The 57,671-nt window shown below is 68.3% G+C and carries 52 protein-coding genes and 2 tRNA genes (1 of these 54 cut by a window edge); 14 read left to right on the top strand and 40 right to left on the bottom strand.

Annotation, left to right across the window (positions count from 1 at the left end; translation table 11 throughout):
• The 16 genes from O3I_RS06340 to argS all read right to left on the bottom strand — a co-directional run.
• Nucleotides 1-215 carry the 5' portion of a F0F1 ATP synthase subunit delta gene (locus O3I_RS06340; protein ID WP_014982069.1) on the bottom strand. The gene continues 598 nt to the left of window position 1, outside the view, so 215 of the gene's 813 nt are visible here — the first part of the coding sequence; its start codon is at nt 213-215; its stop codon lies beyond the left edge, outside the window.
• Nucleotides 216-234: 19 nt separating this feature from the next.
• Nucleotides 235-798, bottom strand: a complete 564-nt coding sequence (locus O3I_RS06335) for a F0F1 ATP synthase subunit B (protein ID WP_029903023.1) — start codon at nt 796-798, stop codon at nt 235-237.
• Nucleotides 799-803: 5 nt separating this feature from the next.
• Nucleotides 804-1,052, bottom strand: coding sequence for an ATP synthase F0 subunit C (locus O3I_RS06330; protein WP_014982067.1), 249 nt, complete (start codon nt 1,050-1,052; stop codon nt 804-806).
• Nucleotides 1,053-1,127: 75 nt separating this feature from the next.
• Nucleotides 1,128-1,976: a F0F1 ATP synthase subunit A gene (atpB, locus tag O3I_RS06325; protein ID WP_171904504.1), complete on the bottom strand. Its 849-nt coding sequence runs from the start codon at nt 1,974-1,976 to the stop codon at nt 1,128-1,130.
• Between the two features lie 253 nt (nt 1,977-2,229).
• A complete protein-coding gene (locus O3I_RS06320; RefSeq protein WP_014982065.1) occupies nt 2,230-2,685 on the bottom strand; it encodes a hypothetical protein in 456 nt (151 codons plus the stop codon).
• A gap of 11 nt (nt 2,686-2,696) precedes the next feature.
• Nucleotides 2,697-3,854, bottom strand: coding sequence for a glycosyltransferase family 4 protein (locus tag O3I_RS06315; protein WP_014982064.1), 1,158 nt, complete (start codon nt 3,852-3,854; stop codon nt 2,697-2,699).
• A 52-nt stretch (nt 3,855-3,906) separates the two neighbouring features.
• Nucleotides 3,907-4,572: an L-threonylcarbamoyladenylate synthase gene (locus tag O3I_RS06310; RefSeq protein ID WP_014982063.1), complete on the bottom strand. Its 666-nt coding sequence runs from the start codon at nt 4,570-4,572 to the stop codon at nt 3,907-3,909.
• Between the two features lie 38 nt (nt 4,573-4,610).
• Nucleotides 4,611-5,486, bottom strand: a complete 876-nt coding sequence (prmC, locus tag O3I_RS06305) for a peptide chain release factor N(5)-glutamine methyltransferase (protein WP_041562444.1) — start codon at nt 5,484-5,486, stop codon at nt 4,611-4,613.
• 25 nt (nt 5,487-5,511) lie between these two features.
• Nucleotides 5,512-6,582: a peptide chain release factor 1 gene (prfA, locus tag O3I_RS06300; protein WP_014982061.1), complete on the bottom strand. Its 1,071-nt coding sequence runs from the start codon at nt 6,580-6,582 to the stop codon at nt 5,512-5,514.
• Nucleotides 6,583-6,669: 87 nt separating this feature from the next.
• The gene (gene rpmE / locus O3I_RS06295) at nt 6,670-6,906 is read right to left on the bottom strand and encodes a 50S ribosomal protein L31 (RefSeq protein WP_014982060.1); all 237 of its coding nucleotides are present in this window, start codon (nt 6,904-6,906) and stop codon (nt 6,670-6,672) included.
• 679 nt (nt 6,907-7,585) lie between these two features.
• Nucleotides 7,586-9,586, bottom strand: a complete 2,001-nt coding sequence (rho, locus tag O3I_RS06290) for a transcription termination factor Rho (protein ID WP_014982059.1) — start codon at nt 9,584-9,586, stop codon at nt 7,586-7,588.
• A 377-nt stretch (nt 9,587-9,963) separates the two neighbouring features.
• Nucleotides 9,964-10,929, bottom strand: a complete 966-nt coding sequence (gene thrB / locus O3I_RS06285; RefSeq protein WP_014982058.1) for a homoserine kinase — start codon at nt 10,927-10,929, stop codon at nt 9,964-9,966.
• A gap of 49 nt (nt 10,930-10,978) precedes the next feature.
• Nucleotides 10,979-12,040 carry a threonine synthase gene (thrC, locus tag O3I_RS06280; RefSeq protein WP_014982057.1) on the bottom strand — a complete coding sequence of 354 codons (1,062 nt, stop codon included), beginning with the start codon at nt 12,038-12,040 and terminating at the stop codon, nt 10,979-10,981.
• Between the two features lie 62 nt (nt 12,041-12,102).
• Nucleotides 12,103-13,455 (bottom strand): homoserine dehydrogenase, encoded by a 1,353-nt coding sequence (locus tag O3I_RS06275; protein WP_041562442.1) that lies wholly within the window; start codon nt 13,453-13,455, stop codon nt 12,103-12,105.
• Nucleotides 13,452-14,876, bottom strand: a complete 1,425-nt coding sequence (lysA, locus tag O3I_RS06270) for a diaminopimelate decarboxylase (protein WP_014982055.1) — start codon at nt 14,874-14,876, stop codon at nt 13,452-13,454. The genes O3I_RS06275 and lysA overlap by 4 nt, the downstream gene beginning before the upstream one ends.
• A 187-nt stretch (nt 14,877-15,063) precedes the next feature.
• Nucleotides 15,064-16,722: an arginine--tRNA ligase gene (gene argS, locus O3I_RS06265; protein ID WP_014982054.1), complete on the bottom strand. Its 1,659-nt coding sequence runs from the start codon at nt 16,720-16,722 to the stop codon at nt 15,064-15,066.
• A 114-nt stretch (nt 16,723-16,836) separates the two neighbouring features.
• Here argS and O3I_RS06260 point away from each other — a divergent pair, with 114 nt between their 5' ends.
• The 3 genes from O3I_RS06260 to O3I_RS06250 all read left to right on the top strand — a co-directional run bounded on the left by O3I_RS06260 (nt 16,837) and on the right by O3I_RS06250 (nt 18,650).
• Entirely contained in the window at nt 16,837-17,757 is a 921-nt protein-coding gene (locus O3I_RS06260) for a DUF3105 domain-containing protein (RefSeq protein WP_014982053.1), read from the top strand.
• Nucleotides 17,754-18,473, top strand: coding sequence for a DUF305 domain-containing protein (locus O3I_RS06255; protein ID WP_014982052.1), 720 nt, complete (start codon nt 17,754-17,756; stop codon nt 18,471-18,473). The genes O3I_RS06260 and O3I_RS06255 overlap by 4 nt, the downstream gene beginning before the upstream one ends.
• Before the next feature lie 101 nt (nt 18,474-18,574).
• Nucleotides 18,575-18,650: transfer RNA gene (locus O3I_RS06250), tRNA-Arg, on the top strand.
• 53 nt (nt 18,651-18,703) lie between these two features.
• Here the strand turns inward: O3I_RS06250 and O3I_RS06245 are convergent.
• Nucleotides 18,704-19,879, bottom strand: a complete 1,176-nt coding sequence (locus tag O3I_RS06245) for a beta-ketoacyl synthase N-terminal-like domain-containing protein (protein WP_167829105.1) — start codon at nt 19,877-19,879, stop codon at nt 18,704-18,706.
• Between the two features lie 312 nt (nt 19,880-20,191).
• Here O3I_RS06245 and O3I_RS06235 point away from each other — a divergent pair, with 312 nt between their 5' ends.
• Entirely contained in the window at nt 20,192-20,875 is a 684-nt protein-coding gene (locus tag O3I_RS06235) for a hypothetical protein (protein ID WP_014982050.1), read from the top strand.
• 10 nt (nt 20,876-20,885) lie between these two features.
• On the opposite strand, the gene O3I_RS06230 is transcribed toward O3I_RS06235, so the two are convergent.
• The 4 genes from O3I_RS06230 to O3I_RS06215 form a co-directional block, all read right to left on the bottom strand.
• Nucleotides 20,886-21,896 carry a hypothetical protein gene (locus O3I_RS06230; protein WP_141692210.1) on the bottom strand — a complete coding sequence of 337 codons (1,011 nt, stop codon included), beginning with the start codon at nt 21,894-21,896 and terminating at the stop codon, nt 20,886-20,888.
• 79 nt (nt 21,897-21,975) lie between these two features.
• The gene (locus tag O3I_RS06225; protein WP_237748259.1) at nt 21,976-23,475 is read right to left on the bottom strand and encodes a flavin-containing monooxygenase; all 1,500 of its coding nucleotides are present in this window, start codon (nt 23,473-23,475) and stop codon (nt 21,976-21,978) included.
• A gap of 92 nt (nt 23,476-23,567) precedes the next feature.
• Nucleotides 23,568-24,242, bottom strand: coding sequence for a CPBP family intramembrane glutamic endopeptidase (locus tag O3I_RS06220; protein ID WP_237748349.1), 675 nt, complete (start codon nt 24,240-24,242; stop codon nt 23,568-23,570).
• Between the two features lie 229 nt (nt 24,243-24,471).
• A complete protein-coding gene (locus tag O3I_RS06215; protein WP_014982046.1) occupies nt 24,472-24,828 on the bottom strand; it encodes a hypothetical protein in 357 nt (118 codons plus the stop codon).
• Between the two features lie 281 nt (nt 24,829-25,109).
• On the opposite strand from O3I_RS06215, the gene O3I_RS06210 reads away from it, so the two are divergent.
• Together O3I_RS06210 and O3I_RS06205 are read left to right on the top strand one after the other, a co-directional pair.
• Nucleotides 25,110-25,679 carry a hypothetical protein gene (locus tag O3I_RS06210; RefSeq protein ID WP_014982045.1) on the top strand — a complete coding sequence of 190 codons (570 nt, stop codon included), beginning with the start codon at nt 25,110-25,112 and terminating at the stop codon, nt 25,677-25,679.
• Nucleotides 25,680-25,695: 16 nt separating this feature from the next.
• Nucleotides 25,696-27,105 (top strand): metallophosphoesterase, encoded by a 1,410-nt coding sequence (locus tag O3I_RS06205; protein WP_014982044.1) that lies wholly within the window; start codon nt 25,696-25,698, stop codon nt 27,103-27,105.
• 137 nt (nt 27,106-27,242) lie between these two features.
• On the opposite strand, the gene O3I_RS06200 is transcribed toward O3I_RS06205, so the two are convergent.
• Nucleotides 27,243-27,317: transfer RNA gene (locus O3I_RS06200), tRNA-Cys, on the bottom strand.
• A gap of 84 nt (nt 27,318-27,401) precedes the next feature.
• On the opposite strand from O3I_RS06200, the gene O3I_RS06195 reads away from it, so the two are divergent.
• Nucleotides 27,402-27,953, top strand: a complete 552-nt coding sequence (locus O3I_RS06195) for a MarR family winged helix-turn-helix transcriptional regulator (protein WP_014982043.1) — start codon at nt 27,402-27,404, stop codon at nt 27,951-27,953.
• Nucleotides 27,954-28,079: 126 nt separating this feature from the next.
• Nucleotides 28,080-29,138 (top strand): Hsp70 family protein, encoded by a 1,059-nt coding sequence (locus O3I_RS06190; protein WP_014982042.1) that lies wholly within the window; start codon nt 28,080-28,082, stop codon nt 29,136-29,138.
• Nucleotides 29,139-29,239: 101 nt separating this feature from the next.
• On the opposite strand, the gene O3I_RS06185 is transcribed toward O3I_RS06190, so the two are convergent.
• From O3I_RS06185 to O3I_RS06140, 10 genes are all read right to left on the bottom strand, one after another.
• On the bottom strand, nt 29,240-30,016 hold the full coding sequence (locus O3I_RS06185) for an enoyl-CoA hydratase (RefSeq protein WP_014982041.1): 777 nt from the start codon (nt 30,014-30,016) through the stop codon (nt 29,240-29,242).
• A complete protein-coding gene (gene mmsB, locus O3I_RS06180) occupies nt 30,016-30,909 on the bottom strand; it encodes a 3-hydroxyisobutyrate dehydrogenase (RefSeq protein WP_014982040.1) in 894 nt (297 codons plus the stop codon). Before mmsB ends, O3I_RS06185 begins: the two co-directional genes overlap by 1 nt.
• Nucleotides 30,902-31,969, bottom strand: a complete 1,068-nt coding sequence (locus O3I_RS06175) for an enoyl-CoA hydratase/isomerase family protein (protein WP_014982039.1) — start codon at nt 31,967-31,969, stop codon at nt 30,902-30,904. The genes mmsB and O3I_RS06175 overlap by 8 nt, the downstream gene beginning before the upstream one ends.
• Nucleotides 31,966-33,105 carry an acyl-CoA dehydrogenase family protein gene (locus O3I_RS06170; RefSeq protein ID WP_014982038.1) on the bottom strand — a complete coding sequence of 380 codons (1,140 nt, stop codon included), beginning with the start codon at nt 33,103-33,105 and terminating at the stop codon, nt 31,966-31,968. The genes O3I_RS06175 and O3I_RS06170 overlap by 4 nt, the downstream gene beginning before the upstream one ends.
• Before the next feature lies 1 nt (nt 33,106).
• Complete coding sequence (locus O3I_RS06165; protein ID WP_014982037.1) at nt 33,107-34,606, bottom strand: CoA-acylating methylmalonate-semialdehyde dehydrogenase; 1,500 nt, start codon at nt 34,604-34,606, stop codon at nt 33,107-33,109.
• A gap of 117 nt (nt 34,607-34,723) precedes the next feature.
• Nucleotides 34,724-35,677, bottom strand: coding sequence for a DUF2157 domain-containing protein (locus tag O3I_RS06160; RefSeq protein WP_014982036.1), 954 nt, complete (start codon nt 35,675-35,677; stop codon nt 34,724-34,726).
• 62 nt (nt 35,678-35,739) lie between these two features.
• A complete protein-coding gene (locus O3I_RS45365) occupies nt 35,740-36,690 on the bottom strand; it encodes a hypothetical protein (protein WP_014982035.1) in 951 nt (316 codons plus the stop codon).
• A gap of 21 nt (nt 36,691-36,711) precedes the next feature.
• On the bottom strand, nt 36,712-37,530 hold the full coding sequence (locus O3I_RS06150) for a hypothetical protein (protein WP_014982034.1): 819 nt from the start codon (nt 37,528-37,530) through the stop codon (nt 36,712-36,714).
• Nucleotides 37,531-37,588: 58 nt separating this feature from the next.
• Nucleotides 37,589-38,542 carry a hypothetical protein gene (locus O3I_RS06145; RefSeq protein ID WP_141692208.1) on the bottom strand — a complete coding sequence of 318 codons (954 nt, stop codon included), beginning with the start codon at nt 38,540-38,542 and terminating at the stop codon, nt 37,589-37,591.
• Between the two features lie 86 nt (nt 38,543-38,628).
• Nucleotides 38,629-39,618, bottom strand: a complete 990-nt coding sequence (locus O3I_RS06140; protein ID WP_014982032.1) for a hypothetical protein — start codon at nt 39,616-39,618, stop codon at nt 38,629-38,631.
• A gap of 232 nt (nt 39,619-39,850) precedes the next feature.
• Here O3I_RS06140 and icmF point away from each other — a divergent pair, with 232 nt between their 5' ends.
• Complete coding sequence (gene icmF, locus O3I_RS06135) at nt 39,851-43,069, top strand: fused isobutyryl-CoA mutase/GTPase IcmF (RefSeq protein WP_014982031.1); 3,219 nt, start codon at nt 39,851-39,853, stop codon at nt 43,067-43,069.
• A gap of 37 nt (nt 43,070-43,106) precedes the next feature.
• Here the strand turns inward: icmF and O3I_RS06130 are convergent, their stop codons facing one another.
• Nucleotides 43,107-43,763 carry a TetR/AcrR family transcriptional regulator gene (locus O3I_RS06130; RefSeq protein ID WP_014982030.1) on the bottom strand — a complete coding sequence of 219 codons (657 nt, stop codon included), beginning with the start codon at nt 43,761-43,763 and terminating at the stop codon, nt 43,107-43,109.
• 130 nt (nt 43,764-43,893) lie between these two features.
• On the opposite strand from O3I_RS06130, the gene O3I_RS06125 reads away from it, so the two are divergent.
• Nucleotides 43,894-45,387: a flavin-containing monooxygenase gene (locus tag O3I_RS06125; RefSeq protein ID WP_014982029.1), complete on the top strand. Its 1,494-nt coding sequence runs from the start codon at nt 43,894-43,896 to the stop codon at nt 45,385-45,387.
• 15 nt (nt 45,388-45,402) lie between these two features.
• On the opposite strand, the gene O3I_RS06120 is transcribed toward O3I_RS06125, so the two are convergent.
• Complete coding sequence (locus O3I_RS06120) at nt 45,403-46,170, bottom strand: helical backbone metal receptor (protein ID WP_014982028.1); 768 nt, start codon at nt 46,168-46,170, stop codon at nt 45,403-45,405.
• Nucleotides 46,167-46,694 (bottom strand): TetR/AcrR family transcriptional regulator, encoded by a 528-nt coding sequence (locus O3I_RS06115; RefSeq protein WP_041562438.1) that lies wholly within the window; start codon nt 46,692-46,694, stop codon nt 46,167-46,169. The genes O3I_RS06120 and O3I_RS06115 overlap by 4 nt, the downstream gene beginning before the upstream one ends.
• 72 nt (nt 46,695-46,766) lie before the next feature.
• On the opposite strand from O3I_RS06115, the gene O3I_RS06110 reads away from it, so the two are divergent.
• Complete coding sequence (locus O3I_RS06110; protein ID WP_014982026.1) at nt 46,767-47,237, top strand: LIC_13387 family protein; 471 nt, start codon at nt 46,767-46,769, stop codon at nt 47,235-47,237.
• A 218-nt stretch (nt 47,238-47,455) separates the two neighbouring features.
• Here O3I_RS06110 and O3I_RS06105 read toward each other — a convergent pair whose 3' ends face one another.
• On the bottom strand, nt 47,456-48,244 hold the full coding sequence (locus tag O3I_RS06105; RefSeq protein ID WP_014982025.1) for an SWIM zinc finger family protein: 789 nt from the start codon (nt 48,242-48,244) through the stop codon (nt 47,456-47,458).
• Complete coding sequence (locus O3I_RS42420; protein WP_014982024.1) at nt 48,241-51,483, bottom strand: DEAD/DEAH box helicase; 3,243 nt, start codon at nt 51,481-51,483, stop codon at nt 48,241-48,243. Before O3I_RS42420 ends, O3I_RS06105 begins: the two co-directional genes overlap by 4 nt.
• Nucleotides 51,484-51,631: 148 nt before the next feature.
• Here O3I_RS42420 and O3I_RS06090 point away from each other — a divergent pair, with 148 nt between their 5' ends.
• Together O3I_RS06090 and O3I_RS06085 are read left to right on the top strand one after the other, a co-directional pair.
• Nucleotides 51,632-51,994: a hypothetical protein gene (locus O3I_RS06090; protein WP_014982023.1), complete on the top strand. Its 363-nt coding sequence runs from the start codon at nt 51,632-51,634 to the stop codon at nt 51,992-51,994.
• Between the two features lie 79 nt (nt 51,995-52,073).
• On the top strand, nt 52,074-52,778 hold the full coding sequence (locus O3I_RS06085) for an HNH endonuclease family protein (protein WP_014982022.1): 705 nt from the start codon (nt 52,074-52,076) through the stop codon (nt 52,776-52,778).
• Nucleotides 52,779-52,787: 9 nt separating this feature from the next.
• Here the strand turns inward: O3I_RS06085 and O3I_RS06080 are convergent, their stop codons facing one another.
• Nucleotides 52,788-53,606 carry a sulfurtransferase gene (locus O3I_RS06080; RefSeq protein ID WP_081593904.1) on the bottom strand — a complete coding sequence of 273 codons (819 nt, stop codon included), beginning with the start codon at nt 53,604-53,606 and terminating at the stop codon, nt 52,788-52,790.
• Between the two features lie 201 nt (nt 53,607-53,807).
• Between O3I_RS06080 and O3I_RS06075 the strand changes: the two genes are divergently transcribed.
• Nucleotides 53,808-55,037 carry a benzoate/H(+) symporter BenE family transporter gene (locus O3I_RS06075; RefSeq protein WP_014982020.1) on the top strand — a complete coding sequence of 410 codons (1,230 nt, stop codon included), beginning with the start codon at nt 53,808-53,810 and terminating at the stop codon, nt 55,035-55,037.
• 46 nt (nt 55,038-55,083) lie between these two features.
• Here O3I_RS06075 and O3I_RS06070 read toward each other — a convergent pair whose 3' ends face one another.
• Nucleotides 55,084-56,478: a uracil-xanthine permease family protein gene (locus O3I_RS06070; RefSeq protein ID WP_014982019.1), complete on the bottom strand. Its 1,395-nt coding sequence runs from the start codon at nt 56,476-56,478 to the stop codon at nt 55,084-55,086.
• Between the two features lie 154 nt (nt 56,479-56,632).
• Nucleotides 56,633-57,625, bottom strand: coding sequence for a hypothetical protein (locus O3I_RS06065; protein WP_141692206.1), 993 nt, complete (start codon nt 57,623-57,625; stop codon nt 56,633-56,635).
• Between the last annotated feature and the right edge of the window lie 46 nt (nt 57,626-57,671).

The raw sequence follows: 57,671 nt of genomic DNA, 5'->3' as shown, positions 1-57,671 counted from the left end.
TTTCCGCCGAAGACCCGTTCGCTGAGCTCGGCCCGCGCCGAACCCGGCACCGACACGTCCGCGAGCGCAACACGCAGCGAACGCTGGTCGTCCAGCACGGCGACAACGGCGAACAATTCGGAACCCGTTGTGGCCGCGACACTGTCGCTTCCGGTCAGAGCGGCCCTGAGCGCCTCCCGAGACCGGGCGCAGGCCTCGCGGCTCGCTGCGTACATGCTTCTCACTTTCGTGTCGCTACCTTCCGACCCCGATGCCGGCCTTCGACTCGTCATCGAGTTCGGTCAGGAACCGCTCGATGGACGCAGCCTGCTTGGCTTCGTCCGAAACCGACTGTCCGATAATCTTTTCGGCCAAATCTACGGCGGTCTGGCCGAGTTCGGTGCGCAGTTCGGTCAGGATGTGCTGGCGCTGCGCCTCCAGCTGGTGCTGACCAGCGGCGACGATGCGGTCGCTTTCGGCCTGGGCCTCCGCGCGCATCTGCGCGAGGATCTGCTGGCCCTGGGTGCGCGCTTCCTCACGGATGCGTGCCGCCTCCAGCCGGGCGTCGGCCAGCTGCTGCTGGTACTGCTGCAGCGTGAGCTGGGCCTCTTCCTGCGCGACCTCGGCGCGCTTGATGCCGCCCTCGATCTTGTCGGCGCGCTCGTCGAGCACCTTCATCAGACGTGGGATCACGTACTTGTAGAAGAGCACCGCGATGATCGCGACGCAGACCACGGACCAGACGATGTCGTACGTCTCGGGGAGAAGAGGATTCACATCCTCTCCGCTTCCCGCTGCGAGAACAGAGAACTCGTTCATCGGAATCAGAAGATGAAGCCGGCGACGAGGCCGATCAGGGCAAGCGCCTCAGTGAACGCGATGCCGAGGAACATGTTGGTCCGGATGGTGCCCTGCAGCTCCGGCTGACGGGCGATACCTTCGATGGCCTTACCGACGACGATGCCGACGCCGATGCCCGGGCCGATTGCCGCCAGACCGTAGCCGATGGCGCCGTAGCCCTTGATCTTCTCAGAGGTGGTTGCGGCTTCCTGGGCCAGGTACGCGAGGCTCATGAGTCTTCCATTCCCTTTCTGTTGCACACCCGCCGGTCGACGAGGTGTAGCAGGTTTAACGTTCGGTCAGGCAGGTCAGTGTGAATCTGCGTGTTGTGCGAGTCCGATGTAAACGGCGGTCAGCAGCGCAAACACATAGGCCTGCAGGAAGATGACCAACAGCTCGAAGAGAGTGAACGCGAATCCCGCGAGGAGCGAGAAGGGCGAGAACACTTTCATCCACGCGACGGCGTCGAACAAGAAGAACCAGGTAGCACTGAAGAACAGCACCAACATGATATGTCCGGCCAGCATGTTCGCCATGAGTCGGACGGTCAGCGTGAACGGACGCAAGATGAAGGTCGAGACGAACTCGATCGGAATCAGCAGTACGTGGAGCGCAGGGGGCACATTCGGTACCACGATGCTGCTGCGCAGGTACGTAAAGAATCCGTACTTTTTGATGCCGACGTAGTTGAAGGCGACGTACGCGATGACGGCCAGGACCAGCGGCATGCCGATTCGCGCGTTCGACGAGATGTTCAATCCGGGAATGACACCGGAGAAGTTCAGGAACAGGACCGCGAAGAAGATGGTCGCGATGAGCGGGAAGAACTTACGTCCGGATTCCTTGCCCAAAACTTCGTCGCAAATCTGTTCCTTGACGAAGACCAGACCGGTTTCCGCGACGTTCTGCAGCCCGCGCGGGATGAGGCGCGGATTGCGAAAAGCGAGCATCATCACGACAATCAGGACACCGGTCATCAGAAGCCGGATCGCCATCAAACGATCGAGTTCGAACGGCGTACCCTCGAACAGCAGCGCTGGAGGGAAGAAGTCGGTTAGCGATGGCGCGTGGAACTCGCCCGCCAAAGTGGTGACGCTCAGCGTTCTCTCCCGTGTTCGGGCCGTGGGTTCGGTTGATCCCGCGGTTCGATCGGACATTGACGATCAATTTGGGTCGACTCAGGTCGGCTCGAAATTCGTCAGCAGCTGTGCGGCGGGTTGGGATTCCACCTGGCGTCTGTACGTGTGTCGGCGACATCGTCGACATGCAGAACCGGAACCCCTCGGAGCCCGGCACGGCAGTAAGCATAGCGTCACTCGGGGCGGTCGGGGTGACCACCCTTCGCTTGGCAGCTTGCTTACCAACACTTTACCAAGTTATCTACGACAGCGTGTAGGGGGGTGGCGGTTATTACTCGCCGGTAGCTGTGTCGCTCGGCACATCGGGCACCGTCACATACGGAACCTTCTGCCGCAGAACGCCGTACGTCTCCGCGCCGAGCACGATTACCAGCGCTCCGACGACGGTCAGGAACAGTGCGATCCGGTCATAAAAGGCGAATTGATTCAAGATCGCTATAACGATCAGGGCAACCAGCATTTTGCCGACCCAACTGGCCAGCATCACCATGCCCGCGGTGGTCGGCGGCAATTTCGCGCCGAACAACACCACGGCGGCCGTGGTCAGGATGAAGCCCCCGCCGATGGCCGCGCCGAGCAGCGCACCCCACAGGCCGGGCACGCCCGCGACCGCCGTGGCGATCGCGACGGCGAGCACGACCAGCACACCCAGCCCGATCAAGCCGTAGCGCAGCGCCGCCTTCAGCGGGGCGTCCGGACCGGGAACAGGGGTAGGAACAAAGCTCACGACTCCGCACCTTACCCGGAGGGCGGATGGTGCTCGGCTTCCTCCCCGCGCCGCAGGCCGGGGATCGCGGTCACCACGAGGGCGAAGACCAGCCCGCCCGCCATCAGCAGGATGACCAGGCGCCGGTCCATCAGCGCGGTGCCGACGGCGCCGAACGCGAGGATGCCGACCCACAAATAGATGAGCAACACCACCCGCCGGTGCGAATGCCCGATCTGCAGCAGCCGGTGATGCAGGTGCATCTTGTCCGGAGTGGAGAAACTCACACCCGCGCGCACCCGGCGCACGATGGCCAGCACCAGATCCAGCACCGGAATGAACATCACCGCGCCGACCAGCAGCAGCGGCGACAGCAGGCCGACGATGTCGCGCGGGCCGAAGCCCTGCAGCGGGATGCGCCCGGACGCGCTGGTCGAGACCGCGGCCAGCACCAGCCCGATCAACATCGAGCCCGAGTCGCCCATGAAGATCCGGGCGGGCTGGAAATTGTGCGGCAGGAAGCCCAGGCAGGCGCCCGCCAGCGCGGCGGCCAGCAGGGCGGGCGGGTAGGTGTCCACCGAACCGCCCTGCTCGTTCATCAGGCCGAGCGAGAACACGAACACCGCGATCGCGGCGATCAGGCCGAGCCCGGCCGCCAGTCCGTCCAGGCCGTCGACGAAGTTCATCGCGTTCACCAGGGTGACGGTCACCGCGACGGTGACCAGGCCGCCCTGCAGCGCGTCCAGGAACACCGTGGTGTTGTTGAACGGGTTGTAGATGCTGTACCAGCTCAGCCCCATCACGGCCATCACACCGGCGGCGGTCACCTGCCCGGCGAACTTGGTGAGCGCGTCCAGGCCCCAGCGGTCGTCGACGATGCCGACCGCGACGATGATCGTCGCGGCCACCAGCACCGCCGCCGGAATGTTCGGGCTGTAGTCGAAACCCCTTCGCAGCGCGGGCAATTGATGCGCGAACAGCATCGCGCCGACCACCCCGACGTAGATGCCGACGCCACCCATCCGCGGGATCGGTTTGACGTGCACGTCGCGTTCCCGCGGCACTGCCACGGCACCGAAACCGATGGCGAGCGTGCGGATTCCGCCGGTGGCGAGGAAGGTGATCACCGCGGAGATGAGCAGGACGAGCAGCAGCTCCCGCAGGGGGACCACCGCACCGGAACCGGTCATCCGCGGCACCGCCCGAGCATCGGGTCACCCATTCGCGCCGGCGCCTGATCGATCATCGGATGGAGGCGCTGGACAGCGCCTCCGGCGACATGCCGAGGACGTCGGCGATATCGCCGATCGATACGGCACCCTCGCGCAGCACGCGCGGTTGATCGGCGGTCAGGTCGACGATGGTGGAGGCGACGGCGTGCGCGGCGGGCCCACCGTCGAGGTAGGTGCCGACGAGATCGCCGAGTTGCTCGCGGGCCTCCGCGGCGGTCTTGGCGGGCGGCTGCCCGGACACATTGGCGCTGGAGACGGCGAGCGGGCCGACCTCACGCAGCAGGTCGAGGGCGACCGGGTGCAGCGGCATCCGCAGCATCACCGTGCCGCGGGTATCACCGAGATCCCAGGCAAGGGAAGGCGCTTGCTGCACAACGAGACTCAGGCCGCCGGGCCAGAACGCCCGGATCAGCTCCCGCGCCTGCGGGCGCACCGAGAAGACCAGGCCGTCGATGGTGTGCCAGGAACCGACCAGGACCGGCACCGGCATGTCTCTGCGGCGGCGCTTGGCCGCGAGCAGCGAACTCACCGCGGTGGCGTCGAAGGCGTCCGCGGCCAGACCGTAGAGCGTGTCGGTCGGCAGCACGACCAGCCGGCCGGATTTCAGCGCGCTGGTGGCTGCGGTCAGTCCGGCGGCGCGCAGGTCGGGATCCGCGCAGTCGTAGACGGTACTCACCGGACCATCCTGTCACGCGGGCTCGCCCCGACCACCTTTCAGGGGCGATTTGCGACGACGAAGCGTGGTTTGCCCGCTAAGTCCGGATGCTCGACGATGTCGGCGAAATCCGCGGCGGCGAGCAGCGCGGCCAGGTCGGAACCGTTCGCATCGTCGTGTTCGATAGCTGTGCTGCCGCCTGGGCGCAGCAGGCGGGCAATGGTGGGCAGCATGCCGCGGATGACGTCCAGGCCGTCCGGGCCGCCGAACAGGGCCAGGTGCGGGTCGTGGTCGGCCACTTCCGGATCGAGCTGCGCGCCCTCGGGGATGTAGGGCGGGTTGGACACCACGACGTCGACGCGGCCGTCCAGCTCGCGCAGCAGGGCCGGGTCCGTGACGTCGGCGGCGTGCACGACGATCGGGGTGTCCCCGCCGGCACCGCGCTGCTCGGCGTTGCGCCGGACCCACCGCAGCGCCGCCGGATCGAGTTCGACGGCATGGACCACGGCATCGGGCCGGGCATGCGCGATGGCCAACGCGAGCGCACCGGAACCGGTGCACAGATCGACGACGATCGGCGCGTGGTCGTGCGGCAGCGCCGCCAATTGCGCCAGCGCCCAAGCGAACAGCAACTCGGTCTCGGGCCGCGGCACGAAGACACCGGGCCCCACCGCCAGGTCGATATCGCCCATCGCCGCGGTTCCGGTCAAGTGTTGCAACGGAATTCGCTCCGCGCGGCGCGCGACCAGCGCGCGGTACTCGGCCAGCTCCCCCGGCGTGATGAGCGGCGTCATCAGCAATCGGCTGCGCTGCACGCCGAGCACATGCGCGGCAAGGTGTTCCGCGTCGGCTTGCGGACTGTGCACCCCCGCCGCCCGCAACGCCGTGACGGCATCGTTGATGGCGGGGCGCAACGCCACTCTGGTCGTGGACATCTCGCAGACTCTGCCCGAAAGCTCGTTACTCCGCGGCCATTCGGGCCTCGCGGTCCGCCTTGCCCAGCGCGTCCAGCAGCGCGTCCAGGTCGCCGTCCAGCACCGAGTCCAGGTTGTGCGCCTTGAAGCCGATGCGATGGTCGGTGATCCGGTTCTCCGGGAAGTTGTAGGTGCGGATGCGCTCGGAACGGTCGACCGTGCGGATCTGACTGGCCCGGCCCGCCGCCGCCTCCTGATCGGCCTGCTCCTCGGCGAGCGCCTGCAACCGGGCGGCCAGCACCTGCATGGCGCGGGCCTTGTTCTGCAGCTGCGACCGCTCGTTCTGGCAGGTCACCACGATGCCGGTGGGCAGGTGGGTGAGCCGGACCGCGGAGTCGGTGGTGTTGACGCCCTGGCCACCCTTGCCGGAAGACCGGTAGACATCGACGCGCAGGTCGCTCTCGTCGATCTGCACCTCCTCCACCTCGTCGGGCTCGGGGTAGATGAGCACGCCCGCGGCGGAGGTGTGGATCCGGCCCTGCGACTCGGTCACCGGCACCCGCTGCACGCGATGCACGCCGCCTTCGAACTTGAACCGGGACCACACGCCGTCGCGCGCGGCATCGCGGCTCTTGATCGAGAGCGTCGCGTCCTTGTAGCCGCCGAGATCGGACACGGTGACGTCGAGGATCTCGACCTTCCAGCCGTGCCGCTCCGCGTAGCGCACGTACATGCGCGCCAGATCCGAGGCGAACAGCGCCGATTCCTCGCCGCCCTCACCGGATTTCACCTCGAGCACCACGTCGTCGCCGTCGTGCGGGTCACGCGGCGCGAGCAGATCGGCCAGGGCCTGCTCCAGCTCGCCGACCTGGCGTTCCAGATCCGGGACCTCGGCGGCGAACGCCGCGTCGTCGGCGGCGAGTTCCTGCGCGGCGGCCAGATCCTCGCGCGCGGACTTCAGCTTGGTATAGGTCGCCATGATCGGCGCGAGCTCGGCGAACCGCTTGCCGACCCGGCGCGCGGCGCCCGGATCGTTGTGCAGCGCCGGATCGGACAGCTGCGTTTCCAAGCCGGCGTGCTCGGCCAGAATGTCGTCGATCGCGGACGGTTGCGTCACAGCTTCGCTTCCTTCTCTAGTTTCCCTGTCCCCTGACAAAGCACCGACGCCCGGCCTGCAGCGCAGGACCGGGCGTCGGCGAGGAAGCTATTTGGCGTCGGAGTCGGCCTTCTTGCCGGCCCGCTTGCCGTAGCGCGCCTCGAAGCGGGCCACGCGGCCACCGGTGTCGAGGATCTTCTGCTTGCCGGTGTAGAACGGATGGCACTGCGAGCAGACCTCGACGGTGATGTGTCCCGACTCCTTGGTGCTGCGAGTCTGGAAGGTGTTGCCGCAACCACAGACGACCGTGGTGTCGACATACGTCGGGTGGATTCCTGCCTTCATGGGTGTCCTCTCGATATTGGCCGCCGGGTCGCTCGCGCGTGGAATCGCGGGAACGTGAACCGGAGCCGACTTAGGCGGGAGGTCTGCTCGAGTGAGCAGACGCAACGACCGTTCAGTATGCCAGAACTGTCGCTACGCTCCCAAAACACCCCGGGCGGGTGGTTTGTTCCCGCCCTAGGTAGACCCCCTGCCGCTGTCGCCCCAGGAAGTTCGGGCACGCGGATCGTCCCTGTCTCAGGAACCCTGAAGTCGGGTAGTCCGCTACTCACGAACACGAACAGCGACGTTCATAGAGTTGAGACCTCGGGCCGGTTCGCGGCGTGAGCACAGCCCTCGAAAGCGTGAAAGCCATCTCGAGTGTCGAGCGCACATCGGCGTGCCGTGACAGAAGGGAGAACTTGTGAACATCCGAGTCGCGTCCGCGATCTTCGGTCTGCTGCTTCTCGCTGTCGCGGTCGGCTGGTGTGCGTTGCCGGACATTCCGACCACGACTCCGGAAGCCGCCGTCCATGTCGAGACCACGAACACCGCTCCGGAGGGGAGCGCGGTGCCTGGCTCGGCGATCATTCTGGGTTTCATGATCAGCGGCGCGGCCATGATCGGGCTGATGTTCTTCAGCCCGCAGACGCCGAAAGGGCCCCGCGGTGGCGAGGCCCTTTCGGCAGTACAACTCAGGAACTCATTCGTCGAGTGCGCCCGGCGCGGTCTTGCTGACCTGCATCAGGAACTCGAGGTTGTTCTTGGACTTCTTCAGACGGTCGATCAGCAGATCGATCGCCTGGTGCGAGTCCAGGCCGGACAGTACGCGGCGCAGCTTGTGCAGCACCGCCGCCTCGTCGGGGCTGAGCAGTAGCTCGTCCTTACGAGTGCCGGACGGGTTGACGTCCACCGCGGGGAACACGCGCCGTTCCGCGATCTTGCGGTCCAGCTTGAGCTCCGCGTTACCGGTGCCCTTGAACTCCTCGAAGATGACCGTGTCACCGGTGGATCCGGTCTCCACCATCGCGGTCGCGATGATGGTGAGCGAGCCGCCGTTCTCGATGTTGCGCGCCGCGCCGAGGAACCGCTTGGGCGGGTACAGCGCGGTGGAATCGACACCACCGGAAAGGATCCGGCCGGACGCGGGCGAGGAGTTGTTGTACGCGCGGCCGAGTCGAGTGATCGAGTCGAGCAGCACCACAACGTCTTTGCCCATTTCCACCAGTCGCTTGGCGCGCTCGATGGCGAGCTCGGCGACCGAGGTGTGGTCTGACGGCGGCCGGTCGAAGGTCGAGGCGATGACCTCGCCCTTCACCGAACGCTGCATGTCGGTGACCTCTTCGGGACGCTCGTCGACCAGCACCACCATGAGGTAGACCTCGGGGTTGTTGATCGCGATGGCGTTCGCGATGTCCTGCATGATCGTCGTCTTACCGGCCTTCGGCGGCGAGACGATCAGGGCGCGCTGGCCCTTACCGATCGGCATGATCAGGTCGATGACGCGGGTGGTCAGCTTGTTCGGCTGGGTCTCCAGGCGCAGGCGCTGGTTCGGGTACAGCGGGGTGAGCTTGCTGAATTCGGGGCGCCGCTTGGCCGCCTCGACCTCACCACCGTTGACCGTGTCCAGGCGCACCAGCGGATCGAACTTCTGCCGCTGGTTGCTCTGCTCGCCGTCGCGCGGTGCGCGCACCGCACCGGTGATCGCGTCACCGCGGCGCAGGCCGTTCTTGCGGACCAGGTTCATCGAGACGTAGACGTCGTTCGGCCCGGCCAGGTAGCCCGAGGTCCGGACGAAGGCGTAGTTGTCCAGCACGTCGAGGATGCCCGCGACCGGCTGCAACACGTCGTCTTCGCGGATCTCCAGCTCGCGCGCCTCGCCGCCACCGCCACCGGTTTCGCGATCGCGCCCACGGCGACGCTCACGGAACCGCCGGCCCCGCCGGCCGCGTCCGCCCTCTTCGTCGTCGTCGTTGCGCGCGTTGTTGCGGTCGTTGTTCCGGCCGCCGTTCGCGTTGCCGCCGTTGCCGTTCTGGTTGTTGCGGTCACCGGACTGGTTGCGGTCACCGGACTGGTTGCGCTCACCGGACTGGTTGCGCTCACCCGACTGGTTGCGCTCACCCGACTGGCTGCGCTCACCGGACTGGTTGCGCTCGCGGCGCCGCTCGCCCTGCTCGGAGTCCTGCTTCGGCTCGTCACCACGCGCATCGGCCGCGGCCTCGCCGCCGCCGGATCGCGCCTGGTCACGGCCGCGCCGCTGCCGACCACGACCACGCTGACCACCCTCGCGACCCGAGTCGTCGGACTCGTTCGAGGCTGGCTGCGCGTTCTCGGCCGGGGCCTGGTTCGCGGGAGCTTCCTTTTCCTTCGCCGGTGCGGCGGCCTCGGCAGCGGGCGCCTCTTTTTTCACCGGGGTGGTGCCGACATCGAGGGTGCCCTGTTCGGCCCGGGCGGGCGCGGCGGCGGGAGCTTCGGTATTACCGGACGTTTCGGCCTTGGCGGAAACCGCGGACTTGGCCTGTCCCCCTTCGGGCTTTTCACCCTTCGCCGGTTTTCCGGCCTGATTTTCCTTGATGGCGGCGATCAAATCACCTTTGCGCATTCCGGAGGTGCCTCGGATACCGAGCTCCCCCGCGAGCGCGCGCAACTGCGGCAACAACATTCCAGTCAGCCCCGATCGTGCGACGTCGGTTTGTTCGCTCATCTTCGAAATCTGTCCGGAGTCACTTTCGCGGTCGCCCGAGGCTGGGTTGGATTCCACCCCTGGTGTCGCGAGCAGGTCCGTATCTGTCACGGAAATCCTTTCCTTCCCTCGATTGCCGTGTGCTGTTTCGAGGGTTCGTCCCGCAGTCCGGGCATTCTGCCGGACTCGGATGCGTCCGTCCGCTTCGCCACCGGTGGTGAGAGGTGGGAGAGATCATTCCAGTTGCGCAGCTACGCAGCACCCCCATGGCCTGGAGGCTCGAGCCTGGAGCCTGCTGGAGCGATTGCCCTGATGAAGCACCGGCGTCTGATGCGCACGATGTACGGACTCGCTCAGGATAGCTGCACACTGCGAATATCGGCAAGGCAGACGCGCCGTCAGTCGATCCGGACTCCGTCGGCCAGTCCCGGCTCGACCACCCGCAGGCCGTCCAGGGCCGCGAGTTCACGGAGTTCGGCAGGGAATTCACTGGTCCCGAGGGCCAGGACGGTCGGTCCGGCGCCGGAGACGGTGGCCGCGATACCGGCCGCTCGCAGCCGGGAAATCCAGGTGGTGGTCAGCGGTAATGCCGGTGCACGCTGGGCCTGGTGCAGCCGGTCGGCCGTGGCAGGCATCAGCAGGTCGGGGCGCTGGGTGAGCGCCACCACGGCCAGAGCGGCCCGGCTGACGTTGAACGCGGCATCGCCGTGCGGCACCACCTCGGGCAACAAGCCCCGGGTGTGCGCGGTCGCCGAACGTTCCTCGGGGATGAGCACGACCGGACGCAGCGTGGGGTGCGCGTCCAGCCGGACGGCCCGGTAGACCCGGCCGTGATGTTCGGCCACCGGCACGCCGTCCCGGCCGATATCGGCCGCCCGGTCGGTCTCGGTCCAGGACACCACGATGCCGCCGAGCACGCTGGCCGCCGCGTTGTCCGGATGACCCTCGAATTCCGATGCGAGCTGCACCAATTGGTCGTCCGAGGTGGTCAGGGCCGAATCGAATTCCGCCGCGATGGCACACCCCGCGGCCAGTCCGCCGACCACCGCGGAGGCGGACGAGCCGAGGCCACGCGAGTGCGGAATCACGTTGCGGCACACCACATCGAGGCCGTCGGCCCAGACGCCTGCGGCCTCCAGTCCGCGCTCGATCGCCCGCACCACGAGATGCGAAGGGCCCCATGGCACATCGTCGGCACCCTCGCCCTCGACCCGGATGCTGAGCCCCGAATCGGTAGTGCGCACGTCGATCTCGTCGAACATGCCGAGCGCCATGCCGAGCGAGTCGAATCCGGGACCGAGGTTCGCGGTGGACGCGGGCACCCGCGCGGTCACCGAAATACCCGCCGGCAGCGTCCGGCTCATCGCCGAACCGCGTCGCCGTTCGGCCAGCTGACCATCCTTCGAACTCAACTCAGGCCAGCTCTAGCTCGGCGGCGACCGCGACCGGGTCCACCGGAATCGCCTGCACCTGCGGCATTCCCAGCAGGGCGGTGTCGGGATCCTTGAGTCCGTTACCGGTCACGGTGCACACGACGGTGAGGCCGGAATCCAGCCAACCCTCGGTGCGCGCGGCGAGCAGACCCGCGACGCTCGCGGCCGACGCGGGTTCGACGAACACGCCCTCGGTCGCCGCGACCAGCCGGTACGCCGCGAGGATCTCCTCGTCGGTGGCGGCGCGGAAGGCCCCACCGGACTCCTCCTTGGCCGCGACCGCGGCGTTCCACGACGCCGGCGCACCGATCCGGATGGCCGTCGCGATGGTCTCCGGGTCGCTCACCGGGGCGCCGTGCACCAGCGGTGCGGCGCCCGCGGCCTGCACGCCGAGCATGCGCGGCAGCTGCGTGGTGATGCCGTCGGCGTAGTACTCGCGATAGCCCCGCCAGTAGGCCGTGATATTGCCCGCATTTCCGACCGGCAGCGCGTGTACGTCGGGCGCGCGGCCCAGCACGTCGCAGATCTCGAACGAGGCGGTCTTCTGCCCCTCGATGCGGGCCGGGTTCACCGAGTTCACCAGGCCGATGCTCGGGAAATCGGAGGTCACCTTGCGCGCGAGTTCGAGGCAGTCGTCGAAGTTGCCGTCCACCTGGATGATCTTCGCGCCCAGCATGACCGCCTGGGCCAGCTTGCCCATCGCGATCTTGCCCTGCGGGATGAGCACCGCACAGGTCATGTCCGCGCGGGTGGCGTAGGCCGCGGCGGATGCCGAGGTATTGCCGGTGGAGGCGCAGAGCACCGCCTTCTGGCCCTGGTACTTCGCGTCGGTGATGGCCACGGTCATACCGCGGTCCTTGAACGAGCCGGTCGGATTCAGGCCCTCGACCTTGAGATATACCTCACACCCGGTCAGCTCGGACAGATGCGGTGCGGGCACCAGCGGCGTACCGCCCTCGAGCAGGGTGACCGGCTCCCAGTCCCGCGCACCGGCGATCCGGTCGCGATAGGCCGCGATCAACCCCGGCCAACGAGAATGCACTCCGGCCTGCGGTGCCACACCGGCATTCGCCCACCCAGCCGGTTGCCCGCTCCTGGAGGTATTCATTCTTCGGTGCCTTCCAATCTGAGAACGCTGGTGATGGATGTGACGGATTCCATCTCCGCCAGGGCGGCGACGGTGTCCGCGAGCGCCGATTCCAACGCGTGGTGGGTGACCACGACCAGGCGGGCTCCCGTGCCGTGCCCCTCTTGGCGGACGGTCGAGATGCTCACCCCGTGCTTGGCGAATTCGCCCGCCACCGCGGCCAGGACCCCGGGACGGTCTTCCACCTGCAGGTTCACGTGGTAGCGGGTGGGTGTATCGCCGATCGGTGCGATCGGTAGCTCAGCATAAACCGATTCGCCCGGCGCACGGCCACCGTAGAACTTGTTGCGCGCGGCCATCACCAGATCTCCCAGCACGGCGGAGGCCGTCGGTGCGCCGCCCGCGCCCTGGCCGTAGAACATCAACCTGCCCGCGTTCTCCGCCTCGACGACCACCGCATTGAAGGCCCCGCTCACGGCTGCTAACGGATGCTTGCGCGGCACCAGCGCCGGGTAGACGCGCACCGAGACCCGCTCCTTGCCGCCCTCCTCGGGGCTCGGCTCGCCCGGACCGGCGGCGACCCGCTCGCAGATGGCGAGCAGCTTCACCGTGCAGTTCAGCGCGGACGCGGTCTCCAGATCCTCGGAACTGATCTTGGAGATGCCCTCGCGGTACACGTCGGCGGCGGTGACCCGGGTGTGGAAGGCGAGCGAGGCGAGGATCGCGGCCTTGGCCGCGGCGTCGAAACCCTCCACGTCGGCGGTCGGGTCCGCCTCCGCGTAACCGAGGCGGGTGGCCTCGGCCAGGGTGTCGGCGTAATCCGCGCCGGTCTCGTCCATCGCGGAGAGGATGAAGTTGGTGGTGCCGTTGACGATGCCGACGACCCGGTTCACCCGGTCACCGGCCAGCGACTGGATGAGCGGGCGGACCACCGGGATGGCCCCGGCGACCGCGGCCTCGAAATACAGGTCGGCGCGGTTGCGTTCGGCGGCGGCGGCGAGTTCGCCGGTGTAGTCGGCCAGCAGCGCCTTGTTCGCGGTCACCACGGATTTACCCGCGTTCAAGGCCGCCAGGATCAGCCGGCGCGGCGGGTCGATACCGCCGATGACCTCGACCACCAGGTCGACGTCGTCGCGCGCGACGAGCGCGTCGGCGTCGGTGGTCAGCAGCGCGGCCGGGATGCCGCGATCGGTCGCCAGATCACGGACGGCGACGCCGCGCAGCACGACGGGCGCGCCGACGCGGGAACGCAGATCCTCGGAATGCTCCCGCAGAATCCGCACCACCTCGGTGCCGACATTGCCCATGCCCAGCACCGCGACACCGATGGGCTGGTCTCTCCCCCATACCAATTGAGCCGAATTCGTCATGATGATTCAACCTCCAAGCTGAGCAAGTCCGCCACCGTTTCCCGGCGCAGAATGAGTCGCGGCTGTCCGTCACGCACCGCGACCACGGCGGGCCGGGTCAGCTGGTTGTATCGGCTGGACATCGAATAGCAGTACGCACCGGTCGCGGCGACGGCGACCAGATCGCCGGGGCCGACGTCCTCCGGCATCCAGGTATCGCGGATGACGATATCGCCACTCTCACAATGCTTTCCGACCACACGCGCGACCACCGCCGCGGCATCGGAGGTGCGCGAGACCAGGCGGCAATCGTAGTCCGCCTGGTACAGCGCGGGGCGGATGTTGTCGCTCATGCCGCCGTCGACGCTGATGTAGCGCCGGCGCAGGCCACCGTCGAGCGACACGTCCTTGGTGGTGCCGACCTCGTACAGCGTGACAGTGCCCGGTCCGGCGATGGCCCGGCCCGGTTCGACCGCGATCTTCGGCTCCGGCAGCCCGATGCTCGCGGCCTCGGCCGCGACCAGGTCGCGCACCTTCGCGGCGAAATCGTCCAGCGGCGGCGGGTCGTCGTTCGGCAGGTACGAAATGCCAAGGCCGCCACCGAGATCCAGCGTAGAGATCTGCGCGGTCCGTTCGACGCCGAACTTCTCGATGGCGTCGTGCAGCAGGCGCAGCATGCGGCGCGCGGCGATCTCGAAACCGTCGATCTCGAAGATCTGCGATCCGATATGGCTGTGCAGGCCGACCAGGCGCAGGTTGTCCGCCTCGAAGACGCGCGCCAGCGCCTCCATCGCGTCGCCCCCGGCGATCGAGAAGCCGAACTTCTGATCCTCGTGCGCGGTCGAAATGTATTCGTGGGTATGGGCTTCCACGCCGACGGTGACCCGGACGAGCACGTCCTGCACCACCCCGGCACGGCCCGCGATCGCCTCGAGGCGTTCGATCTCGATGAGCGAGTCCACCACCACGTGGCCGACCCCGGCGGTCACCGCGGCCTCGAGCTCGGTGGCCGATTTGTTGTTGCCGTGCAAGGCGATTCGCTCGGCCGGGAACCCCGCGTGCAGGGCGATCGCGAGTTCGCCGCCGGAACACACGTCCAGCGAGAGGCCCTCGTCCCGGATCCAGCGCGCGATCTCGCCGCACAGGAAAGCCTTGGACGCGTAATGCACCCGGGCATTCGGACCGAAGGCGCGCACCATATCGCGGCAGCGCGAACGGAAATCGTCCTCGTCGACCACGAACAGCGGCGTGCCGAATTCGGCGGCCAATTCGTGCACGGGCACCCCCGCGAGCCGCACCACGCCGTCGGAATCACGGCTCGCGTTGCGCGGCCACACATTCGCGGGCAGATCGATCATCTGCTGCGGATCCCGCGGCCGCTCCGGCAAGCTCGGTGCGTGCGGTATTTCAGCGTGTCGGGGTCCGGCCGGATGCGCGCTCACAATTCCACCTCGCTGGCGCTCGGCTCCATTGTGACCGCGCAAGCGGCTGTAATTTTGGTTCGCTCGCTGCGCTCCCTCACGGGCTCTAATCCCTTCTTCATATCTATACGAAAGGCCATCTGCCCGTGTACAACTCTGCCCGCCGCCGCAAATGGTTTTGCGGAGGTGGAATATTCGCGGAACTCGTTCACATCCGCTCCGGTGCGCTCACGCCTAGCAGCGCCAAGCCGTTCGCCAGCACCTGGCGGGTCGCATTGACCAGCACCAGGCGGGCGGCGTTGGTCGGGCTCACCGGCTCGTCGCCGAGCGGGAGCACGCGCAGGTTCTTGTTGGTCTGGAAGCGGTGGTAGGTGCCGGCCAGCTCCTCCAGGTAGCGGGCGACCCGGTGCGGTTCCCGCAGGCTCGCCGCGCTGCTCACCACGCGCGGGTATTCGCCGAGGGTGCGAATGAGTTCGCCTTCTTCGTCCGCGGTCAGCAACGCGAGATCCGCGGTGACCTGGTCGTAGTCGAATTCGGCGGCATTGCGCGCGATCGACGCGGTCCGCGCGTGCGCGTATTGCACGTAGTAGACCGGGTTTTCGCTGCTCTGGCTGGTCCAGAGGGTCAGATCGATATCGATGCTGGAATTCACCGAGGAACGCACCAGCGAATACCGCGCAGCGTCGACGCCGATCGCCTCGACCAGATCTTCCAGCGTGACCACGGTGCCCGCGCGCTTGCTCATCTTCACCGCGACACCGTCTTTGAGCAGATTCACCATCTGCCCGATCAGCACCTCGACGGTCGCCGGATCGTCACCGAAGGCGGCCGCGGCCGCCTTCAACCGTCCGATATACCCGTGATGGTCGGCGCCGAGCATATAAATGCACAGATCGAATCCACGCGACCGCTTGTTCTGGAAGTACGCGATATCGCCCGCGATATAGGCCGGATTACCGTCGCTCTTGATGACGACACGATCCTGATCGTCGCCGTATTCCGTACTCGCGATCCACCAGGCGCCGTCCTTCTCGTACAGGTCGCCGGAATTCTTCAGCGTCGCGACGGCCTGCTCGACCGCGCCGGACGCGAACAGCGAACTCTCGTTGAAGTACACGTCGAAGTCGGTGCCGAACTCGTGCAGCGACTGCCTGATCTGCGCGAACATCAGCTCGACGCCTTCGGCGCGGAACAGTTCGAGTCGTTCGGCCTCGGGCAGCGCGACGGCGTCCGGGTGGGCGGCGACGATCGTGCCCGCGATCTCGCCGATGTAGACGCCCGCGTAACCGTCCGCCGGGGTGGGCTCGCCGGTGGCCGCCGCGACCAGCGACCGGGCGAACCGGTCGATCTGTGCGCCGTGATCGTTGAAGTAGTACTCGCGTACCACCTCCGCGCCCTGCGCCGCCAAGATCCGGCCGAGCGCGTCGCCGACCGACGCCCACCGGGTACCACCGAGGTGCACGGGCCCGGTCGGGTTGGCCGAGACGAACTCCAGGTTGATCCGGGTGCCCTGCAAGGTCTCGGCGGTGCCGTACGCCGCGCCCGCGGCCAGCACCTGCTCGACGATCGCGCCCTGCGCCGACGCGGCCAGCCGGATATTGAGGAAGCCGGGCCCGGCGACCTCGGCCACCTCGACACCGTCCGCGGCGGTCAACGCCTCGGCCAGCCAGGTCGCCAGATCGCGCGGATTCGTACCTGCCTTCTTTGCCACCTTCATCGCCACATTCGTGGCATAGTCACCGTGTTCCGGGTTGCGGGGACGCTCGACAGTGACCTCGTCGGGCAGGACCGCGGGATCGAGCCCACGTTCGACGAGCACCTTCGCCGCGGTGGTGCGAAGGAGATCTGCAAGGTCAGCTGGAGTCACGAGTCTCTATCCTATGGTCTTGGCGGGTGTGCACCTCGAGTGGGCATTGCGCCGGAACCGTCCGCAACCTGTAGCAGCACGCGGATCCGTCACGTCGAGAGAGCACAACGAGCGATGCCGAGCAGTCCCAGCGCCAAATCGGCCAAGGCCACCAAAGCCGGCGCGAAGTTGTCGGCCTCCCGTAAAGGGGGCGGCCGGGGTCAACTTCCCGAGAACAATCGTCAGATTCCCTGGTTGGCCATCGGCGCGGCCGTAGTCATCATCGCATTGATCGGTGCCCTCGCCTACAGCCTGGTACCGAAGTACCAGGAGAAGGCCGCGCTGGACAAGTACACGCCCAGCGCCGACCGGAAGGACCCGTCCGAGTCGATCTCCGGTGTGGTCAAGAAGGAGTATCCGGCCGGTCTGCACATCGGCCCGACCCAGCGGGTCGCCTACGACCAGAGCCCCGCGTTCGGCGGACCGCACGACGCGTCCTGGGCGACCTGCACCGGCATCGTGTACGACAAGCCGATCCGGATGGAGAACGCGGTGCACTCGCTCGAGCACGGCGCGGTCTGGATCACCTACAACCCGGACAAGGTGGACGCCGCGGGCCGCGACCTGCTGGCGAGCAAGGTGCAGGGCAAGCCGTACTCGCTCATGTCGCCGTATCCCGGTCTGGACACCCCGATCTCGTTGCAGTCCTGGGGCCATCAGCTGAAGCTGGACAAGGCCGACGATCAGCGCGTCGGCCAGTTCATCACCGCCCTGCGGCTCAACGCCTACACCTACCCCGAGGTCGGCGCGGACTGCTCGACCATCGCCTTCGACACCGACAACCCGCCGCCGTTCGACCCGACCCCGCCCGGACCGGACGCGGTGCCGATGGACGGCAAGGGACTGCAGCCGGATCCGTCCGAGATGCCCGGCGGCATCCCCGGCGTGCCGGGTCTGCCGGGCGTGCCCGGGCTGCCCGGTGCGCCGCTGCCCGGCCAGCCCGGCCGGCCGCAGCCCGCGCCGGTCCCCGGCCAGCAGGCGCCGGTGCAGCAGTGACGCCGACCGAGCTGGAACGCGACACCGAACCTGCCGCGCCCGGCCTCGGCGGCCAGTTCCAGCGGCAGCGGACCGCGCTGCTCGTGCTCGGCGTCATCGGCGCGATCGTGCTCGGCGTCGCCATCGGCGCCCTCGTCCGGCTGCCGTTCACCGGCTCGTCCGAGCCGGATCCGAGTGCTGTCGACGTCGGTTTCAGCCAGGACATGTCGGCTCATCACGCGCAGGCCGTCGAGATGGCCGGCGTCGTGCTGGTCAAATCGACCGACACCGATGTACGCCGCCTCGCCTACGACATCATGACCACCCAGCAGAGCCAGGTCGGCCGGATGCAGGGCTGGCTGCAGCTGTGGGGCAAGCCCGCGCAGAGCGTCGACGGCTACATGGGCTGGATGAGTGGGCAACCCGGCGGCCACGGCCACTCCGGCGGCACCACGGCCATGTCCGGTCCGATGGCGGCCATGCCCGGCATGGCCACGCCCGCGGACCTCGCGGCCTTGCGCCAGGCCACCGGCGCCGAACTCGACACCCTGTTCCTGCAACTCATGCTGCGCCATCACCAGGGTGGCCTGTCGATGATCCAGTACGCCGCCGAGCACGCCGACACCACCGCGGTGCACACCCTCGCCGACACCATGGACAAAACCCAGCGCGGCGAAGCCCAGCTCATCACCACCATGCTGACGGCCCGCGGCGCCCAACCCCTACCGCTGAACTGACCCCAACCGCCGCCTCCGCCACGCTTTTTGGCGCACGGCCCCCGATGCGATACGCTTTCCCCGCCCGAACGGCGGCCCCAAGCCCCGCTCGGCCCTATCCCGCCCTCGTAGCTCAGGGGATAGAGCGTCTGCCTCCGGAGCAGAAGGCCGCAGGTTCGAATCCTGCCGAGGGCACCACGAGAGAGGCCCCCGATCCTTACGGTCGGGGGCCTTTCTCGTGTACGCGAAGGTCAGTCGACCGGGCCCAGCACCAGGGCGGAGTTGTTGCCGCCCATGCCGAGGGCGATCTTCATGGTGAGGCCGTTGCCGGTGTGGTCGATGACGCCGTCGACTAATCGGGGGTGGGCGGCGGCCACGACCGGGGCCGACACCATGAGGCCCTGTTCGTAGCCCATGATGGTGGCTGCCACCTCTACTCCGCCGGAGGCCGCTTGGCAGTGGCCGGTCAGCGGCTTGGTGGCCAGCACCTGCGGGCGGTCGTCGAAAATGGTTGCCAGTAAAGCGGTTTCGGCCACATCGCACTGCTGCGTGCCGGAACCGTGGCTGTTGAGGTAGGCCACCTGCGCCGGGTCCACCCGTGCGGCCGTCAGTGCCTGCCGCACGCACGCGAAGATCTGCTCATGCGAGGGCTCCACGGAGATCACGTGGTAGCCGTCGTTGGTCATGGCGCCACCCAGCACCGCCGCGTACGGCCGGTCGGCCGCTTCGGTCACCACGAACGCCGTAGCGGCCTCGCCGAAGCCGAAGCCGCGACTGCCCTCCTGGAACGGGCGGCAGGCCAGCAGCGGATCCTCGTCGGTGACCGCCGCGCCCAAGGTCACGAAGGGCTGGACGATGTCCGGGATCGCGCTCAGGTCGCTCGCGACCACCACCACGTCGTCGACGAAGCCCTGCGCCAACCACATCTGGGCGGTCATGAGCGCGGCGTTCGCCGAGGAGCAGGCGGCCGTGACGTTCATCGCCGGACCGTGAAAACCGTGCTCGCTCATCAGGTTGGAGTTCGGTGTGGAAGGCAACAACCGTAAGAAGTCCCGCGAGCGGCGCTTGCCGTGGTCGTGGACGTAGAAATCGTGCCACTCGTCGGTGTCGCCGAGCACGATCGCGTGCAACAGCCCCACCGTGGGGCCCGGTTGCCAGCCCCGTGCGCGGGCGTCGGCCACCGCCTCGCGGACCGACTCCTGCACCGACCGCAGGTACACCGAACCCAATTCCGGATCGCCGCCGTCCGGTATCCGGGCCACCCAGCCGTCGGTGTCCCGATCCGGACCGAACCCCGGCTGGGGCCGGGCCGCATGTTTACCGCTCAGCAGTCCCTGCCACAGCGCCTCACGCCCCCAGCCATATCCGGTGACTGTGCCCAGCCCCGCAATGACCACACGATCTCGAGCAGAGTTCTTGCCTGGCATTTCACATCGTTCCTTCGCGAGCCGGTATTCGTCATGATCACCGCACCGAGGCCGCCGATGGGTGGAACTATGATCTATTCAACACGGCCCGGCAGGCATGGTAGCCAAGCGCCTGATTCTGTTTGCTCGATGGCGCACATTCGCAGGTCGGCCACCGTACACCGCAACTTTCCGCACCCCTGGCCCAGACAGACGCACTTGCTATGATCGAGTCAGCGTCGGCCGGAGAGCGATTCCCGAGCCCGGAAGCAGATCCCCCGTTGGAACGGGGCCGCGCTCCCGGCTGCCCCGGTGTCTTCTGGAGTCCACTTGATGGATCAGGTCAGCCGCATCGGCCGAGCAGAACTCGACGGCACCACCCCGGCTACGCCCGCGCTCCTGCATTTCTTCGATCACATCGTGCTCGGGATCAACGCCGAGGCCGTATGGCGTTGTGAGACAACGCATCTCTTGAATCAGCACGGGCAGCCCTCGTTCGCGGCGCGGCTCGATATCGACCCGCACGCCGGGAACGTCCTGGGCCGCGTGCCGGGCGGTGGCGCCCGGACTCACCTGGTCGAACTCCACGACCGGTCCGTGCCCGCGCTGGAAGCAGCCGCCAGGCGGCTCCTGAAAGGCGGCACCGAAAGCCGCGCACATTACGGGACGGTGCTGCGCGAGTTGCCGCTGAGCCACCGCGCGAATTCGATCGGGGCGAGCTTGCTGACCAATTGCCTGCCGGTCACCTGGGCGGAAAAGGCATGTGCGTTCCAACGGGTCGCCGACAACACCGGTGCGAACGGAATTTTCTTCGGCGCGCTCACCCTTACGGCCCCCTCGACAATCCTCGATCTGACCCTCGCCGCGTATTTCCCGGCGCTTCCGCTGTTCGACGAAGCGCGCGGCACGGAGGACGGGCTGCGTTATGCCCTGGGCCGCGCGTGGTCGGCGGTGTCGATCACCCGGGTCGGGCAGACCGTGTTCTGGGCCGCGCGGCGTCCACGCCGTCTCGGGTGAGCGGGCACGCTCAGCTCACGGCGCCTTCCTCGACCGGCCGGAGCACGATCGCGGCGGGTTGCACGGGCTTGGACTGCACGCTCGGCAGTGGCCAGGCGGTGGCCTCGTATCGGCGGCCGTTGATCGTCACGGTGGCCTCGACGCTGGTCTGCGACCCCGAAACGATCCGGGCGATCTGCAGGTCTTCCAACAATTCGACGATATTGCTGTCGCGCAGTTCCTCGCGCAGCACCCCTTCGGTGTGCAGCGTGATCCGGCGTTCGGCGTCGACCAGGATCAGCGTGTGCCGCGTGAACTGGACGATGTGCCGCAACGTCGCGACGACGGGCTCGGGGCGACGGACCAGTTGCAAGCTCATGCCGTAGACGGATCGTTCGGTAGGTCCGATACCAGGATGCGCGGCACTCCAGAAATGCACCCAGCCAGGGGCGCCGGGCGGGTGAATCGACCAGATCGCTTCGGCGGCAAGCCCTTTGGTGCCGGTCGCCGCGTCCCAGTACAGCGCCAGGAAACGCGGTACGTCGTCGGCGTTGGCGAACCGGAGCAGATCGCGGATGGGGCGCGGTTCGCCGGCCTGCCGATCGGTGCCGAGCATCGCCAGATCGTCGCCTGCGCTGCTGGTGGTGACGGCGTCCAGATCCAGGATCCAGCTGTTGTAGACCGGGCGGGGCAGGACCGGCCCCGGCGCGAGCCACAGCACCAAGCCGAGCGGCATGCCGTCGGGCGCCTTCACCCAGTGCGCGCGCAAAGCCATCCCGGCTTCGTCGGCCGTGCGGTCGTCGTACGGTCCATCGAAAAGGTCGGCGACCATATCGGCCCACAACCGCTCGCCCTCGACGTCGAACCCGAGCGTGCTCGCACAGCGCGTCAGCACCCGTGCCACGCGCTCGCCTGCGGCCGAGTGCACCATGATGTCGCTGCGGCTCAGTCGCGAACCCGCCCCGTCGCGCGCGACCCGCGCTTCCCGCCGCAGTCGAGTCGTGAGCACATCGACCCCCACCCACGCCCCTGGTACCCGCATGCCCAGAGCCTAGCGAGATCGACAACCGCGATGCCGCGCGCGCACCCGACCGCGCGCGATTCCCGACAGCGGCGACGGGTCAGGAAACCTTGCGCAGGTGGAAATCGCGCTCGTCGGGGGTGGCGAGCAACGCTTCCATGGTGGCGCGGTCGAAGGGCAGCAGGTCGATGTGGCCGCCTTCGGTGAAGTACCACGAATTGCACCCGGTGTTCCAGACCGTGGGCTCCAACGCCTTGCCGACCTCGGCTTCGAATCGGGCGGTGGCGGCTTCGGTCACCTCGACGGTGTCGAATTCGCCTGTCCGCCAACGGTTGATCCACGCGACGATATAGCGGGCGGTGACCTCGGCGGCGTGATGCAGGGGAATGGAGCCGGTCGGTGAGTTCGGTCCGAGCACGGTGAACAGGTTGGGGAAGCCCGGGACGGCGGTCATCCGGTAGGCCCGCGGGCCTTTCACCCACGCGTCGTCGATCGCGATCCCGTCGCGGCCGGCCAGGTTCATCGGCCGCATGTAGTTGTGCGCCTGGAAGCCGGTGGCCAGCACGATCATGTCGAACTCGTGCTCGGTGCCGTCGGCGGTGCGGATGCCGGTGGGGGTCACGGCCGCGATCGCGTCGGTGACCAGTTCGGCGTTGCGGGCGTGCAGCGCGCGATAGTAGCTGCCGGACAACACTTGTCGCTTGCACAGCGGCTGATAGTCCGGGGTGAGCTGCGCGCGCAGTCGTGGGTCGCGCACCTGGACGCGCAGGCTCAACCGCGCGTACTCCTGCACCGCACGGCGCCGCCAGCTCGGCCGCGTGACGACGTCGGTGAACAGCTTCGCGCCGGTCATGCCCGCGCGGTACAGCGCGCGATTGACCTGCGGGAGCCGGTCCAGCACCGCGCCGACGACGGCGGGTTGCGGCAGCCGCATCGGCGCCCAGATCACCCACTGCGGACTACGGACGAAGTGGACGAGTCGGCGCGCCTTCGGCTGCAACGCCGAAACCACCTGCACCCCGGTCGATCCGGTGCCGATGACGGCGATGCGCTTGCCGTCGGTGGGCACCGAGTCGTCCCAGCGCGCCGTGTGCAGCACGTCCCCGGTGAACTCGGCCAGGCCGGGCAGTTCGGGGGTGGCCGGATGGTGCAGCACGCCGGTCGCGGCGATCACGAAGTCGGCCTCGTAGCTGTTCCCGTCGCCGGTCTCGACCCGCCACCCCGATCCGGTGAAGGTCGCCGCCGTGACCTCGGCATTCGTGCGCACGTGCGGTCGAAGGCCGAACCGGTCGACGACGTCGGCGAGGTAGCGCTGGATTTCCGGGCCGGGCGCGAAGACCTGCGACCAGTCCGGTTTCGGGGCGAAGCCGAACTGATACAGCTGCGACGGGACGTCGCAGGTCAGCCCGGGGTAGCGGTTCCAATGCCACACCCCGCCGACGTCGGCCCCCTTCTCCAGGATGACGAAGTCGTCGATCCCGTTGCGCTGCAAAGTGATCGCGCTGGCAATGCCGGAGACGCCGGCACCGATGATCACGACCCGCGGCTCGCGCGGCGCGGCCACCGCTGCCCCACTCTCCCCTGCCGAACGCTCACGCACTTGCCCAACTCCTTTGTCGGATACCCTCGGTATTCGAATACTGACGGTATTGCGAACCCGGCAGCATGTCAATGGAGTGGTGAACGGCTGGTCTAGCTCGGGGCCGGGACCGGGCGGCGACTCCTGCGGTACCACCACAGGACGAGGGGGGTGGTTAGGAAGGGAAGGATGACGAAAGCCAGACCTTGCACAGCTTGCTCGGGGTCGTGCAGGTCGATGTAGTTCCACCTGCTGGCGAGGAACTGGGTGGTCACCTGAAAAGCCGCATGGAAGCCCATGCAGGCCAGAATGTTTCCGGTCACCGACCGCAGCACGCCGAGCACCAGGGAAAAGGTGAAGAAAAGGACGGCTCGCCCCACCGAGCCCGCCGCGCCGATGAGCACACCCCACGCCGTGAACAGCATCGCCTGCCCGGCGACGGCGATCGCGGTCGACCAACGCTCGTTCAGATCGGCGAAGAAGTATCCGCGAAAGATGAGTTCTTCCGGAACGGCTTCATACAGGAGCACCAGCACGAGCAGGCCCAGCAGAGCCAGCACGATGCGCGGAAAAGACTCCCGCACAGTGATATCCGCCCAGCCGAGCCACAACATCACAGCCATCGCCGACCAGGCCGGAATTCCCCAGCACGCGACACCGACCAGAAACGCGCGACAACCGCGGCCGACCGACGAAAATCCCAACTCCGCAAAGGGCCTGCGGTCGAGGACTTTTCGGGCGACCAGAATCAGCGGCACGGTGAACGCCGTCGCACCCACCGCGCGCATGATGTGCGCCGAACGGGTGTACTCCCCGGCGGGAGCCAGCACGTGGTACAGCACCAACCACCACACCGTCACCGCGACGAAAACAATCCCCACTCTGGCGGCCAAAGCGGGACGCGCACGCAATTCTTCACCGGAAGTGCCCACTCCGCGACCGTATCCCGCGTTACGAGCACAGCGCGTCCTACGAAAGTGGGAGTCGACGCGAACCTGATCGCGCGGAACGAATTTCTCAGGCGCAGCTGAATTGGAACGGCGCGGTCTGGGTGACGCCCGGTAAGACGATCATCTGGACGTACTCCACGCCGCGGACCGAACAGCCGGACGGCGGCGCGGTGACTCGCACCTGATAGCAACCGGGCGTCAAGTCGGCACGCACGGTCCCGTCGGGCCCGGTGGTCAGCGCGGTGGGGGCGGGCGCGGCACCGCAGGGCGCGATGCCGACCTCGGCCCCCGCGACGGCGAGCTGATCGGCCCCGTTCGTCGCCCGGACCTGCACCGCACCCTGCCCTGGATCGGCGCCCGCGAGGCCGGCCACGGCCAGCAGGCCGAACCCGGTTCCTGCACCGATGAAGAGCACCCTGCGCATCCGAATCTCCCTCTGCACGAACGAAGATGAGCGTCGATCCCCCCGCAGTCAATATAGGCGGGGCGCCGGCGGACCGGCACCGTACTCCCCCGATGATTAACCCCGCGCGGGCTGCTCTAATCGGAACCGCGCGCCCTCGTGATCGATGACACATCAGTGACCCGGTCGGCGACATGCCCGGGCCCGCGCTCGATACACCGGCCGGCGTCTCTTTTCACGCGCCCGAACCTCCGGTTGCCGTAACCTTCCAGGAACCAGGGGGGCCGACGGAGGACGAGACGATGACTTATCCGAATCCGCACCAGCCCGACCAGCCCACCGACTACCCGCCGCCGCACTATCCGCAGGCCGCGACGCCTCCACCGGGGCCACCCGGCGCGCGGCAGCCCTCCCGGAAAAGCAAGGTCGGCCTCGTCATCGGATTGATCGCGGTGGTGTTGCTGGCCCTCGGCGGCGTGGTGGTGATCGGCGCGGTGCTGACGGCGCAGGGCAAGGGGCCGTTCGCCTCCGACGCGCAGCGGATCGAGTCGGCCATCCACGACTTCTACGACACGCTGGAGAAGAAGGGCTTCCCGGCGGCCGCGGCCAAAGCGTGTGCGGCCGATCGCGCCGAGTTCGACGCGCTGCCCGCCGAACAGAAACAGGAATTCGACACCGCCGCGATATCGGTCAGCATCGATAAGATCGATGACATCAAGATCGATGGCGAGCTGGCGACCGCACGGATCACCGGCAAGCTCACCCTGGAGTTGCCCGGCGAGGAGCCGGACACCGATACCAGCACCACCGAGCACCTGAAGAAGGAAGACGGCAAGTGGAAGGTCTGCTCCGCGGGTTCCGGCCGGAACTGACGAGCCGCGGCCCCGCATGACGTGTTGCGGGCCGTCCCGGCGCACCCTGCTCGGCGCGCTGGGCTTGGCCGCACTGCTGCCGGTGGTCGGCGCCGCGCGGCCGGGTTCGGCTCGGGCACAATCGAATCCGATTCTCGCCACCGATCTGGAAGTGGTCACGATCACCGATCAGACGGTGATCCTGACCTGGACGACGCTGACACCGGACGCCGCGGGACGGCTCGTCCCGGTCGCCGCGGACGCGGAAGTTCGTCTCGCACCGGCGGATTCGACCCGCGCACCGGTTCCGGTGTGGTCCGACCCGGAGCCGACGCCGTTCCACTACGCCGAAGTGGACGGTCTGGAGCCCGGCCGCGCGTACCGATTCGAGGCGTGGTCCAACGGTGTTCGCGCGATCCCGGCACTCTCGTTGACCACCCTGAGTCCCGGCGCCCCGGAGATCACCGGCGAATTCACCACGTTGACCCCGCCGCCCGGACGTCCGCTGCGAACCATCGCTCTGGCCAACGACATCCATTACGGTGAGGAGGTCAGCGGCCTGCTCGTCGCGAATCTGCCGCCCGGCTTCCGTCAGGACGTGCCGCCATACCCCGAGGCGATGCTGGCCGCGCTGCTCGACGACCTGCGCAGGCCCGACCGGGACGCCGCCCACCTGCTGATCGCCGGCGATCTCACCGACGAAGCGTCCCTTGCGGATTCACGCGCGGTCCGCGCGCAGCTCGACGCCTGGGGCGCGCTGGGCACCGACTACCTGGTGGTCCGCGGAAACCACGATCGGCCGCACACGGGGCCGGACTATGCGAGCTGCGCCCCGGCGCCGGCCGCGCACCACGACTGCTGGGCCGAGGCGTTCACACCGCGGCAGCAACTCGTAGAGCACGAGATCGGCGGACTGCGGGTGCTCGGCCTGGACACCAGCGAGCTCGACGGCTCCGGTGGCACCATCGACCGACCGCAGTTCGACCTGTTCACCGAACGACTCCGGGCCGACCCGGACCGGCCGACGCTGGTGTTCAGCCACCATCCGGTCACCAGGGAGTCCGGCTACACCAATCTCGCGGGGCCGGGGTTCGTCCTGAACGGCCGGGACAGCGCCGAACTCCAAGCGAGCTACGAGCGCACTCCGGGCGTCTTCCTGCACCACAGCGGCCACACCCACCGCAATCGCCGGACCCGCCCGGATACCGGGTGTGCCGTCGAATTCCTGGAAGTGGCTGCGGTCAAGGAATATCCGGGCGGCTACAGCCTGCTGCGCCTGTACGAGGGCGGCTACCTGGTGAACTTCTACAAGACGCGGACCGAGGCCGCGCGCCGCTGGAGCGCGACCACCCGGGGCGAATACTTCGGCCTGCTCCCGGATTACACCCTCGGCACCACCACCGATCGCAATCACGTTGTGCTGCGCGATTTCTCGGGCCTCGGCTGAATCGCGGGGAATGGCCCGACCGAGACCGCGCCGACCGGGCGCTGAGCAATGCGCGCCGAGCACGGCCCGAGCTGCTCGGCGCGGCGGTGGCGTACACCGCGCCGAGCGCCGCTCGATCGACGACCTCGAGCCCTGCTTGGAGCGAGCGGCGGGAATTGAACCCGCGTAAACGGCTTTGCAGACCGTTGCCTCAACCACTCAGCCACGCCCGCCTCGTGATCGATAGTGCCGGGCGCGGGTCTCCGGCCACACCCTTGCGCTCAGTCTGATTCGAAGAGCCATGGAATGATCAGGGCATGTCCCGGCCACGTCCCCTGCCGCTCGACCCGATCGAGGAGGCCCATCGCCAATGGGTCGACCACGGCTGGGGGGATGTCGCCGACGGTATGGCCGCGGTGACGTCGCTGGTTCGAGCCCAGCAAATCGTCATGGCCCGGGTGGACGAGGCGCTGAAACCAACCGGTTTGACCTTCTCCCGGTACGAATTGCTCATGCTGCTGAGCTTCAGCAAGACCGGTGCGCTGCCGATGGCGAAGGCCAGCGCACGGCTGCAGGTGCACCCCACCAGCGTCACCAACACCGTCGATCGCCTGGAGGCCGCGCAGTTGGTCGAGCGGGTGCCGCACCCCACCGACCGGCGCGCCACGCTCATCGAGATCACCTCCGCCGGAAGGGAATTGGTCGCGCAGGCGACCGAGCAACTGAACACGAGAGTCTTCGCGCTGCCCGGCTTGGCACCCGACCGGCTACACACCCTGCTGCAACTGCTCGCGGAATTCCGACACGCCGCGGGTGACTTCGACACCGGCGCGGCCCAGGCGCACTGGTCTGCGACTGGACCGGAATAACCGGGCAGAACTGGACGGTCCAGTACACCCCGCGATTGGCGGTGCAGTAACGGTCCGGCAGCCAACTAGCGAATTTCTCGCCCTGTCGCCTTGGCAGCGGCGCGGAAAAGGTCCACCATGTAAATCATGGTGCTGGTCTTGGGGGTATCGGCGGGCGCTGGTGGCGCGCGCGCGATGCTGACGCATTCCGATCAGCCACACCTACCGCCCATCGATCGTTGCCAGGTGCTGCGCCGCCCGGGCGGCGGCATCGACGAGCCCGTGCTCGAGGCCATCCGGCAGATGCGTGGCGCCGCCGACCGGCGCGACGAGTTGGTCACCGGCACGGCGGTGACCTGCCGCTGCACCATGCACTCCGAGGCCATCCGGGCCAGCGCGGGCCGCAGCGGGCTCACCATCGTCGACGAACCGCTGGCCCAGCTGCGCTATCTCCGGTTCACCGGGCAACTGCCGGACAGCGGCTCGGTACTGCTCTACGACCTCGGCAGTTCCGGGCTCACCATCACCCACGCCGATTGCCGCACCGACACCATCCTGGCGGGCAAGCGCAGCACCGTGCTCGGTGGTGACGGCTACGACGCGCTGCTGCGCTGGCAACTCGCCCGCGGCGGCGTGCTCACCGACAAGCTCACCAGCCGCAGACATCGGGAGGCGCTGAGCAGCGAACGGGTGGTCACCGCGATCGACCCGATCTCCGGCGGCCGTGAGGTGGTGACCCGCAGCGACCTGGCGGAGCTGTGCGCGGCGAGCATCCACCACTCGGCGTCGTTCGTGCGCCAGCTGATCGAGGAGAGCGGGGTCCAGCCCGAGGCGCTGGTGCTGCTCGGCGGCTGCACCCGCAACCCGAACATCCGCGACGAGCTGGCCGAGCTGATCGACCTGCCGATCATCTACGACCCCGAACCGGATTACGTCTCGGCCCGCGGCGCGGTGCTGCTGGCGGCCGAACGCCACGGGGGCGAGGTGCGGATGGCGCGGGCGCGCGCGGGCGCGGCCCTGTCCGCTTCGCTGGTGCACGGCCCGGTCGACCGCCGCAAGCTCATCGCCGCCGTCGCGGTCACCGCGGCGCTCGGCGCGACCATCGCGGGAATCCTTGCGATGGACAAGAGTTCGACCGAACCGGGCGACGGCACCACCCCGACCCCCGCGGAGATCATCGGACCGTCGCCGGCCAACTTCGGCTGACCGGAACCCGAGAGCAAGGCCGTCCGGAACCCGCTAAGTGGACAGGCATTCTGTCCCGACCGCGGTCCGCCCACCCGGATCGCGGGCGGGCGGACGACCGATCAGCGGTTGGTGAACTTCGCGGGGCGCTTCTCGACGAAGGCGGTCATGCCTTCCTTCTGATCCTCGATGGCGAACAGCGAATGGAAGACGCGGCGCTCGAAGCGCAGGCCTTCCGCGAGGGTGGTTTCGAAGGAGCGGTTGACCGCCTCCTTCGCAATCATGGTGACCGGCAACGACATCGAAGCGATCGTCTCGGCGACCTCGAGCGCGGTGTCCAGCAGATCGGCGGCCGGCACGATGCGCGACACCAGGCCGGCGCGCTCGGCCTCCTCGGCGTCCATATTCCGCCCGGTGAGCACCAGATCCATCGCCTTGGCCTTGCCGACCGCGCGGGTCAGCCGCTGCGAGCCGCCGATACCGGGGATGACACCGAGCTTGATCTCCGGCTGCCCGAATTTGGCGGTATCGGCCGCGATCAGGATGTCGCAGATCATCGCCAGCTCACAGCCGCCGCCCAGCGCGTAACCGGCGACCGCGGCGATGGTCGGCTTACGGAACTCCGCGAGCCGGTCCCAGCGGGCGAAGTAGTCGTTGAGGAACATGTCCATGTACGACTTGGGCTGCATCTCCTTGATGTCGGCGCCCGCCGCGAAGGCACGCTCCGATCCGGTGATGACGACGGCCCCGATCCGCTCGTCGCGCTCGAGTTCGTCCAGCGCGGCGATCACATCGTCGAGGACTTGCGCGTTCAACGCATTGAGCGCCTTCGGCCGGTTCAACGTGATCCAGCCGACCCGCCCCTTGCGCTCCAGCAGAATCGTCTCGAAATCGCTCACTAGGCACCTTCTCGCTCAGAACGGCTACGAATATCGGTGACGATAGCGGAGAAGTCCAGGTCGCCCGACGACTGGTTGAACCGGTCGTAGATCTCGGCGGCGAGCAGGCCGAGCCGGCCCTCGATGCCGTTCTCGCGCAGCGCGTTCGCGGCGAGGCCGAGGTCCTTGTTCATCAGCGCGGTGGCGAAACCGGGTCGGTAGTCGTTGTTGGCCGGGCTGGTCGGCACCGGGCCGGGGACCGGGCAGTAGGAGGTCAGGGCCCAGCTCTGGCCGGAGGCGGTGGAGACGACGTCGAAGAAGGACTGGTGGGTCAGGCCCAGTTGCTCACCGAGCACCAGGGCCTCGGACAGGCCGATCATCGAGATGCCGAGCAGCATGTTGTTGCAGATCTTCGCGGCCTGCCCGACCCCGGAGCCGCCGCAGTGCACGACCTTGCCGCCCATCACCTCGAGCACCGGCAGCGCGGTGGCGAAATCGTCCGCCGCGCCGCCGACCATGAAGGTGAGGGTGCCCGCGGCCGCACCGGCGACGCCGCCGGAGACCGGGGCGTCCAGCGCCCGGTGCCCCGCGCCGATGGCGAGGACGGCCGCGGATTTCGCGTCGGCCACGTCGATCGTCGAGCAGTCGATGAACAGGGTGCCCGGCTTCGCGGCGGGCAGGATCTCCGCGTACACGTCGAGCACCAGCCGCCCGTTCGGCAGCATGGTGATCACCACACCCGCCTCCGCCGCCTCCGCGGCGGTGGCGACGACGGTCGCGCCGTCCTTCGCGGCCTGCTCCTGCGCGGCGGGCACCGGGTCGTAGGCCAGTACCTCGTAGCCGGCTTGCACCAGGTTCGCCGCCATCGGCGCACCCATGTGGCCGAGCCCGAGGAATCCGATCTTTTCAGTCATTGCTCACCAAACCCAGTTCCTGATCGCCCAATTCGGCGAAGTATGCGTCGACCTGCGCGGCGCTGACGTCGGCGAGGGTCGCCGGCGACCACTGCGGGGCACGGTCCTTGTCGATCACTTGCGCGCGGATGCCCTCCACCAGGTCGTGCGAGGCCAGGGCCGCGATGGAGACCCGATACTCCTCGTTCAGCACCACCTCCAGGCTCGGCGCGGCACCCGCCGACCGCAACGACCGTAACGCGACCTTCAGCGCGACAGGCGATTTCGTGAGAATGTCGGCCGCTGCCTTACCCGCTTCCGGCGCCTCGTGCGCCTGTAGCCGCGCGACGATCTCCTCGACGGTATCCGCGCCGTAGCAGGCGTCGATCCACCCGCGCTGTGCGAGCAGGCCGGATTCCGGTGCGCCCGTGGCGAATTTGGCGATCGCGACCTCGACCGCCTCGGTGCGCAACGTCTCCAGCAGTGCGGGCAGGTGTTCGGTGGTGACGAAGTAGTCGGCGAAGCCCGCCGCGATCGCGTCGCCCGCGTCCATCCGCGCGGTGGTCAGCGCGACGTGCGTGCCGATCTCGCCGGGGCTGCGCGCGAGCAGGTAGGTGCCGCCGACATCGGGCACGAAACCGATGCCCACCTCGGGCATGCCGATCTTGGACCGCTCGGTGACGATGCGGTGGCTGCCGTGGCCGGACAGCCCGACCCCGCCGCCCATCACGATGCCGTCCATCACCACCACGTAGGGCTTCGGGTACCGGCCGATCAGCGCGTTGAGCAGGTATTCGTCCCGCCAGAAACGCCCGGTCGGCGAATCGGCGCCGACCGCACCACCGGTGGCGTCGGTGTGGATCGCGACGATATCGCCGCCCGCGCACAGACCGCGCTCCCCCGCCCCGGTGAGCACGACGGTCCGGACGGCGTCGTCGTCCGCCCAGGCGCGCAACGCCTCGGTGATCGCCAGTGTCATCGAATGATTCAGCGCGTTGATGGCTTTGGGCCGGTTCAGGGTGATCAGTCCCAGGCCGTCCTGCTGCTCGATGCGGACCTCGGGCTCAGCCGCGTCGGTCATGCCGCTCCTTCCACCGCACGGGCGACGACCACCCGCATGATCTCGTTGGTGCCTTCCAGGATCTGGTGTACCCGCAGATCCCGGACGATCTTCTCCACACCGTATTCGGCCAGGTAGCCGTAGCCGCCGTGCAGTTGCAGCGCCTTGTTGGCCACCTCGAAACCGGTGTCGGTGGCGAACCGCTTCGCCATGGCGCACAGCTCGACCTTGTCCGGCGCGTCCGCGTCGAGCGCGGCCGCCGCCCGCCACAGCAGGGTGCGGGCCGCCTCCAATTCGGTACGCATGTCGGCGAGTTGGAACCGCAGCGCGTCGTTCTTCAACAGCGGCTTGCCGAACGCGTGCCGCTCGGCCAGGTACGGCACGGTCTTGTCCAGTGCCGCTTGGGCGCCGCCGACCGAGCAAGCCGCGATGTTCAACCGCCCGCCGTTGAGGCCGTTCATGGCGATCCGGAAGCCGTCGCCCTCGGCGCCGAGCAGGTTCGCCGCGGGCACCCTGGCATCCTCGAAGATCACCTGACGGGTGGGCTGAGCGTTCCAGCCCATCTTCTTCTCGTTGGCGCCGAAGGAGAGTCCGGGCGTATCGGCGGGCACGATGAACGCCGAGATACCGCGAGCCCCGTCGGCGCCGGTCCGCGCCATCACCACGTAGACGTCCGTGGCGCCCGCGCCGGAGATGAATTGCTTTGCGCCGTTGAAGATGTAGTCGTCACCGTCGCGAACGGCCTTGGTGCTCAAGGCCGCCGCGTCCGAGCCGACGCCCGGTTCGGTCAGCGCGTAGCTGGCCAGCAATTCCATCGACGTCAACCGCGGCAGCCACCGATCACGCTGTGCGGCATCGCCGTAGCGATCGATCATCCAGGTCGCCATGTTGTGGATGGAGATATAGGCGGCGATGGCCGGGCACCCCGTCGCGAGCTGCTCGAAGATCCGTACGGCATCGAGCCTGCGCAGGCCCGAACCGCCGACGTCCTCCTGCACGTAGATACCGCCCAGGCCGAGCGGGCCCGCCTTGCGCAGCACGTCGATCGGAAAGTGCTTCTGCTCATCCCAATCCAGCGCGTTCGGCGCGAGGAACTCGTCGGCGAAGCCGCGCGCGGTGTCGCGGATCGCCTTCTCGTCGTCGTCCAGGATGAACATGTCAGTCCATCGTGGGGATCACGAAGGCGTTGCTCTCCTTCAAACCCGAAGGCCAGCGCTGCGTGACGGTCTTGGTCTTGGTGTAGAAGCGGATCGAGTCCGGGCCGTGCTGGTTCAGATCGCCGAATCCGGACCGCTTCCAACCGCCGAAGGTGTAGTACGCGATCGGCACCGGGATCGGCACGTTGATGCCGACCATGCCGACCTGCACGCGGGCGGCGAAATCGCGGGCGGTATCGCCGTCGCGGGTGAAAATCGCGACTCCGTTGCCGTATTCGTGCTCGTTGGCCAGCCGCAGGCCCTCTTCGTAGTCCTTGGCCCGCACCACGCTCAGCACCGGACCGAAGATCTCTTCTTTGTAGATCCGCATCTCCGGGGTCACGTTGTCGAACAGCGTGGCGCCGACGAAGTAACCGTCCTCGGCGCCCGGCACGGTCACGCCGCGCCCGTCGACCACCAGCTCGGCCCCCTCATCGATGCCGATCTGGACGTAGTTGTTCACCCGGTCCACGCCGTCCTTGCCGACCAGCGGGCCGTAGTCGGCGCCCGGATCGTCGGAACGCCCGATGTTGAGCTTGTGCACCCGCTCGGTCAGCTTGGCGAGCAAGCGATCCGCGGTCTCCTGCCCGACCGGCACCGCGACCGAGATGGCCATGCAGCGCTCGCCCGCGGAACCGTAACCGGCACCGATCAATTGGTCCGCGACATCGTCGAGGTCGGCGTCCGGCATGACGATCGCGTGGTTCTTCGCGCCGCCGAAACACTGGGCGCGCTTGCCGTTCGCGGTCGCGGTCTCGTAGATGTACTGGGCGATGGGCGTGGAGCCGACGAAGCCGACGGCCTTGATCCGCGGATCGTGCAGCAGCGCGTCGACCGCCTCCTTGTCGCCGTTGACGACGTTGAACACACCCGCGGGCAGCCCCGCCTCGAGGAACAGCTCGGCCAGCCGCAGCGGCACCGAGGGGTCGCGCTCGGAGGGCTTGAGCACGAACGCATTGCCGGTGGCCAGCGCCGGGCCCGCCTTCCACAGCGGGATCATCGCCGGGAAGTTGAACGGGGTGATGCCCGCGACGACGCCGAGCGGCTGGCGCATCGAGTAGACGTCGATGCCGGTGCCCGCGCTCTCGGTGTACTCGCCCTTGAGCAGGTGCGGGATGCCGGTCGCGAACTCGATGACCTCGAGACCGCGCTGGATGTCGCCCTTCGCGTCGGCGATGGTCTTGCCGTGCTCGGAGGAGAGCAGCGCGGCCAGGTTGTCCATGTCGTCCTGCACCAGGGTCAGGAACTTCATCAGCACCCTGGCCCGCTTCTGCGGATTGAACGCGGCCCACACCCGTTGCGCCGCTTCGGCGTTCGCGACGACCGCGGCGACCTCGTCCTTGCTCGCCAGCGGCACCCTGGCCTGCACCTGGCCGAGGTTCGGATCGTAGACATCGCCGAACTTGCCGGAGGTGCCCGCTACGTGTTGCCCGCCGATGAAGTGAGTGAGTTCGCGAACCATGCCAGTCCTGTCCTGGTAGCCGACCATGACACCGCGCGTGCGGTATGCGGTCATCCTATAGTTGGACGTCCATGCTTTTTCGGAGTGTGACGAATCCCACCCTCGCTGAGCGATCGGTCAGGGCGCGGGCGGCTCGGAGTTCGGGCCGCGGGTGAGCAGGAACGCGCCGCCACCGAGGACCAGGGCGCCGATCGCCAGCACGATCACCGCGACGGCCAGCGGGTTGTCGGTCAGTTCGGTGACCGCCTGACCCGCCGCGAGCGCGACCGCGAGCGCGCCGCCGACCACGAGCACCGTCGAGCGCCGCCGCGCGAACAGTCCGAAACAGACGCCGGCCACCAGCCCACTCAGCAGGAACGCCCACGGCCTGCCGTCCGCCTCGACGACCAACGCACCGACCAACGCGATCGCCACCGCGATCGCGTAGCCGAGCCAGGTTTCGACGAAGACGTCGAACCCGGTGAGCGCGAACCAGATTCCCGCCACGACGAGCAGGCCGAACCCGACCCAGATATCGGTGGCGCCCGCCAGATCACCGAGCAGGCCGGGCACCACCGCGGCACTGCACACCCCGCAGGCGAGCATGCCCAGCACCGCCGGGACGGCGATATAGCCGAGCACCGCGATCACCAGACCGGCGAGCGCGGCCCAAGCTCCGGCGTCGGTCGAGCTGCGATCCAAGGCGGTCCCGACCATCCCGGCCACCGACCCGGCGGCGAGCGCGAGCAAGGCCGACGCGAGTCGCACCCGCGAGCCGGCTTCGGCCCGGCCGAACATCCGCGCGGGACCGCCGACCACGGCCACGGCGCCGAGCACCAGTCCGAGCGATACCGCGAAGAGCACCGCGACCTGCCCGGCCCGCGCGAGATCGTCCCAGGACGACCCGATCACCAACGCGATCCCACCGAACACCAGCCCGGCGCCGATATACGCGGCGATCTCGGCCGCCACCTTGCCCGGCGGCCGCTGTTCCCGCGCCGCCAGCGCGTCCACGACCGCGGCGTGCTGGGCTTCGGTCAGCACGCCGTCTGTGACCAGCCTTCGCAAGGCCGCCTGCCGGGCTTTCGCCATCCGCACATTATGTCCGGATTCCGCGGGGCCGAGGCCGGATCACGGCATAGCGCGGTGGTGCCTCAGGATTCGGGACCGAGTTCCACGACGGTGCCGGGATGCGCCAGCGACGCGACGGTGATCCGGCCGCCCTTGGCCTGGTCGATGATCTGGCCCTGCCACGCGACGAAGCAGGAGGCGATCTCGCTGTTGTAGACCCGGCTGAGAATCGGGGTCAGCACCTTGGCCAGCTCGCCCTCCGCGGCGATCAGCTGGCCGCGATACGGTCCGTAATAGGGCAGGATCGCTTGCAGGACAACGGCTTCTACGCCTTGCACCTGAGTGATGATCGGGTCGATCACCGGTTGGTACTGCGCGATCACCGGCGCGATCTCGGCCAGCACCGGACCGGCCAGCTGCAGGATGGGTTGATAGACCGAGCCGAGCGCGAACGCCTCCGAGGAGAACGGACCGGCCAGCGGCGCGAGCCCGATCAGCGAGGCGAGTCCGCCCTGCTGTTTCGGGGCGGGCCAGCCGAGCGGGCACGGCGGCTGGGTCGAGACCGGCGCGGACGCGAACGGATCGGCGGCACCGAGCGGCACCGAGCTGTTCGGAGCGTTGCCGGTACCGAGGGGCACCGAACTGTTCGGGGCATTGCCCGTCCCGAGGGGCACCGAACTGTTCGGGGCCACACCGACATTGGGGGCTCCGGCACCCGGGTTGATCGTGACCGCGGCAGGCCCACCACCCGAACCCAGCGGGACCGCGGCAGCGGGTGCCGCCGCGGGCGGTGCCACCGGACCCGGAGCTGCCGGTGCCGGAGCTGCCGCCGCTGGTGCCGGTGCCGGTGTGACCGGTGCGGCATGCCGAGCGGCCGCGGCCGCCTGCTCCTGGGTGACCACCACCGTGGTGACGTCGTCGTCGGTGCGAACGGTCAACGCGGTGACCGCGACGGCGCTGCCGATCACGGTCAGCGCGGCCACCGCGCGGATGGCCACGGTGAGCGCGGGCCGGGTCGTCGTGCGAGAACTCATCGGGCGGAACTCCTTCGATGTCTATTTGGCCGAGGGCGTCGGCGAGGTCGGCGCGGCGGCGTCGGGTTCGAACACGCCCTCCAGATGCCAGACGCCGGTGAAGCCGTTGAACGGCCCGCCGACGATCAAGCTGGTCCATTGCAGGGTGAACTCACGAGACTTGCGGTCATAGCTGCCGGTCGCCGACGGCCCTTGCGCAGCATCGGATTTCGGCTTGTCGAACCATTGCTTGGCGACCCAGTCCCACACCTTCTGCACCTGCTCGGCGCCGGCGACCTGGGCGTCCTGTTTCTCCGGTGGCTTCGGCGCGCCCTGGTTGAACTCCTGGTCGTTCCACGAGGCCGCCCAGGACGACAGGTCGGCGGTCAGGGTGCCGCCGTCGGCGGTCACCGTCGGCGGCGGCACCCGGCGCTGGGTCTGCGGGTCCACCGGGTTGGTCGAGATGCCGAACTCGACCGCGAAGAACTTGGTCGGCTTGGTGATCGAGGCCGACAGTGAATTCCCCTGCGCGAAACCAGGGTTCGGCTCACTCTGATATCCGCCGATGCGCAGGCCCCCGGCCGTGCCGGGTTCGAGCAGCGTGGTCGAACCGCCCTGGGCCGGTGAATCACCGTTCGGCATATAGGGGCCCTTCTCCGGCGTACCGCCCGGCTGGACCATCCGGAACCAGGTGCCCGCCACCTCGTCGCCCGACACCGAACCCGGTGTGAAACGCAACAAGCCGACCAACTGCTCGGGCCCGCTCGGCGCGGGGTCGTCGTCGCCACCACCGGAACAGCCCGGTACCACCAGCACCAGCGCGGCAAAAGCGGCCAGCGCGAACGTCTTTCGTAGGCTCATACCGGCTTGCCTCCTGAGCTCTCGACCACGGTGGGCCGACCGACTGTGTGACGAGTACTCATTTCGCCTGGCCGCCAGTCGCCTTCGACGACTTGGGTCCTGTCTCGCCGTGCCGTCCGCGCGGCAGCCGCACACCCGCGCCCGCCAGCGCGAGCGCGAGCGCCCCGGGTACGAGATAGAAATAGCCGAGACCGCGGAACGCGCCGAAACCCAGCGGGCGCGTCGATTCGTTCAGCGCGACAACGGCGTCGAAGTTGCGGACGTTGTCGTTCATCGCCCCGATCAGGGCCGCGAAGCGCGAGGTCATCGGCTGCCACCGGGCCTCCAGCGTGGTGATGCCGGTGAGATCCGCGTCGGGGTGTGCGTTGCGGACCGCGCCGGTGTATCGGCTGTTCAGCTCGCCGTCCGCGGCCACCAGCGTGACGAAGTAGCCCTGTAGCTGCCGAACCTCGTCATGGGTGAGGATCGGGCGCAGATCATCGATCAGGGGCTGTCCCGCCGGAGCGGCCGGGAACAACCCGCCGAACGCCGATACCGCGATCAGTCCGAGCGCCGCGAATCCCGCGAGCGAACGCCAGACGAGCGCTCTCTCCCCTTCCTTCGCCCGCCGATAGCCGAACACGCCTGCCGCGACGAGCACCGCGCCCGGCAACGCCAGCAACCAGGGCAGCGTGCCGAAAGGTACTACCGAGGAGAGCTTTTCGTAGTTCTGCCGGTTGTCGTCGATCGCGCCGATCATCCCGGACATGTGCGCGCGAATCTCCGGATAGTCCCGGACGAACTGCTCGACCCGGTCGTAGGTACCCGGCTGCTGCCCACGCTGCTGCAAGGTCACGACGTTCGCGCGCGCGTCCGCCAGCACCTGCAGATCGTGCTGGTAGCCGTCGAGGCTCGAACGGGTCATATAGGGCTCGAACGCGTCGATCATGGCCTCGCCCTTGACCGCCCGCGGAAACATGCCGGTGACGATCGGGGCCAGCACCAGCACCGCGCCGAGGACCGCGAGACCCACGAACGGCCATCGCTTCCGGGGTCGCGGGGGTGCGGGTTCCGTATTCGAGACGAACTCGGAATAGGCGGGCAGCCCCGACACGGCGGTCACTGTCGTTGCCGACGGACGATCCGGTCCGCGTTGGTGAACACCGCGGTCGCCACGATCGCGGCGACGAACAGCGTCGGCACCACCCACGCCGGGGTGTCCCGCTCGCGCGGTACCGCGACCGTCTTGCTCGCCAGCACCGGGTCGGTGCGCGCGGCCTGGGTGTCACTGTGCACCACCGGAACGGCGTCGGTGGGCGGCGCGGGGGCTTCGGCGGCGGGCGGCGCGGCCGGTGCGGGCGCCGCCGGAGCTGCCGCCGCCGGCGGAACCGCCGGCGCCAATGGCGCGGCGGCGGGCGCGGCCTGCGGCACACTGCCGCCGCGATATTGACCGGCCAGGTGCCACAGCCCGGTGAAGTTGTTGAACGGGCCGCCGACGATCTGGCTGGTCCACTCGAGCACGAAGTTGCCCGAGCCGTCGATAGTGCCGTGCACCGGGCTGGTCTTGCCGGGCAGTCCACCGCCCGGTTTCGGCGAGCCCTGGTTGAACACCTGGTTGTTCCAGGTGACCCCGAGGCTGCTCAGATCGCCGGAGAGCTGACCACCGTCGGCGAACAGCTGCGGGGTGCCCGTGCCGCCGCCGGTTTGCGGGTCGGTGGGGTTGGTCGCGGTGGCGAAATCTACGCCGTAGAAGCGGACCGGCGTGGTGACCCGGCCTGACTGCGCGTTACCCGCCCCGTCGAACGCGGCGGCGGGTTGCGGCTGATAGCTCCCGCTGATCAGACCGCCGTCGCTGCCCGCGGACAGCGGGGTCACCGTCTGGTCGCTGCACCCGGAATCACTGTTGGCGAGGTAGGGCCCGCCCGCGTCGCCGGTCGGCAGGATCATCCGAAAGAAGCTGCCGGTCACCGCGCCGCCGGAGCAGACACCGGGCGCGAGCGAGAACAGGCCGTTCAGCGGCGCGGGCTCGGCGTGCGCGAACGGTGCGGCGAGCGTCGACAGGCCGAGGGCGGCTACCGCGGCGGCGAGCCGATAAGAATTCCGTCCCATGGATCGTCCTTCGGTGAAATTCGTGCGTGGGTTCCTGATTCAGGGCATCGCGTCCCATCGGAACTCGAGCCCGAACGGGTTGTCGCCATTTGTGGTCACGGTGAGCGGAATCCCCGGAACGAACTTTCCGGAATCGACCGGGCGTTTCCCGGTGGCACTGTGATGGGCATCACCGTAGGATTAGTTTGACGTCCTAGTATCGGACGCCTCGTGGCAGCACCGGAGGAAACTCGTGGCCGAGAGCAGCGCACTGCATACGCCGATCCACCCCGTCCGCTTCGTGACCTCGGCAGCCCTGTTCGACGGGCACGACGCGGCGATCAACATCATGCGCCGGATCCTGCAGTCGCAAGGCGCGGAGGTGATCCACCTCGGGCACAATCGCTCGGTCCGTGAAGTCGTCGACGCGGTGCTCACCGAGGACGTGCAAGGCGTCGCGGTGAGTTCCTATCAGGGCGGGCACGTCGAATATTTCGAATACCTCGCCGACGCGCTGAAAAAGGCAGGGGCGGAACACGTTCGCATATTCGGCGGGGGCGGCGGCGTGATCGTCGCGCAGGAAATCGCGCGGCTCGCCGAATCCGGCGTGACCATCTTTTCCCCCGAGGACGGCCAGCGACTCGGGCTGCCCGGCATGATCAATCGGCTGATCCACGCCTGCGATATCGATCTCGCCGGCACGCCGCCGATGCTGGACGCGGTGCTCACCGGCGAACGCGCGGCACTGGCCCGCGCCATCACCTGTATCCAGCAGGGTGTTCTGCCGGAGCACGATCAGCTCGCGTTGCGGCAGGCAGCCACCGCGCGCACCGTGCCGGTACTCGGTATCACCGGCACCGGCGGCTCCGGAAAGTCCTCGCTCACCGACGAATTGGTGCGCCGGCTGCGCACCGACCAACAGGACAAATTGCGCGTCGCGATTCTCGCGGTGGATCCGACCCGGCGCCGCGGCGGCGGCGCGCTGCTCGGCGACCGCATCCGGATGAACGCCTTGGACGGCGATCACATCTTCTTCCGCTCGCTGGCCACCAGGGGCGGTCGCGAGCTGCCGGATCACATCGAACTCATCGTGACCGCCTGCAAGGCAGCAGGTTACGACCTGGTCGTCCTGGAGACCCCCGGTATCGGACAGGGCGACGCCGCGGTCACCGAGCAGGTCGATGTGTCCATGTACGTCATGACACCGGAATTCGGCGCCGCCTCCCAGCTGGAGAAGATCGACATGCTGGACTACGCGGACGTGGTGGCGATCAACAAGTTCGAGCGGCGCGGAGCCGCCGACGCGCTCCGGGACGTGTCGCGTCAGCTCATCCGCAACCGGGCGGACTTCAGCGCCTCGCCCGAGGACATGCCCGTCTTCGGCACCAGCGCGGCCACTTTCAACGATGACGGAGTCACCGCGCTGTACCAGCACCTGACCGGCCTGCTCACCGAGCACGGTCTGCAGCTCGATCCCGGGGTGCTACCCAAGGTCGACACCCGCACCTCGACCCGGTTCGCCCAGATCATTCCGCCCGCCAGGGTGCGCTACCTGGCCGAGATCGCCGAAACGGTGCGCGGCTATCACGCCCGGACCGCCACGCAGATCGTCGCGGCCCAGCGGGTGCAGCGCCTGGACCAGGTCGCCGCGGAACTGCCGGACGATCTCGCCGTCGCCGACCTCGCCGCCACCGCCCGCTCCGAGCTGACCCCGGACAACGCCGCCCTGCTGACCGAGTGGCCCGCCCTGGCCGAATCCTATCGGGGTGCGGAGCAGGTGGTGCGCATCCGCGACCGCGAGATCCACACGCCGTTGCGCCGGGAAACACTGTCCGGCAACTCGATTCCGCGCGTCGCGCTGCCGCGCTACACCGACCACGGTGAGCTGCTGCGCTTCCTGCGCGCCGAGCACCTGCCCGGGCACTTCCCGTTCACCGCGGGTGTCTTCCCGTTCAAGCGGGACAACGAGGACCCGGCCCGGATGTTCGCCGGGGAAGGCGATCCGTTCCGCACCAACCGCCGTTTCAAGGTGCTGAGCGAATACGCCGACGCGAAAAGGCTGTCCACCGCGTTCGATTCGGTGACACTGTACGGTCACGATCCTGCCGAGCGTCCCGATATCTACGGCAAGGTCGGCACCTCGGGCGTCTCCATCGCCTCGCTCGACGATATGCAAGCCCTCTACGACGGCTTCGACCTGACCGCGCCGACCACCTCGGTGTCGATGACCATCAACGGACCCGCACCGACCATTCTGGCGTACTTCCTGAATACCGCGATCGACCAAGCGCTGGAACGCTTCTCGGCGGACAACGGGCGTCCGCCGTCCGAACAGGAAGCCGCCGGCATCCGGGCCGAGACCTTGGCGACGGTCCGCGGGACCGTGCAGGCCGACATCCTGAAAGAGGACCAGGGCCAGAACACCTGCATCTTCTCCACCGAATTCAGTCTGCGCATGATGGCCGATATCCAGGAATGGTTCGTGCGCAACAATGTCCGCAACTTCTACTCGGTGTCGATCTCCGGATATCACATCGCGGAGGCCGGTGCGAACCCGATCAGCCAGCTCGCGTTCACCCTCGCCAACGGATTCACCTACGTGGAGGCGTATCTCGCGCGGGGCATGGCGATCGACGACTTCGCGCCGAACCTGTCGTTCTTCTTCTCCAACGGCATGGATCCCGAGTATTCGGTGATCGGCCGGGTCGCCCGGCGCATCTGGGCGATCACCATGCGCGATCGCTACGGCGCCAACGACCGTGCCCAGAAGCTCAAGTACCACGTACAGACCTCGGGCCGCTCACTGCACGCGCAGGAGATGAGCTTCAACGACATTCGCACCACCCTGCAGGCGCTGATCGCCATCTACGACAACTGCAACAGCCTGCACACCAACGCCTACGACGAGGCGGTGACCACGCCCACCGAGGAATCGGTGCGCCGCGCGCTGGCCATCCAGCTGATCATCAACCGCGAGTGGGGCGTGGCGATGAACGAGAATCCGCTGCAGGGCAGCTTTCTCATCGACGAACTCACCGACCTGGTCGAGGAGGCCGTGCTGGCCGAGTTCGACCGGATCAGCGAGCGCGGCGGGGTGCTCGGCGCAATGGAGACCGGCTACCAGCGCGGCAAGATCCAGGACGAGTCGATTCGCTACGAGCATCGCAAGCACGACGGCTCGTTGCCGATCGTCGGCGTGAACACCTTCCGCAACCCGCACGGCGAACCGCACCACGAGATCGAATTGGCGCGCGGCACCGAGCAGGAGAAGCAGTCCCAGCTACAGCGGGTCCGCGACTTCCAGCACCGGCACCGCGACGCCGCCCATGCCGCCCTCGCCCGCCTCGACGCGGTCGCCCGCACCGACGACAACATCTTCGAGGTGCTGATGGACGCCGCCCGTGTCTGCACCCTGCAACAGATCACCGACGCGTTCTTCACCGTCGGCGGCCAGTACCGCCGCAACGTGTGATGTTGCCGAGCCCGCCGAACTGAGTGCGCGACAGGCGTTATTCCCCTGCGGAAATGATCTCCGGTGGCAGATACCGGCTCGCGAACAGGGCACCGAGGCCGCAGGTGTGCTCGATGATGCGGGGGCCGTCGATCTCCATCGCTCCGGTCCGCCAGGCGGTGAGCAGCTCGATGAAACCGCCGATGCAGACCAGCGTGCTCATCCGGACGTCGACCTCGTCGGTGTCCGGTGCCAGATACGGCCGCGCGGTGGCGATGAGCAGCTCGGTCGCGTCGCCGAGCATGGTCTTGCGGCGCTGCTCGAGCACGGCGCTGCCCGCGTGGTCGGCCAGCAGGATGCGCGCGCGCCCGTCGTGGTCGGACTGCAGGGCCACCGCCCGCGTCACCGCCGCGCGCAGGATCGTCAGCGGCGGCTGCGCCACCTGCTCCGCGACGACCGCGGCGAGGTCGGCGAACACCTCGGCGCACACGGCATCCCATGCGGCGCCGAGCAATTCGTCGCGATCGGCGAAGTGCTCGTAGAAATAGCGGTCGTTCAGCGCGGTGCGCTGACACACGCCGCGCATGGTCACGGCGGCCCAGCCGCTCTCGAGCCAGATCTCCAGGGCCGCGTCGAGCAGCCGCGCGCGGCGTTCGGCGCGCCGCTCCTCTGCGGTGCGCCCGCCCCAGGTCCGGGCCGGTACACGCAAGCTCATGGTTGACAAAGTACCCCATCGCGCGCCTAATTGGTGGCACGTGCGGCCAATTATGCGGTGATCGTCAGCCCCCAGTGGCCGCCGGAACACACGAGGCGGTGTGTGCGCCGCCGGTACGTGGGAGGTGGCCATGCCCGACAACGGGATCGAGCACGAGGTGATCATCGTCGGCGCCGGATTCTCCGGCATCGGCGCGGCGATCAAGCTACGCGAGGCCGGCTTCGACGATTTCCTGATCGTCGACGATGCGGACGGTGTCGGTGGCACCTGGCACTGGAACACCTATCCCGGTATCGCCGTGGACATTCCGTCGTTCAGCTACCAGTTCTCGTTCGAGCAGCGCGCCAGCTGGTCCCGAACCTACGCGCCGGGCCGGGAATTGAAGGCCTACGCCGAATCGTGCGTGGACAAATACGGGCTGCGGTCCCGAATCCGGTTCGGCACCACCATCACCGAGGCCGAGTTCGATGCGGACGGGTGCCGGTGGCGACTGCGCACCGAAACCGGTGACGAGCTGACCGCACGATTCGTCATCAGCGCCACGGGCGTGCTCACCCGCCCGAAACTGCCCGAGATCCCCGGCGTCGACGCGTTCGCCGGCGTCACCATGCACACCTCACGCTGGGATCACGGGCAGGATCTGCGTGGTAAGCGGGTCGCGATCATCGGCACGGGAGCCTCTGCGGTGCAGGTGATTCCGGAAACCGCACCGCAGGTCGAGCAGCTCGTCGTGTTCCAGCGCACGCCGATCTGGTGCCTGCCCCGGCTCGATCTCCCGCTGCCCAAGCCGGTGCAGTGGGCCCTGCGGGTGCCGGGCGCCCGCTCGCTGACCCGGCTGATCAGCCAGACCTACGTCGAGGTCACCTTCCCCATCGCCGCGCATTATCACAAGAATCTGCCCACGGCCGCGATCGGCGAGCGGGCCGGTCTCGCGCACCTGCGCAGCCAGGTGAAAGATCCCGTGACCAGGGAAAAACTCACGCCCCGTTACGCTTTGGGCTGCAAGCGGCCGAGTTTCTCGAACGACTATCTGGCCACGTTCAACCGCGCCAACGTGGTGCTGGAGACCGACCCGATCGAGGCGATCACCGGCACCGGTGTGCGCACGGCGTCGGGTACGGAGTACCCGGTCGACATCCTGGTCCTGGCAACCGGTTTCAAGGTGATGGAATCCGGCAACATGCCGACCTATCGACTGCGCGGTATCGACGGCCTCGACCTGGAGAAGTGGTGGGACGAGAATCGGCTGCAAGCCTACGAGGGCGTGAGCGTGCCCGGGTTCCCGAACTTCTTCTCGATCATCGGCCCGTACGGTTACAACGGTTCGTCCTATTTCGCGCTGATCGAGAACCAGACCAGGCATATTCTGCGCTGCCTGCGCCACGCCCGAGCGGGCAACGCGACGGTGGTCGAGGTGACCCGCGAGGCCAACGACCGCTTCTTCCAGGAGATGCTGGACCGCCGCGGCGGCCAGGTGTTCTGGCAGGACAGCTGCGCGGTCGCGAACAGCTACTACTTCGACAAACACGGCGACGTGCCACTACGCCCGTCGACCACCGTCGAGGCCGCCTGGCGCAGTGGTCATTTCGACCTGTCCGACTACCGCTTCGCCAACTCGGCGTAACGCACCGACCGAGGCTCAGCCAGGAAAGGCCTGAGCCAGCTGAGTGGTCAAGGTGTTTCGCGCGGTGGCGAGCGAGGGGCCGTACCAGGTGAGACTGCGTCCTTCGACCAGGGCCACGTCGCACCCCGGAAAGGCTTCGGGGCCATCGGTTTCGGTGAAGACATACGGCTCGTCGGGCAGCACCGCGAGCTCGACACCGGCGGTCAGCTCGTCCTCGGCAAGCCGGGGGTAGCGCTCGGAGCGGTCGGCGTGGACGAGGTGCAGGCCGAGCCTGCGGGCGAGGTCACCGGTGAACGTGTCGCGCCCCACCACCATCCACGGGTTGCGCCAGATCGGAATCACCGCAGGCCGCACCGGCACGGGAGGCGGTGCCGCCCAGACGGATTCGGCTTCCACCAACCAGCCGGGGACACCCGCGTCGAGGGCGACGGTGCAGAGCCGGCGCAACGAGGCCAACGCCTCGTCCACCGTCTCGATCCGCGTGACCCACACCGGGATACCGGCCGCGCGCAGGCGATCGACGTCGATGCGCCGGTTCTCCTCCATGTTGCACAGCACCAGGTCCGGGGCCAGCTCGACGATGCGACGCACGTGCGGGTTCTTGGTGCCGCGCACTCGCTCCACGTCCAGGTCGGCCGGATGCGTGCACCAATCCGTCGCGGCGACAATAACTTCGGGGCAGGTGCGGGCCACCGCCTCGGTCAGCGAAGGCACCAGCGACACCACCCGCCGCGGCTCCGCCAACGGCACCACCGTGCCCAGATCGTCGCGCACCGGGCTCATGACAGGACCCGTCTGGCCAGCGTCCGCAGTTCCGCCGGCGGTACCGCGGGCAGCATATTGCTCGCGCCGAGCACGAGCAGATAGAGGATCCGCGCGGTCTCCCAGGCATCGGTCTCCGCATAGCCGCTCTCCCGCAAAAGTTTTCGCAGAATATCCAGCCGGGCGGTGTCGATCCGCGCCTTCACCTCGGCCGCGGCCTGGTCGTCGATCGCCCAGGACCGGACCGCGGTCTCCAATCTGGCCGGTCCGTCGTCCTCCAGCACGAGATCGAGCAGCAGGTCCAGCCGTGCCCGCGCGTCGAGCGACTCGGCGGCGATGACCTCGCGCACGTAACGGGTGGTGTGCACCTCCTCGAAGTGCGCGAGCAACGCCGCCTTGTAGCCGGTGATGCCGGAGAAGTGGTGGTAGAACGAGCCGGTGCTCAGCCCGGTCGTCGCGACCAGCCGCTCCAGCGTGAGCCCGGCGGGTCCCGCCGTGCCGAGGATCACCAAGCCCGATTCCAGCCATGAACTCTTGCCTGCCACATTTCCCAGCCTATAACATAAGTTTTGTTCTGTTCTGGGAACACCGGCTCTGCCCGAGACACGGAGGTCGCGATGACCGCGATAACACCCTCGTCCACCCTGTCCGCCCGCTGGGCCACGCCGGTCCACCTCGCGGGTTCCGCACTACTCGGCGTGGTCGGCCTGGCGCATCTGCTGGTCGTGCACGCCTTCGGCGGTCCCGACTCGCCCGCCGAGGAGACGGTCAACGAACTGTCCGCACACGTCAGCACCGCACTGTTCGAGGGCGGCAGGCAACTCAGCGTGTTCGATCTGAACACCGGTTACAGCGTCGGAATGGGCTTGTTCGGCCTGCTTTTCGGACTGCTCGCGATCGCCGCGGTGCGCTCGGCCCCACAGCTGATCGCACGCTGGTCGCTGTTCAACGGCATCTGCGTGGCGGCTGCCGGCGGACTGTGCTGGATCGCCCTGCTGTACTTTCCCGAGCCGGTGATCGTCGTGTCGATCATCGCGACACTGTGCTTCACGACCGTGCTGGTGGCCGGCCCCCGCGAAAGCGCCTGAGCGCTGCCGAAGTTCGGCGCAAGGGCAGCGGCCTGGCAACCTTCGGGCAGTACCCAGACGGTGTGACCGGGCGCACACTGGACGAGGCATCCGGTGTCGGGAAGTCCCGGTCCCTGTGTCACCGGACTCGATCCCGCCCCGAAGGTCCGGCGGCGCCCCGAAAGCCCCGACGCCGGATGCTCACCAAACACGGGCGTGCTCAACGGCAGCCAGCGCCGTCATCCTTCTATCTGGCGATACAGCGCGGCGAGTTCGCGCAGTCCCGCCGCCGCGATCGGCTCCTCCGCCGCGGTCATCCGCATCGCCTTGCGCAACAGCAGCGGATCGAGATCCTCGGTCGCCGGGCGGAATTCGAGCTTCGGCAGCTTCGGCAACTCGATATCGTCGCCGTACGGATCGGTGGAATCCGCTGCGCGCAGGTCACGTTCGATGCCGCCGATCAACGTGTCCAGGTCGAGCCCGCGCAGCGTGAGAATCTCCCGGGGCCGTTCGTCGAGTCGTTCGGCGAGCAGATAGCAGACCGCGGCGACGTGCTTGCACGGCCAGCCGGGGTCCGGGCAGCTACAGCTGAAGTCCAGGTCGGCCGCGGTGGTCGGCAGCAGTAATGGGCCGAGCTCGGTCGGCAGTGCGCCGGAGGCGATCTCGGCCAGCATGCCCGGCGCCTCGCGGATCGTTTCGATCAGCAATTCGAGTTCTTCCTCGCGCAACGGGCGCACCGTGAACACGGCGGTGAACGGGCGCGGCTGGCTGCCCTGCACCTCGGCGGTCACCGCACCTGGCTCGATGTGATAACTCACCACCTGCCCCGCGCGGGCATAGGTCCGGCCGCGCGACATCCGTCCGGGCTCGGCCATCTGCTCCACCGCGTCGACCAAAGCCTTGCCCCACCAGGTACGCCCGAAACCGCCGCGCCTGCTGCGCGCCGCCGCCCCGCCGCGCACCGGACGCCGCTTGCCGAACTGGCTGTAGTCGATGTAAACGCCCCGATCGGGGCCGTCGGTACTCATTCGCCGACCGCCTCGGCGCCGAGCGTGAACAGTTCACGCAGGTCGTCGGTGCTGAGTTCGGTGATCCAGTTCTCCCCCGCACCGATCGCCAGATCGGCGAGTTGCTTTTTGCCGTTGATCATTTCGTCGATCCGCTCCTCGATCGTGTCGACGCAGACCAGTTTGCGCACCTGGACGTTGCGCTGCTGACCGATGCGGAACGCACGGTCGGTGGCCTGATTCTCCACCGCCGGATTCCACCAACGATCCAGGTGCACCACGTGATTGGCGGCGGTGAGATTCAGACCGGTACCACCGGCCTTGAGCGACAACAACATCAGCGAGGGACCGTCCGGCTCCTGGAACCGGGTGACCATGCTGTCGCGCCGCTGCTTGGGCACGCCGCCGTGCAGGAAGGGGATCTCGGTGCCGAAACGTTCGGTCAGATAGGGCGCGATCAGCTCACCGAACTCGCGGAACTGGGTGAACAACAGGGCCTTCTCACCGTCGGCGAGCACCGCGTCCAGCACGTCCTCCACCAGCGCGAGCTTGCCGGAGCGGTGGCTGCCGCGATGCAGGATGCCGGAGCCGTCGCCGAGATAGTGCACCGGATGATTGCACACCTGCTTGAGCCTGGTCAGCGCGCTGAGCACGGCGCCCTTGCGGGCCATGCCCTTCGCGTCCTTGATCTTGGCCAGCATGTCGTCGACCACGGCCTGATACAGCGCGGCCTGCTCGACGGTCAGGTTCGCGCGCACGGTCATCTCGATCTTGTCCGGCAGATCGGTGATCACGGCGGGATCGGTTTTCACCCGGCGCAGCACGAACGGCTGCGTGATCAGGCGCAGCCTGCTGATCGCGTTCTCGTCGCGCTCGCGTTCGATCGGCACGGCGAAACGCGCGCGAAAGGTCTGCGGGCTGCCGAGCATTTTCGGCATCGCGAAATCCATGATGGAACGCAGTTCCTCGAGCCGGTTCTCCACCGGAGTTCCGGTGAGCGCCAACCGATGTCGCGCGGGTACGGCGCGGGCGGCGCGCGCCTGCCTGGTGCCGGCGTTCTTGATGTGCTGCGCCTCGTCGAGCACGATCCGGTCCCACGATTGCCGCTTCAATTCGTCGAGATCCCGGGCGAGCAGCGAATAGGTCGTGATCACCAGATCCGACTCGGCGACCGCCGCGTCCAGCTCCGCCCCCGCATGCCGCCCCGCGCCGTGATGCACCCACACCCGCAGATCCGGCGCGAACCGCTCGGTCTCGCGCTGCCAGTTCCCCACCACCGACATCGGGCACACCAGCAGGGTCGGCCCCACGGCGCGGTCACCGGGCGTGCCGTGCGGCCGAGCCGCCGGGTCCGCCGACGCGGTGGCGCCGCCGCTCGAACTGCCCGTCGCGGGTTCCCGGCTACTGCTCGTCGCGGAACCCTTTGCTGCTTTGCGACGCCGCACGGCATCGAGCGAAATCACCTCCGCGCCTTGAACATCGGTCACGGGGGCACGCCTAGGACCGACTGCCGACGACACATTCGCCGGTGCGTCGACCGACATTCGAGCACCGGTCGCCTCGTCCTCGGCCCGCGTCCCGGACGCACCCGGCCATTCCGAGGTGGTCGCCTCCCCTGTGCCCCCCGGCCGAGCCGCGCCGACCTTCATGCGCGGACCCGCCGACTCGCCCTTCACAGTCGTACTCGTCGATTCCGCACGGCCCTTCTTTCCGGCTTGCGGCGCGGTCCCCCGATCGTCCGCCGTACGGTTCAGCGGGCCACCCCCCACCTCGCGCTCGTGCACCAGCAGCGCGAGCACCTGCACGGTCTTACCCAGGCCCATATCGTCGGCGAGGATCGCGCCGAAACCCATGCGGCTCATAGTCGCCAGCCAGGACAGGCCGCGCTCCTGGTAGGGCCGCAGCTGGGCCTTCAGGCCGACCGGCGGGGCGATCGGTGGCAGCTCGCGGGTCCGGTCCAGGATGTCGGCGGCCCAGCCCGTCGCGGTCACCTCGGTGACCGGCACCTGCTCCACCCGGCCCGCGGCGAGCTCGCCGACCAGGTCCGCGAAGGTGATCTCGGAGGTGTCGGCGTGCGCGGCGACGTAGCGGGCGGCGGCCGCCAGCACCTTGTGATCGGCCTGCACCCAGTCGCCACGCAACTGGACCAGGTCGGACTTGCTCCGGACCAGCCGCTCCATCTCGGCCTTGGTCAGCACGGTGTCGCCCAGCGCGAGTTCCCAGCGGTAGGACACCAGTCCGGGCATGCCGACCGTGCTCTCGGCCGCGGGCACCGCGCTCTCCACCCGCAGGCGCATGGTCGGCGCGCTGACGTTCCAGGCCCGCGGCAGCAGCAACCGGACACCGGACGCCTGCAACGCGTGCGCGCCGTGCTCGACCAGATCGATGACCACCTCGGTGGGCAGCAGCAGATCCATCGAGCGCGGATCGCTCGGCAGGTCGCGCAGCCGCGGATAGGCGCGCTGCGCCTCGCCGAGCTGCTCCCCCGCCACCCGGAGCAGATTCGGATCACTGTGCAGCAGCACAGGACTCGGCGCCTCGCCGTCCAGTCGCAGGCAGACCTCCAGGCGCCACAGTGCCACCGATTCGTCCGCGGTGCCGAGCTCACCGTCGGGTTCGAGCAGGCGCAGCACCAGCTCCGGTTCATCGCCGGTCAGGGTGGCGCGCCAGCGTTCGAGCACCTCGGCCACCTGGTAGCTGCCGTTGTCCAGGGCGACATCGCGGACCAGCGCGTCCACCAGCGGATGCGTCGGCGCGGGCAGATCGACGAGGGCTCGCGCGATGGGATCGGTGAGTTCGCCGACCAGATCGTCGAGCACGGCGTTCGGCCGTCCGGCGACCCGGAGCGCGGCGGGCATCGCGACGGCCAGCTCGGCCAGCCAGGCCCGCTGTCGTTCGCCGCCGACCAGCCGCCAGCGCACCCACCACTGGCCGTCGTCCCGGCGCAATTCCGGCACGATCCGGCCCGCGCGGACCCACCGTTCGATGCCGTGCGCGACATGCGCGAGAAACCGCAGATCGCCGGCGACCGCCGCGGCGGGCAACCGCTGCCGCAAGGCCTCCGCGGCGCTCTGCGGCGCCATCGCGTGCGCGCGGACCTGCTCGGTGGTGCTGCCGCCCGGGCCCGCCACCAGCACCTCTGCCCGGTGCCGGAATTTGGACGCGCTCAATACGCCGCCCAGCGGTTCGGGCAGCGCGGTGAGGGGCGAATCGTGCCAGAGCAGCAACCCGGATCCCGGCGACCACAGACCGTGCAGCATCAGCCCATCCAAGCAGGTGGGTCCGACACGGCTGCGGCCACCGCGATCCCGCTTTTCTGGATTTCTGGGCCGGAGCGGGACATACTTGAATATCCGCTGGTCATCGCAGAAGAATCGCGGTCAGGTGTCAACGGAAGCGGAGGCAGCCATGACGATTCTGCTCCAGGTACTCGAGCAGAGCTTCACGCCGACGACGCCGTGGGAACGGCGCAAATTCACCTTCATCAAGGCCGAGAAGATCGTCGGGATGAGGTTGGACGGCCAGTCCGGCGTCTGGCTGGACCTGTCTCGCCCGGGTGAGTCGCAGCGCCTGGCCCGCACCGTCGACCCGCACGAGGCCATCACCTTCCTGCTGGCCACCTTCGCCAAACTCGCCGAGTGCGAGGAGCGCGGCGGCTCGTGGCTGATCGGGCACGACGGGGCGAACGCCGAATCGATCTCGGCCACCCGGTTCCCGCCGCGGGCCAGCGCGGTCGCCGACGACGATCTGCTGGCCCGCGCCTGGCTGTGACGGTCGCCCGCGCTGCCCCCTGACAACTGCTTCCGCTCGGGTTCTCTGAATGTCGGTCCATACGTGTAGATCTGGCGCCATGGGTGCGGACATTCGGCGTTGGCTTGTGGGCCTCTTCGTGCTGGTGTGCGCCGTCGGCTGCGCTCAATTGGGTGTCGGCGCGGTAGCGCCCGCTCCGGGCAGCCCGACCAGGATCGAACTGGAACAGCTGCTGGCCGCGGTGCGCGTGGTCCCGGATCGGCCGCATCCCGGCGGGTACGAACGCGGGTGCAAACCCGGACAGGGCTGCGTGTTCGGGACCGCGTGGTCCGACGACCACGACGGGCCCGGCGGGCACGACGGCTGCGACACCCGCAACAACGTGCTGGCCCGCCAGCTCGTCGAGGTGAGTTTCCGGCCGGGGACCAACAACTGCGTGGTGGTCGGCGGCACCTTGCACGATCCGTACACCGGCAAACAGCTTTCGTTCACCAAGGCCGATGCGAACGACGTGCAGATCGATCACGTGTATCCGCTGGCCGCGGCCTGGGATCTGGGCGCGGCCGGCTGGCCGCTGGAGCAGCGGGTCCGGTTCGCCAACGACCTCGAGGTCAACCTGCTCGCCACCGAAGGCCGCACCAACCAGGCCAAGGGCGACAAGACCCCGGCGCAGTGGCTGCCGCCGGCGCGGGCCAACCACTGCTTCTACGCGGGCCGGTATCTCACCGCCGCCGCCCGGTACGACCTGCCGGTGACCGCGGCGGACAGCGCGGCCCTGCAGGCGGTGGCCCGCACCTGCCCGTGAACCGGCCGGTCAGGCTCCCGTGGCGACCGGCCGCTTCGGGTCGTTCGACCACTGCGACCAGGAACCGGGGTACAGCGCCGCCTCGATACCGGCGACGGCCAGCGCCGCGACCTGATGTGCGGCGGTGACGCCCGAGCCGCAGTACACCGCGACCGGCTCGTCGGTGAATCCCGAGAAACGGTCACGCAATTCGGCGGGCGCGCGGAAACGGCCGTCGGCATCCAGGTTCTCGGCGGTGGGTGCGCTGACGGCGCCGGGGATGTGGCCGGCCCGCGGATCGATCGGCTCGACCTCGCCGCGATACCGCTCGCCCGCGCGCGCGTCGAGCAGATGGCCGCGCCAGCGGGCGGCGGCGTCGGCGTCGATGACCGGCAGATGCCCCGGAGTCAGCTCGACATCACCCGGTTCCGGATCGGATTCGGTGCCGGTGGCCAGCGCGCCGTCCGCGTTGGTCCACCCGGGCAGTCCGCCGTCGAGAATCCGCACGTCGGCGATGCCCGCCCAGCGCAGCAGCCACCAGGCGCGGGCCGCCGCCATGCCGCCGGTCGCGTCGTAGACCACCACCGCGTCGCCCTGGCGGATTCCCCAGCTGCGCGCGCACTTCTCCAGCTGCGCGATATCGGGCAGCGGATGCCGGCCGCGGGCGGGCGACGGCGGCGCGGCCAGCTCGGTTTCCATGTCGACGAACACCGCGCCGGGGATGTGGCCGGCCAGATAGTGTTGCGGGCCGTCCGGGTCGCCTAGCGCCCAGCGCACGTCCAGTAGGCGAACTTGCCTGCCCGACAAGGCTTCTCGAAGCTCCACCGGCGAGATCAGTACCGCGCTCAACCCAGCTCCTCGTTCAGAAATCGCACCTTCGCGCACCGAATGCCCTCAACATTACGCATCTGAGCAGGGCAATGTGGCTGCACCCCAGCACTACTCGCCGGTAGCGGGCGGCGTCGCGAGCCCTCGACCGCCGCCGAATTCAGTCCAGTTTCCCCGCACTGGCCCGTGACTGGCAGTCCAGTTGCGGGCAGGATCGCCACAATGTCGAACCTTTCCCCGGCGCCCGCGGCACCCGTCGAGGACCACGAACCACCCGCCACCGACCGGGCCGCGGTCGGGCTCGGACAACCGCTCGGCGCGGGCGCGGTCACCGCGCTGGTGGGCTTCACCAGCTCGTTCGCGGTGGTGCTGAGCGGACTCACGGCCGTCGGCGCGAGTTCGGCGCAGGCGGCGTCGGGACTGCTCGCGGTGTGCCTGACCCCGGCGATCGGCATGATGCTGCTCAGCTTCCGGTATCGGATGCCGATCACGCTGGCCTGGTCCACCCCCGGCGCGGCGCTGCTCGCGAGCACGGGTGCGGTGGCGGGCGGCTGGCCCGCCGCGGTCGGCGCGTTCGCGATCACCGGGGTGTTGATCGTGATCACCGGCCTGTGGCAGCGGTTGGGCAACCTGGTCGCCGCCATTCCGGTCGAAATCGCCCAGGCCATGCTCGCCGGCGTGCTGCTGCCGTTGTGCCTGGCGCCGGTCAAAGCGGTCCAGACCAGCCCGGCGGTGGTGGTGCCGGTGATCCTGGTCTGGCTGATCCTGCAACGCTTCGCCAAGCGCTGGGCGGTGATCGCGGCCTTCGGCACCGCGGCGCTCGGCTCCGGCATCAGCATCGTCGTGCAGCATCGGCACCTCGACTTCGCCGCGATGGTGCCGACGGTGGAATTGACTGTTCCGCAATGGAATTGGCAGGCGATCGTCGGCGTCTCGATACCGCTCTACATCGTCACCATGGCCTCGCAGAACATTCCGGGCACCGCGGTCATGAAATCGTTCGGCTACCTGGTGCCCTGGCGCGCGGCGATGACCGTGACCGGCCTCGGCACGATCCTCGGCGCGCCCGCGGGCGGCCACGCCATCAACCTCGCCGCGATCAGCGCGGCGCTGTCCGCCGCGCCCGCCGCACATCCCGATCCGAAGAAGCGCTGGCTCGCCACCTTCACCGCGGGCAGTGTCTACCTCGGCATCACACTCGCCTCGGCCGCCGTGGTCACGTTCATCGCCACCGCCCCCAGGGGTGTGCTGGAAACCGTTGCGGGCCTTGCCCTGCTGACCACCTTGGCGGCCGCGCTCACCGGCGCGCTCAGCTCCGAAAAGCACCGCGAGGCAGGCGTGATCACCTTTCTCATCGCCGCCTCGGGTGTCGGCTTCGCCGGGATCGGCGCCGCCTTCTGGGCACTGCTCGCCGGACTGGTCGCGCGAAAAGTGTTGTCGCTGCGGCAGTGAACGAGTTCGGGGCCGGTGCGACAGCGGCGGGGCAGGCAGGTGCACCCTAGGCCGGTGCGGTGCCGGTTGCGATCGGGGGCGAATCCAGTTGCGCGGCGGGCTCATCGATCAGCTCAGGCACTTCGTCGCGCCGCGCGTACACGCCGATCCGGCTGTGGTTGAACAGCAGGTTCAGCGTGAAAACGGTGACCGCGCCCATCGCGATACCGCTGTCCAGCAGGATCTGCACCGACGACGGGAACTTGTCGAACATGCCTTTCGCCAGCACCGGCACCAGCCCGACGCCGAGCGAGGTGGCGACGATGACGGCGTTGACCCGGTCGCCGAGTTCGGCCTTGCGCAGGGTGTCGATGCCGACGATGGCGATCGTCGCGAACAGGACCAGCCCGACCCCGCCGACCACCGGTTTGGGCACCGCCGCGACGACCTCCCCCAAACGCGGCAGCACCCCGAGCACCACCAGGATCGCGCCGCTGGTCGCGGTCACGTAGCGGCTGTGCACCCGGGTCGCCGCGACCGCTCCGACATTCTGGTTGAACATCGAATCCACGAACGCGGTGAACACACCGCCCAGCACGCCGGAGAGTCCGTCACCGATCAGGCCGCGCGCCAAATCGGCTCTGCCGACCGGTTTTCCGGTGATCTCGCTGATCGCCAGCATGCTCGCCGTCGACTCGGCGAACACGATCGCCATCACGATGCTCATCGCGACCACCGCCGCGATCGGAAACTGCGGGGCCCCGAAATGGAACGGTTCAGGCAGGCCCACCCAGGCGGCGTTCCCGATGCCGTCGGTGACCACCAGCCCCATCGGCACCGCGAGCGCGATCCCGACCGCCAGTGCGAACAACACCCCGAGCTGCGACCACATCCCGCGCGCGACGCACATGAAGCCGACCGCGAGCACCACCACCACGGCCGCGAGTCCGATATGGGACGGCGCGGCGAACGACGGCGCCGACGGGTCGTTCCCGATGATCAGCCGGCCGGCCGATCCGATCAGCGAGACCCCGACGATGGTGAGCACCGTCCCGGATACCAGCGGCGGAAAGAACCGGGCCATCCGGGCGAACGGCCAGGCCAGCGCCATCCCGACCACACCGCCGATCATCATCGACCCGTACACCGCGGCCAGCCCGTACTCCTTGGCGATCAACACCATCGGATCCAGCGCGATGAACGTCGCCCCGCAGATGATGGGCAGCCGCGCGCCCGCGAGTTTGCCGAGGCCCAGGCTCTGCACCAGCGTGATCACCCCGGCGATCAGCAGGTCCGCGCTGATCAGCAGCCCGACCGTGCTCCGGTCCAGACCCACCGCCGCCCCGAACACCAGCGGCACGGTGATGCACCCGGTGTACATGATCAGAACATGCTGGATGCCGAAGGTCAGCTGCCGCCCGAACGGCAACCTGCGATCGACAGAATGCGCCGCCTCTCCCATAGGTAAACAACTAGTCGCCGTTCTTTACGGCAAACCCCCGGCAATGTTTCCCCCACGTGACATCACACCCCCACTTTCCCGCACCCCTTCCGTCTCCCCGCACCCACTGTGGCATGGCATAGCGGGTGCGGGAAGACGGAAGGGGTGCGGGGAGTCAGGGGCGCATCGGCACGGGGTGAACCTCCGGCCGGAGCCCTTCAGGGAGCGCCGCGGGGGTAAGGGTGACGCGGGGCGGCGGCATTCGCCGGGCCCGCTCGACGGCGCGTTGCCAGCGCAGCGCTGCCGCAGTGCCGTCGAGGTCCTGCCACGTCCAGCGGACCATCAGCATTCCGGTCTCGCGGATCGCGTCCTCGCGAAGCTTCTCCTCGAAAAGTGCGTCGGCCGGCTCTTGGCCCGGTTTCAGCAGCCTGCCGTATTTGACCCTGCCGTCGAATTCGCCCACGACCCCGGCGGCCGCGTCGTAGAAATCGACACGGCCCAAGAGTTTGCCTGTCGCGGTGAACAATTGCCCTTGTTGAGCCGGAATCGATAACCCGTTTCGGTGAAACATCACCCGGCTGCGCGATTCGCCGACGCTCTCGCTGTGCCCGTCGAGCAAGCCGATTGTTCTGTGCGCCTGCGTTATCCCGCGGCGTCGAGCGGCGAGTGCCAGCTCCGTTGCCAATTCGGTGGGCGTGATGCCCAGCGTGCGCATGGCTGCGTCACCGACGACTACCGCTTGCTCGCACGGCAAGGTGCGAGCCAGATCGACCACGGTTCGTGCCGGGGTAGTGACCCAATACCCGTCGATCTCGACGACACCATCCGATATCGGGGCGCAGTGCACCTTCATCGCGTGCCGAACTCGCCCGCCGTTACACCGATCCCTGGTGACGTGCACCAGGTCCAATGGCGTTGCCCACAGCGGCAATCCGTACAGCACCGCCGCGGACTGGTGGCTGACGATCGCATCGTGGGCCAGCGCCGGCAGGGTCGAATCGATCAGCAGCCTGTGTCGATCGATCGAGTCGAGGCCGTCGAACTCCGCGGCCTCGACATAGCAGCCACGACGCAGTCGATGCCACCGGCTACCGCGATAGCGCCGACGGATGTCGTGATCGGTATAGCCGTCTACGAGTGCGTTTTGCCGCCGTTGAATCTCGCCCATGGCGACATGCTCGTCCGATCGGCCCCCGCCGACCACCGGCCAGGAA

The organism is Nocardia brasiliensis ATCC 700358, assembly GCF_000250675.2.
Taxonomy (GTDB): domain Bacteria; phylum Actinomycetota; class Actinomycetes; order Mycobacteriales; family Mycobacteriaceae; genus Nocardia; species Nocardia brasiliensis_B.
Note: the sequence above shows the minus strand (reverse complement) of the source record. Positions and strands in the feature narration are given on the sequence as shown.

Coding starts and splice junctions, on each gene's coding strand:
- O3I_RS06335 (WP_029903023.1), bottom strand. CDS start 798: ATGAACGAGTTCTCTGTTCTCGCAGCGGGAAGCGGAGAGGATGTGAAT.
- O3I_RS06330 (WP_014982067.1), bottom strand. CDS start 1,052: ATGAGCCTCGCGTACCTGGCCCAGGAAGCCGCAACCACCTCTGAGAAG.
- atpB (WP_171904504.1), bottom strand. CDS start 1,976: ATGTCCGATCGAACCGCGGGATCAACCGAACCCACGGCCCGAACACGG.
- O3I_RS06315 (WP_014982064.1), bottom strand. CDS start 3,854: ATGACCGGTTCCGGTGCGGTGGTCCCCCTGCGGGAGCTGCTGCTCGTC.
- prmC (WP_041562444.1), bottom strand. CDS start 5,486: ATGTCCACGACCAGAGTGGCGTTGCGCCCCGCCATCAACGATGCCGTC.
- rpmE (WP_014982060.1), bottom strand. CDS start 6,906: ATGAAGGCAGGAATCCACCCGACGTATGTCGACACCACGGTCGTCTGT.
- rho (WP_014982059.1), bottom strand. CDS start 9,586: ATGAGCGAACAAACCGACGTCGCACGATCGGGGCTGACTGGAATGTTG.
- thrB (WP_014982058.1), bottom strand. CDS start 10,929: ATGAGCCGGACGCTGCCGGCGGGTATTTCGGTGACCGCGCGGGTGCCC.
- O3I_RS06275 (WP_041562442.1), bottom strand. CDS start 13,455: ATGACGAATTCGGCTCAATTGGTATGGGGGAGAGACCAGCCCATCGGT.
- O3I_RS06260 (WP_014982053.1), top strand. CDS start 16,837: ATGCCGAGCAGTCCCAGCGCCAAATCGGCCAAGGCCACCAAAGCCGGC.
- O3I_RS06245 (WP_167829105.1), bottom strand. CDS start 19,879: ATGCCAGGCAAGAACTCTGCTCGAGATCGTGTGGTCATTGCGGGGCTG.
- O3I_RS06235 (WP_014982050.1), top strand. CDS start 20,192: ATGGATCAGGTCAGCCGCATCGGCCGAGCAGAACTCGACGGCACCACC.
- O3I_RS06230 (WP_141692210.1), bottom strand. CDS start 21,896: ATGCGGGTACCAGGGGCGTGGGTGGGGGTCGATGTGCTCACGACTCGA.
- O3I_RS06220 (WP_237748349.1), bottom strand. CDS start 24,242: ATGCGCGCGGTGGGTGCGACGGCGTTCACCGTGCCGCTGATTCTGGTC.
- O3I_RS06215 (WP_014982046.1), bottom strand. CDS start 24,828: ATGCGCAGGGTGCTCTTCATCGGTGCAGGAACCGGGTTCGGCCTGCTG.
- O3I_RS06210 (WP_014982045.1), top strand. CDS start 25,110: ATGACTTATCCGAATCCGCACCAGCCCGACCAGCCCACCGACTACCCG.
- O3I_RS06205 (WP_014982044.1), top strand. CDS start 25,696: ATGACGTGTTGCGGGCCGTCCCGGCGCACCCTGCTCGGCGCGCTGGGC.
- O3I_RS06195 (WP_014982043.1), top strand. CDS start 27,402: ATGTCCCGGCCACGTCCCCTGCCGCTCGACCCGATCGAGGAGGCCCAT.
- O3I_RS06190 (WP_014982042.1), top strand. CDS start 28,080: ATGGTGCTGGTCTTGGGGGTATCGGCGGGCGCTGGTGGCGCGCGCGCG.
- mmsB (WP_014982040.1), bottom strand. CDS start 30,909: ATGACTGAAAAGATCGGATTCCTCGGGCTCGGCCACATGGGTGCGCCG.
- O3I_RS06175 (WP_014982039.1), bottom strand. CDS start 31,969: ATGACCGACGCGGCTGAGCCCGAGGTCCGCATCGAGCAGCAGGACGGC.
- O3I_RS06170 (WP_014982038.1), bottom strand. CDS start 33,105: ATGTTCATCCTGGACGACGACGAGAAGGCGATCCGCGACACCGCGCGC.
- O3I_RS06165 (WP_014982037.1), bottom strand. CDS start 34,606: ATGGTTCGCGAACTCACTCACTTCATCGGCGGGCAACACGTAGCGGGC.
- O3I_RS06160 (WP_014982036.1), bottom strand. CDS start 35,677: ATGGCGAAAGCCCGGCAGGCGGCCTTGCGAAGGCTGGTCACAGACGGC.
- O3I_RS45365 (WP_014982035.1), bottom strand. CDS start 36,690: ATGAGTTCTCGCACGACGACCCGGCCCGCGCTCACCGTGGCCATCCGC.
- O3I_RS06150 (WP_014982034.1), bottom strand. CDS start 37,530: ATGAGCCTACGAAAGACGTTCGCGCTGGCCGCTTTTGCCGCGCTGGTG.
- O3I_RS06140 (WP_014982032.1), bottom strand. CDS start 39,618: ATGGGACGGAATTCTTATCGGCTCGCCGCCGCGGTAGCCGCCCTCGGC.
- O3I_RS06130 (WP_014982030.1), bottom strand. CDS start 43,763: ATGAGCTTGCGTGTACCGGCCCGGACCTGGGGCGGGCGCACCGCAGAG.
- O3I_RS06125 (WP_014982029.1), top strand. CDS start 43,894: ATGCCCGACAACGGGATCGAGCACGAGGTGATCATCGTCGGCGCCGGA.
- O3I_RS06120 (WP_014982028.1), bottom strand. CDS start 46,170: ATGAGCCCGGTGCGCGACGATCTGGGCACGGTGGTGCCGTTGGCGGAG.
- O3I_RS06110 (WP_014982026.1), top strand. CDS start 46,767: ATGACCGCGATAACACCCTCGTCCACCCTGTCCGCCCGCTGGGCCACG.
- O3I_RS06105 (WP_014982025.1), bottom strand. CDS start 48,244: ATGAGTACCGACGGCCCCGATCGGGGCGTTTACATCGACTACAGCCAG.
- O3I_RS42420 (WP_014982024.1), bottom strand. CDS start 51,483: ATGCTGCACGGTCTGTGGTCGCCGGGATCCGGGTTGCTGCTCTGGCAC.
- O3I_RS06090 (WP_014982023.1), top strand. CDS start 51,632: ATGACGATTCTGCTCCAGGTACTCGAGCAGAGCTTCACGCCGACGACG.
- O3I_RS06085 (WP_014982022.1), top strand. CDS start 52,074: ATGGGTGCGGACATTCGGCGTTGGCTTGTGGGCCTCTTCGTGCTGGTG.
- O3I_RS06075 (WP_014982020.1), top strand. CDS start 53,808: ATGTCGAACCTTTCCCCGGCGCCCGCGGCACCCGTCGAGGACCACGAA.
- O3I_RS06070 (WP_014982019.1), bottom strand. CDS start 56,478: ATGGGAGAGGCGGCGCATTCTGTCGATCGCAGGTTGCCGTTCGGGCGG.
- O3I_RS06065 (WP_141692206.1), bottom strand. CDS start 57,625: ATGGGCGAGATTCAACGGCGGCAAAACGCACTCGTAGACGGCTATACC.